58 protein-coding genes and 1 tRNA gene are annotated in these 56,190 nt (G+C 42.6%); 24 read left to right on the top strand and 35 right to left on the bottom strand.

Going from position 1 to position 56,190, the window contains the following annotated elements:
• Positions 1-185 precede the first annotated feature (185 nt).
• The 3 genes from PSU78_RS00910 (at position 186) to PSU78_RS00900 (ending at position 2,331) form a co-directional block, all read left to right on the top strand.
• Positions 186-422 (top strand): DUF465 domain-containing protein, encoded by a 237-nt coding sequence (locus tag PSU78_RS00910; protein WP_300382877.1) that lies wholly within the window; start codon positions 186-188, stop codon positions 420-422.
• A gap of 80 nt (positions 423-502) precedes the next feature.
• On the top strand, positions 503-1,675 hold the full coding sequence (locus PSU78_RS00905; RefSeq protein WP_300382874.1) for an MFS transporter: 1,173 nt from the start codon (positions 503-505) through the stop codon (positions 1,673-1,675).
• Entirely contained in the window at positions 1,672-2,331 is a 660-nt protein-coding gene (locus PSU78_RS00900) for a TIGR02281 family clan AA aspartic protease (RefSeq protein WP_300382871.1), read from the top strand. Before PSU78_RS00905 ends, PSU78_RS00900 begins: the two co-directional genes overlap by 4 nt.
• A 132-nt stretch (positions 2,332-2,463) precedes the next feature.
• On the opposite strand, the gene PSU78_RS00895 is transcribed toward PSU78_RS00900, so the two are convergent.
• The gene (locus PSU78_RS00895) at positions 2,464-2,697 is read right to left on the bottom strand and encodes a hypothetical protein (protein WP_300382868.1); all 234 of its coding nucleotides are present in this window, start codon (positions 2,695-2,697) and stop codon (positions 2,464-2,466) included.
• Between the two features lie 228 nt (positions 2,698-2,925).
• Here PSU78_RS00895 and PSU78_RS00890 point away from each other — a divergent pair, with 228 nt between their 5' ends.
• Complete coding sequence (locus tag PSU78_RS00890; RefSeq protein WP_300382865.1) at positions 2,926-3,600, top strand: response regulator transcription factor; 675 nt, start codon at positions 2,926-2,928, stop codon at positions 3,598-3,600.
• A gap of 18 nt (positions 3,601-3,618) precedes the next feature.
• The gene (locus PSU78_RS00885) at positions 3,619-5,022 is read left to right on the top strand and encodes a sensor histidine kinase N-terminal domain-containing protein (RefSeq protein WP_300382862.1); all 1,404 of its coding nucleotides are present in this window, start codon (positions 3,619-3,621) and stop codon (positions 5,020-5,022) included.
• Between the two features lie 100 nt (positions 5,023-5,122).
• Here the strand turns inward: PSU78_RS00885 and folE2 are convergent, their stop codons facing one another.
• The 5 genes from folE2 to PSU78_RS00860 all read right to left on the bottom strand — a co-directional run bounded on the left by folE2 (position 5,123) and on the right by PSU78_RS00860 (position 9,822).
• A complete protein-coding gene (gene folE2 / locus PSU78_RS00880) occupies positions 5,123-5,926 on the bottom strand; it encodes a GTP cyclohydrolase FolE2 (protein WP_300382860.1) in 804 nt (267 codons plus the stop codon).
• Positions 5,927-5,998: 72 nt separating this feature from the next.
• The gene (gene dxs / locus PSU78_RS00875; protein WP_300382857.1) at positions 5,999-7,882 is read right to left on the bottom strand and encodes a 1-deoxy-D-xylulose-5-phosphate synthase; all 1,884 of its coding nucleotides are present in this window, start codon (positions 7,880-7,882) and stop codon (positions 5,999-6,001) included.
• A 56-nt stretch (positions 7,883-7,938) separates the two neighbouring features.
• A complete protein-coding gene (locus tag PSU78_RS00870; RefSeq protein WP_300382854.1) occupies positions 7,939-8,853 on the bottom strand; it encodes a polyprenyl synthetase family protein in 915 nt (304 codons plus the stop codon).
• Positions 8,843-9,109, bottom strand: a complete 267-nt coding sequence (locus tag PSU78_RS00865) for an exodeoxyribonuclease VII small subunit (protein ID WP_300382851.1) — start codon at positions 9,107-9,109, stop codon at positions 8,843-8,845. Before PSU78_RS00865 ends, PSU78_RS00870 begins: the two co-directional genes overlap by 11 nt.
• A gap of 41 nt (positions 9,110-9,150) precedes the next feature.
• Positions 9,151-9,822, bottom strand: a complete 672-nt coding sequence (locus PSU78_RS00860) for an alpha/beta fold hydrolase (protein WP_300382848.1) — start codon at positions 9,820-9,822, stop codon at positions 9,151-9,153.
• Between the two features lie 189 nt (positions 9,823-10,011).
• Between PSU78_RS00860 and PSU78_RS00855 the strand changes: the two genes are divergently transcribed.
• The gene (locus tag PSU78_RS00855; RefSeq protein ID WP_300382845.1) at positions 10,012-10,791 is read left to right on the top strand and encodes a 3',5'-cyclic-nucleotide phosphodiesterase; all 780 of its coding nucleotides are present in this window, start codon (positions 10,012-10,014) and stop codon (positions 10,789-10,791) included.
• Between the two features lie 75 nt (positions 10,792-10,866).
• Positions 10,867-11,943, top strand: a complete 1,077-nt coding sequence (locus PSU78_RS00850) for a cyclic nucleotide-binding domain-containing protein (RefSeq protein WP_300382843.1) — start codon at positions 10,867-10,869, stop codon at positions 11,941-11,943.
• Positions 11,944-11,998: 55 nt separating this feature from the next.
• Here PSU78_RS00850 and tfpZ read toward each other — a convergent pair whose 3' ends face one another.
• The 6 genes from tfpZ to PSU78_RS00820 all read right to left on the bottom strand — a co-directional run bounded on the left by tfpZ (position 11,999) and on the right by PSU78_RS00820 (position 16,325).
• On the bottom strand, positions 11,999-12,736 hold the full coding sequence (tfpZ, locus tag PSU78_RS00845; protein ID WP_300382840.1) for a TfpX/TfpZ family type IV pilin accessory protein: 738 nt from the start codon (positions 12,734-12,736) through the stop codon (positions 11,999-12,001).
• A 143-nt stretch (positions 12,737-12,879) separates the two neighbouring features.
• The gene (locus PSU78_RS00840; protein WP_300382836.1) at positions 12,880-13,299 is read right to left on the bottom strand and encodes a prepilin-type N-terminal cleavage/methylation domain-containing protein; all 420 of its coding nucleotides are present in this window, start codon (positions 13,297-13,299) and stop codon (positions 12,880-12,882) included.
• Between the two features lie 167 nt (positions 13,300-13,466).
• On the bottom strand, positions 13,467-13,886 hold the full coding sequence (locus PSU78_RS00835) for a prepilin-type N-terminal cleavage/methylation domain-containing protein (protein ID WP_300382836.1): 420 nt from the start codon (positions 13,884-13,886) through the stop codon (positions 13,467-13,469).
• A 468-nt stretch (positions 13,887-14,354) separates the two neighbouring features.
• Entirely contained in the window at positions 14,355-14,906 is a 552-nt protein-coding gene (locus PSU78_RS00830) for an SRPBCC family protein (protein WP_300382831.1), read from the bottom strand.
• Between the two features lie 173 nt (positions 14,907-15,079).
• Positions 15,080-15,340: a hypothetical protein gene (locus PSU78_RS00825; protein WP_300382829.1), complete on the bottom strand. Its 261-nt coding sequence runs from the start codon at positions 15,338-15,340 to the stop codon at positions 15,080-15,082.
• Positions 15,341-15,350: 10 nt separating this feature from the next.
• A complete protein-coding gene (locus PSU78_RS00820; protein ID WP_300382826.1) occupies positions 15,351-16,325 on the bottom strand; it encodes a YncE family protein in 975 nt (324 codons plus the stop codon).
• Between the two features lie 118 nt (positions 16,326-16,443).
• Here PSU78_RS00820 and PSU78_RS00815 point away from each other — a divergent pair, with 118 nt between their 5' ends.
• Entirely contained in the window at positions 16,444-16,929 is a 486-nt protein-coding gene (locus tag PSU78_RS00815; RefSeq protein WP_300382823.1) for an RNA pyrophosphohydrolase, read from the top strand.
• Positions 16,930-16,986: 57 nt separating this feature from the next.
• Here PSU78_RS00815 and asd read toward each other — a convergent pair whose 3' ends face one another.
• The 6 genes from asd to nadC all read right to left on the bottom strand — a co-directional run bounded on the left by asd (position 16,987) and on the right by nadC (position 24,298).
• Positions 16,987-17,841 (bottom strand): archaetidylserine decarboxylase, encoded by an 855-nt coding sequence (asd, locus tag PSU78_RS00810; RefSeq protein WP_300382820.1) that lies wholly within the window; start codon positions 17,839-17,841, stop codon positions 16,987-16,989.
• A 102-nt stretch (positions 17,842-17,943) separates the two neighbouring features.
• Complete coding sequence (ilvC, locus tag PSU78_RS00805; RefSeq protein ID WP_300382818.1) at positions 17,944-18,960, bottom strand: ketol-acid reductoisomerase; 1,017 nt, start codon at positions 18,958-18,960, stop codon at positions 17,944-17,946.
• A 66-nt stretch (positions 18,961-19,026) separates the two neighbouring features.
• Complete coding sequence (gene ilvN, locus PSU78_RS00800) at positions 19,027-19,533, bottom strand: acetolactate synthase small subunit (protein ID WP_300382814.1); 507 nt, start codon at positions 19,531-19,533, stop codon at positions 19,027-19,029.
• On the bottom strand, positions 19,533-21,311 hold the full coding sequence (locus PSU78_RS00795; RefSeq protein WP_300382811.1) for an acetolactate synthase 3 catalytic subunit: 1,779 nt from the start codon (positions 21,309-21,311) through the stop codon (positions 19,533-19,535). Before PSU78_RS00795 ends, ilvN begins: the two co-directional genes overlap by 1 nt.
• Positions 21,312-21,587: 276 nt before the next feature.
• Entirely contained in the window at positions 21,588-23,372 is a 1,785-nt protein-coding gene (locus PSU78_RS00790) for a GspE/PulE family protein (RefSeq protein WP_300382808.1), read from the bottom strand.
• A gap of 44 nt (positions 23,373-23,416) precedes the next feature.
• Entirely contained in the window at positions 23,417-24,298 is an 882-nt protein-coding gene (gene nadC, locus PSU78_RS00785; RefSeq protein WP_300382805.1) for a carboxylating nicotinate-nucleotide diphosphorylase, read from the bottom strand.
• A 136-nt stretch (positions 24,299-24,434) separates the two neighbouring features.
• Between nadC and PSU78_RS00780 the strand changes: the two genes are divergently transcribed.
• Positions 24,435-25,064 (top strand): glutathione S-transferase N-terminal domain-containing protein, encoded by a 630-nt coding sequence (locus tag PSU78_RS00780; protein WP_300382802.1) that lies wholly within the window; start codon positions 24,435-24,437, stop codon positions 25,062-25,064.
• A gap of 39 nt (positions 25,065-25,103) precedes the next feature.
• Here PSU78_RS00780 and PSU78_RS00775 read toward each other — a convergent pair whose 3' ends face one another.
• The 4 genes from PSU78_RS00775 to PSU78_RS00760 form a co-directional block, all read right to left on the bottom strand.
• A complete protein-coding gene (locus tag PSU78_RS00775; RefSeq protein ID WP_300382799.1) occupies positions 25,104-25,433 on the bottom strand; it encodes a hypothetical protein in 330 nt (109 codons plus the stop codon).
• A gap of 158 nt (positions 25,434-25,591) precedes the next feature.
• Positions 25,592-26,344 carry a hypothetical protein gene (locus PSU78_RS00770; RefSeq protein ID WP_300382796.1) on the bottom strand — a complete coding sequence of 251 codons (753 nt, stop codon included), beginning with the start codon at positions 26,342-26,344 and terminating at the stop codon, positions 25,592-25,594.
• Between the two features lie 35 nt (positions 26,345-26,379).
• Positions 26,380-27,489, bottom strand: coding sequence for a tRNA 2-thiouridine(34) synthase MnmA (gene mnmA, locus PSU78_RS00765; RefSeq protein WP_300382792.1), 1,110 nt, complete (start codon positions 27,487-27,489; stop codon positions 26,380-26,382).
• 12 nt (positions 27,490-27,501) lie between these two features.
• The gene (locus tag PSU78_RS00760) at positions 27,502-27,945 is read right to left on the bottom strand and encodes an NUDIX hydrolase (protein WP_300382789.1); all 444 of its coding nucleotides are present in this window, start codon (positions 27,943-27,945) and stop codon (positions 27,502-27,504) included.
• Between the two features lie 168 nt (positions 27,946-28,113).
• Here PSU78_RS00760 and PSU78_RS00755 point away from each other — a divergent pair, with 168 nt between their 5' ends.
• Both PSU78_RS00755 and rng read left to right on the top strand, forming a co-directional pair.
• The gene (locus PSU78_RS00755; RefSeq protein ID WP_300382786.1) at positions 28,114-28,713 is read left to right on the top strand and encodes a nucleoside triphosphate pyrophosphatase; all 600 of its coding nucleotides are present in this window, start codon (positions 28,114-28,116) and stop codon (positions 28,711-28,713) included.
• 70 nt (positions 28,714-28,783) lie between these two features.
• Entirely contained in the window at positions 28,784-30,235 is a 1,452-nt protein-coding gene (rng, locus tag PSU78_RS00750) for a ribonuclease G (protein WP_300382783.1), read from the top strand.
• Between the two features lie 51 nt (positions 30,236-30,286).
• On the opposite strand, the gene PSU78_RS00745 is transcribed toward rng, so the two are convergent.
• From PSU78_RS00745 to PSU78_RS00730, 4 genes are read right to left on the bottom strand one after another with little or no spacing between them, the layout of a single operon-like run.
• On the bottom strand, positions 30,287-32,359 hold the full coding sequence (locus PSU78_RS00745) for a dynamin family protein (RefSeq protein ID WP_300382780.1): 2,073 nt from the start codon (positions 32,357-32,359) through the stop codon (positions 30,287-30,289).
• A gap of 14 nt (positions 32,360-32,373) precedes the next feature.
• Positions 32,374-32,961 (bottom strand): YggT family protein, encoded by a 588-nt coding sequence (locus tag PSU78_RS00740; RefSeq protein WP_300382777.1) that lies wholly within the window; start codon positions 32,959-32,961, stop codon positions 32,374-32,376.
• A complete protein-coding gene (gene proC, locus PSU78_RS00735; RefSeq protein ID WP_300382774.1) occupies positions 32,945-33,751 on the bottom strand; it encodes a pyrroline-5-carboxylate reductase in 807 nt (268 codons plus the stop codon). Before proC ends, PSU78_RS00740 begins: the two co-directional genes overlap by 17 nt.
• 58 nt (positions 33,752-33,809) lie before the next feature.
• Positions 33,810-34,541 (bottom strand): YggS family pyridoxal phosphate-dependent enzyme, encoded by a 732-nt coding sequence (locus PSU78_RS00730; RefSeq protein WP_300382771.1) that lies wholly within the window; start codon positions 34,539-34,541, stop codon positions 33,810-33,812.
• A gap of 143 nt (positions 34,542-34,684) precedes the next feature.
• On the opposite strand from PSU78_RS00730, the gene PSU78_RS00725 reads away from it, so the two are divergent.
• Positions 34,685-35,728 carry a type IV pilus twitching motility protein PilT gene (locus tag PSU78_RS00725; protein ID WP_300382768.1) on the top strand — a complete coding sequence of 348 codons (1,044 nt, stop codon included), beginning with the start codon at positions 34,685-34,687 and terminating at the stop codon, positions 35,726-35,728.
• Positions 35,729-35,827: 99 nt separating this feature from the next.
• Positions 35,828-36,964 carry a PilT/PilU family type 4a pilus ATPase gene (locus PSU78_RS00720; RefSeq protein ID WP_300382765.1) on the top strand — a complete coding sequence of 379 codons (1,137 nt, stop codon included), beginning with the start codon at positions 35,828-35,830 and terminating at the stop codon, positions 36,962-36,964.
• A 96-nt stretch (positions 36,965-37,060) separates the two neighbouring features.
• Here PSU78_RS00720 and PSU78_RS00715 read toward each other — a convergent pair whose 3' ends face one another.
• From PSU78_RS00715 to PSU78_RS00675, 9 genes are all read right to left on the bottom strand, one after another.
• Positions 37,061-37,846 (bottom strand): OmpA family protein, encoded by a 786-nt coding sequence (locus tag PSU78_RS00715; RefSeq protein WP_300382762.1) that lies wholly within the window; start codon positions 37,844-37,846, stop codon positions 37,061-37,063.
• A gap of 74 nt (positions 37,847-37,920) precedes the next feature.
• A complete protein-coding gene (locus tag PSU78_RS00710) occupies positions 37,921-38,475 on the bottom strand; it encodes a hypothetical protein (RefSeq protein WP_300382759.1) in 555 nt (184 codons plus the stop codon).
• Between the two features lie 135 nt (positions 38,476-38,610).
• On the bottom strand, positions 38,611-39,888 hold the full coding sequence (locus tag PSU78_RS00705; RefSeq protein ID WP_300382756.1) for a dihydroorotase: 1,278 nt from the start codon (positions 39,886-39,888) through the stop codon (positions 38,611-38,613).
• A complete protein-coding gene (locus PSU78_RS00700; RefSeq protein WP_300382754.1) occupies positions 39,885-40,865 on the bottom strand; it encodes an aspartate carbamoyltransferase catalytic subunit in 981 nt (326 codons plus the stop codon). Before PSU78_RS00700 ends, PSU78_RS00705 begins: the two co-directional genes overlap by 4 nt.
• Complete coding sequence (pyrR, locus tag PSU78_RS00695) at positions 40,862-41,416, bottom strand: bifunctional pyr operon transcriptional regulator/uracil phosphoribosyltransferase PyrR (RefSeq protein ID WP_300382751.1); 555 nt, start codon at positions 41,414-41,416, stop codon at positions 40,862-40,864. Before pyrR ends, PSU78_RS00700 begins: the two co-directional genes overlap by 4 nt.
• 32 nt (positions 41,417-41,448) lie before the next feature.
• The gene (gene ruvX / locus PSU78_RS00690; RefSeq protein ID WP_300382748.1) at positions 41,449-41,925 is read right to left on the bottom strand and encodes a Holliday junction resolvase RuvX; all 477 of its coding nucleotides are present in this window, start codon (positions 41,923-41,925) and stop codon (positions 41,449-41,451) included.
• A complete protein-coding gene (locus PSU78_RS00685; protein ID WP_300382745.1) occupies positions 41,925-42,503 on the bottom strand; it encodes a YqgE/AlgH family protein in 579 nt (192 codons plus the stop codon). The genes ruvX and PSU78_RS00685 overlap by 1 nt, the downstream gene beginning before the upstream one ends.
• Positions 42,504-42,543: 40 nt before the next feature.
• Positions 42,544-43,683 carry a bifunctional 3,4-dihydroxy-2-butanone-4-phosphate synthase/GTP cyclohydrolase II gene (ribBA, locus tag PSU78_RS00680; protein ID WP_300382743.1) on the bottom strand — a complete coding sequence of 380 codons (1,140 nt, stop codon included), beginning with the start codon at positions 43,681-43,683 and terminating at the stop codon, positions 42,544-42,546.
• Between the two features lie 31 nt (positions 43,684-43,714).
• Positions 43,715-44,320, bottom strand: a complete 606-nt coding sequence (locus PSU78_RS00675) for a riboflavin synthase (RefSeq protein ID WP_300382740.1) — start codon at positions 44,318-44,320, stop codon at positions 43,715-43,717.
• A gap of 224 nt (positions 44,321-44,544) precedes the next feature.
• On the opposite strand from PSU78_RS00675, the gene PSU78_RS00670 reads away from it, so the two are divergent.
• The 11 genes from PSU78_RS00670 to PSU78_RS00620 all read left to right on the top strand — a co-directional run bounded on the left by PSU78_RS00670 (position 44,545) and on the right by PSU78_RS00620 (position 56,137).
• Entirely contained in the window at positions 44,545-46,257 is a 1,713-nt protein-coding gene (locus tag PSU78_RS00670) for an EAL domain-containing protein (RefSeq protein WP_300382737.1), read from the top strand.
• Between the two features lie 141 nt (positions 46,258-46,398).
• Positions 46,399-47,694, top strand: coding sequence for a lipoprotein-releasing ABC transporter permease subunit (locus PSU78_RS00665; protein WP_300382734.1), 1,296 nt, complete (start codon positions 46,399-46,401; stop codon positions 47,692-47,694).
• Positions 47,687-48,382, top strand: coding sequence for a lipoprotein-releasing ABC transporter ATP-binding protein LolD (gene lolD, locus PSU78_RS00660; RefSeq protein WP_300382731.1), 696 nt, complete (start codon positions 47,687-47,689; stop codon positions 48,380-48,382). The genes PSU78_RS00665 and lolD overlap by 8 nt, the downstream gene beginning before the upstream one ends.
• Positions 48,383-48,394: 12 nt before the next feature.
• Positions 48,395-50,812 carry a DNA internalization-related competence protein ComEC/Rec2 gene (locus tag PSU78_RS00655; protein ID WP_300382728.1) on the top strand — a complete coding sequence of 806 codons (2,418 nt, stop codon included), beginning with the start codon at positions 48,395-48,397 and terminating at the stop codon, positions 50,810-50,812.
• Positions 50,813-50,971: 159 nt separating this feature from the next.
• Positions 50,972-51,577, top strand: a complete 606-nt coding sequence (locus PSU78_RS00650) for a MotA/TolQ/ExbB proton channel family protein (protein ID WP_300382725.1) — start codon at positions 50,972-50,974, stop codon at positions 51,575-51,577.
• Positions 51,578-51,695: 118 nt separating this feature from the next.
• On the top strand, positions 51,696-52,121 hold the full coding sequence (locus tag PSU78_RS00645) for a biopolymer transporter ExbD (protein ID WP_300382722.1): 426 nt from the start codon (positions 51,696-51,698) through the stop codon (positions 52,119-52,121).
• Between the two features lie 49 nt (positions 52,122-52,170).
• Positions 52,171-53,937: a lipid A export permease/ATP-binding protein MsbA gene (msbA, locus tag PSU78_RS00640; RefSeq protein ID WP_300382719.1), complete on the top strand. Its 1,767-nt coding sequence runs from the start codon at positions 52,171-52,173 to the stop codon at positions 53,935-53,937.
• Positions 53,938-53,960: 23 nt separating this feature from the next.
• A complete protein-coding gene (gene lpxK / locus PSU78_RS00635; protein WP_300382716.1) occupies positions 53,961-54,980 on the top strand; it encodes a tetraacyldisaccharide 4'-kinase in 1,020 nt (339 codons plus the stop codon).
• A 2-nt stretch (positions 54,981-54,982) separates the two neighbouring features.
• Positions 54,983-55,162 carry a Trm112 family protein gene (locus tag PSU78_RS00630; protein WP_300382713.1) on the top strand — a complete coding sequence of 60 codons (180 nt, stop codon included), beginning with the start codon at positions 54,983-54,985 and terminating at the stop codon, positions 55,160-55,162.
• A 1-nt stretch (position 55,163) separates the two neighbouring features.
• Positions 55,164-55,931: a 3-deoxy-manno-octulosonate cytidylyltransferase gene (gene kdsB, locus PSU78_RS00625; protein ID WP_300382710.1), complete on the top strand. Its 768-nt coding sequence runs from the start codon at positions 55,164-55,166 to the stop codon at positions 55,929-55,931.
• 129 nt (positions 55,932-56,060) lie between these two features.
• Positions 56,061-56,137: transfer RNA gene (locus PSU78_RS00620), tRNA-Met, on the top strand.
• The last annotated feature ends 53 nt before the right edge of the window (positions 56,138-56,190 follow it).

Here is a 56,190-nt window from a genome sequence, read left to right as displayed (position 1 = left end):
AAATAAAACAATGGGTTAAGAAACATATGGGCTAGTTATCTAGGACAGCCCCTTATTTAATTTAACGCATCTTGGTTGATGTATGTCATTTTAGTTTAGCTTTAGCCGTTTGATAATTAAAACTTAACTCAATGGACTTTAGATATTAGTACCATAGAGTTTTTATTAATGAATGAGAGCTTACTATGAATATTGAACACCACGATTTAGCGCATGAGTTTCCAGAGCACCGCGAAAAAATCCATCATTTGAAATTGGAAAACGCGCATTTTGCTAAGCTATTTGATGCTTATCACCACTTAACAAAAGATGTTGAGCGTATAGAAGGTGAAGATGTGCCAGTTTCAGATGTGGCACTAGAAAATCAAAAGAAAGAGCGCATTCAACTTAAAGATCAGCTTTATGCGATGTTGGTTGCATAGCGCTTCGTTAGCTAGTCATTAATTAGTAAAAAGTCGGCTTCTGCCGACTTTTTTTATGGCGCCGTTCTATATAATTGGGCATGCATTCAAATCTTCACTTTAAGCTATCTCGTTTTTATTTCATCTATTATTTCTTTGTAGGGGCGTTTGTTCCTTATTGGGGTTTATATTTAAAGTCTGAGCAGTTTAGTCCTGCTGATATTGGTATTTTGATGTCGCTATTCCAAATCAGCCGCATTTTTGCGCCAAATTTTTGGGGTTGGTTAGCTGACCATACTGGCAAACGTGCCCAGTGGATTAAGCTCACCGCTTTTTTAGGGTTATGTGGATTTACGGCGGTATTTTGGGCGCATGGGTTTTATTGGCTATTTTTTGTGATGGCGGCGCTGAGTTTATTTACTAGCTCTACCTTGCCATTAGCTGAATCACTCACATTGGCGCATTTGGCGACTACTAACGGACATTACAGTCGCATTCGCATGTGGGGCTCGCTAGGCTTTATCGCGGCTTCTGTTGTGTTAGGTTATCTGATTGATTTCACTGGCATAAAAAGTTTATTATGGTTTTTGCTTGCGGTGCAAATTATGCTGTTTGCCTTAACGCATACCTTGCCCGATGCCAAGGTTGAGCCGCACGCGCACGACCACTTTTCTATATGGCAAGTCATTAAGCAACCCAATGTGCTGGCTTTACTCATAGGCTGCGCGTTAATGGTGACCGCTCATGGGGTGCTCTATAACTTCTATTCGATCTATTTGAGTGACCACGGCTACAGCAAAGGCATGATAGGCTTGCTTTGGGCGGTAGGAGTGATCTGCGAAATCGGTATTTTTATGTTAATGCCCAAGATTATGGCGCGTTATAGCCTAAAAACAATTATGTTAATTAGCTTGCTACTCGCAGTCGTCCGTTTTGTAATGATAGGCGTTGCTGTTGATAATATTGTCTTGCTCGTGCTTGCTCAAACTTTGCATGCGGCGACTTTTGGCAGTTTTCATGCGGGATCAGTCGAGGTTATTACTCACTTTTTCAAGGGCCGACATCAAGCTAAAGGCCAAGCGATATATAACAGTGTGGCTTATGGCATAGGCGGTACCATAGGCGGTGTGGCTGGTGGTTATGCGCTACAATATATTGGTGGAGAGAAAACGTTCATGCTGGCAGCTATATTCCCTCTATTAGGGTTGCTAGTGATAGGTTTAGGTTTGAAATTGACACATAATCAGCAAGGCTCACAAGGGATGTTTAGATGAAATTAAAAGATTCACTTTGCAAGGCTGTTGTTTTAGCTGCTGGTTTACTGGCGGCGGGTGCATCGGTTGCTGATACACAAGTCAATATTGTCGGGCTTTTTAGCAATAAGGCGGTGCTGATTATCAATGGCGGAAAGCCTAAAACCTTAAGTGTCGGTCAAACCAGTGATGGCGTTAAGTTGATTGCTGCAGATAGCCAAGCCGCCACCTTGCAAGTGGAAGGAAGCACTAAGCGATTAGGTATGGGCCAAGCTGCATCTGTGGCGGGTAAATCATCTAACGCCTCTGCAAGCGCTGTTTTGTATGCTAACCCCCAAGGGCACTTCGTTTCGGACTGCCAAATCAATGGTGCATCATTAAAATTCATATTAGACACTGGCGCCACGAGTGTTGCGTTAAATAGCGGCGATGCAAAGTTCGCTAATATTGATTACAAGCGAGGCGAGCCTATGCAAGTGAGTACGGCTAATGGTGTGGTAACAGCGTATCGAGTGACGATAGGGACGCTTAAGATTGGCAGCATTACGCTTAACCAAGTAGAAGCCAGTGTGTTGGAAGGCGGTTCGCCACCATTGGTGTTATTGGGAATGAGTGCTTTAAATCGCTTGGATATGAAGCGCGAGGATATAGCTTTAACGCTCACAAAGAAATACTAGTGTAAGCGCGCGTAAAATAAAAAGGGCAGAAGATCTGCCCTTTTTATTTGCTTTTAACTAGAAATAAATCTCAACACTTATTTTTGAAACCTTAAAATCAAAAACAAGTTTTGTTAAACCTTGCTTTAACTATTACTTAGCTTCTGCTGGAGCAGCAGGTGCTGCTGCAGGTGCTTCAGCGGCTGCTTTTTTAACATGTTTTTTGTGATGTTTCATCGCTGGTTTAGCGGCTTCTGTTTTTGCTGGCTCAGCGGCTGCAGCTTCAACTTTAGCTGGTTCAGCAGGTTTAGGAGCGTCTGCCGCGAAAGTTGAAGTAGCTAATGAAAGAGCTGCAACTGCGAATAATGATGCTAATAATTTGTTCATTTAAATCTCCTGAAATTAATGATAAGTTTGCCGTTAGATGGACTGCTTAAATGCCTAATTAACTTTCTCGTTAATCACTTTATCAACCACCATGGATAACAATTTACAGCATCAAGCTGACGTGAAACTGACAGCTAATCATTTTGAAAAATATTTATTTCCTACTTTTTAAACTGAGTAGAATGTATTCATTGTTGGGTAAGTTACATTTGATTTGAGGTGATTACGTTGAGGTTATTATTAGTTGAGGACGATTTAATTCTTAAAGATGGACTTGAGCGTTCGTTCGTTAAATCTGGATATGCAGTTGATGTTATCTCCGACGGAGAGGGCGCCAATAAATTACTGACGTATCAAGAGTACGACGTGATTGTGCTGGATTTAGGTTTGCCTAAATTAAGTGGTTTTGAGGTGTTGAAGCGGCTTAGAGCGCGTGGTAGCAATACTCCCGTGTTGATTTTAACGGCTTTAGAGGATACACAGAATCGCGTAAAAGGGTTGGATTTAGGCGCAGACGATTATTTAACCAAGCCATTTGAACTTGCTGAGTTAGAAGCGCGTGTGCGCGCCTTGATTCGCCGTGGTGTGTCTGGGGGGAGTGCAAAGATTAGTTTTGGCGGTTTAGTTTTTGACACCACAAATAGGCAGTGTATGGTTGGAGATGTGGCGTTATCACTATCTGCTCGTGAAATGGCGTTGTTGGAGCTATTGATACTTAAAGCAACCAAGGTCGTCAGTAAGGTGAAAATTATGGAGCATCTTTGTAGCTGGGACGAGGAAATTAGTGAAAATGCAGTAGAAGTGATTGTTTCTCGCCTAAGAAAGAAGCTACTGGTATTTGGTGTTGAGATTAAAACAATACGCGGTTTAGGCTATCTATTAGCCAAGCTGGAAACCAATTAGAAGCCACGTCACACAAATATGATACATATCAAAAGCAATTCCATACGCCAAAAACTATTGAATTGGTTACTCATTCTACTCATTCCCACTTTGTTCTTGGGTACTATTTCCGCTTATTATTTAGCCTCTTATTTCGCAAATTTAGCCTATGACAGCGGCCTATTCCGCTCAGTTTTAGCCTTAGCTGACGAAGTCGAGGTAAAGTCGGGCGTGATGGTCGTCGATTTACCTGATAGTGCACTGAATTTACTCGAATACGATATTGATGATGACTACAGGCATTACCTGATACTAGATCCCAATCACAATGTCATACTTGGTGAAGAGCAATTGGCTTTACCTAAAGTCTTGCCTGCTGAAGGAAAGTCAACGTTTTATGACTCAGAGTTCGAAAATAAAAAATTACGCATGGTAGCCTTGAATTTCCCTCTGACTGATGTTGGTGCAAAAGGCAGCGCCATTGTGGTCATAGGTGAATCGACAATAAAAAGAGATAAGATGGCGGGAGAAATTGTAGCCATCATGCTAGTGCCACAAATTATATTGGTGATATTGATTATTATTCTTGTCAATATAGGCATTCAAAGAGGGCTTATTTCGCTGGATAGATTGAGAGCTCTGATTTTAAGGCGACTGCCAACTGATACAAGACCATTAGAGGAGCTTGATGCACCTGAAGAGTTACAACCTTTATTGCATGCGATGAATGAGTTGATTGTCAAAGAAAAAAGCGCAGTGAATGAGCGCCGTCACTTTCTGGCGAATGCTGCACATCAACTTAAAACACCGTTAGCTGGGTTAAAAATTCAGGCAGAAGCAGCGTTGCGAGAGAGTGACTTAGCGAGCATTCAGCATGCACTTAAACAGATTAGCGCGGGCAGTGACAATCTCGGTCGCTTGGCAAATCAGCTATTAAGCTTGGCTAGAGCGGAGCCAGAGGGCGTGGCCGCTCAAACTTTTGTCAGCGTAGATTTAGTAAAATTAATGAATGAGGTGACTTCAGCTTGGGTGCCGAAAGCATTAGATAAGAATATTGATTTGGGTGTTGAGTGTGAACTTAAAGAGTTATACATCAGTGCTAATAATATTTTATTACAAGAGCTGCTGAATAATTTAATCGACAATGCCATCAGGTACAACCAAGCAGGTGCAAAGGTCACGGTGGGTTTAGATACGATCAATCACGAAGCAGTATTATCTGTGCAAGATAATGGCTTAGGTATAGCTTTTTTAGAACAGCAGAAGGTGTTTGAACGTTTTTATCGTGTGCTAGGAACAGCAGAGAGTGGCTGTGGCTTGGGTCTCGCAATCGTGCAAGAAATTGCGCATCAACATCAAGCGCGTGTTTTGCTGGAATATAGCGACATGAAAAAACAGACGGGCACGACGGTAAAGGTTATATTTCGTTTAAATGAGGTTTAACTTGTTGAAAGTATAAGCTTTAAATTTATAGTTACTCTTAAGTAAAAAAGCCACTGTAAAAGTGGCTTTTTATTGAGTGAAAGTGTTCTTAAATGACCACTTAATGTTTGCGTTTATCGTGTTCAATTAACGCATAAGCAGAGTGGTTGTGTATCGATTCAAAGTTTTCACTTTCAACCGTGTAAGCCACAATACGGCTTTCTTTGCTTAGCTGGGCTGCAACATCACGCACCATATCCTCTACAAATTTAGGATTATCATAAGCGCGCTCAGTCACATATTTTTCATCTGGGCGTTTTAATAAACCATAAAGCTCGCATGAAGCTTGTTTTTCTACCAAATCAATAATGTCTTCAATCCAGATGAAGTTATTAATGAGCGCAGTGACGGTGACATGTGAGCGTTGATTATGCGCACCATAATCTGAAATCTTTTTGCTACAAGGGCATAAGCTTGTCACTGGTACAAGTACTTTTACTGTGATGTCAAACTTACCTTGGTTGATTTCGCCGATAAATGTCACTTCGTAATCTAGCAAACTTTTTACGCCAGATACTGGTGCAGCCTTGTTCACAAAATATGGGAAAGTCATTTCTACGTGACCAGATTCCGCCTCTAGGCGTTTGACCATTTCACGTAAAATTGTTTCAAATGACTCAACTGAAATCGCATGTTCGTTGACATTAAGAATCTCAACAAAACGTGACATGTGCGTACCTTTGAATTGCTGCGGCAAATGCACATACATGTTAAACATGGCGACAGTATGTTGCTCTCCGCCCGATTTATCTTTAACGACTACTGGGTGGCGAATAGCTTTGATTCCCACCTTATCAATGGCGATATGACGTGTATCAACAGTGTTTTGTACGTCTTCAATAGGGCTTGGTATAGGTTGATTCATGTTGTTTCCAATTTAGCAAATGCATTATAACTAGCAACTGAGCTAGCTAAAGTTTAATAGTTGAGTATATCACTAGGTTATTAGCTTCGCAATTGTCGATGCAATACCTTCTGCATCTAGACCACATTCCGCCAGCATAGTTTCATGCACGCCATGCTCAATAAATTTATCTGGCAAGCCTAGGCATAACGTTTTAATTGGCGATTTATTAGGGTTTTGTATTGCTTGCAAAGCTTCTAGCACGGCAGAGCCTGCACCACCCATCACACTATTTTCTTCAACCGTGACGATTAATGTGTGGTCATTTGCCAATTTTTCAATCATTATTTTATCTATAGGCTTAACAAAACGCATATTAACAACGGTTGCATCAAGTTTTTCACCTGCTTTTAAACAGGCATTCAGCATACTGCCGAAACTTAAAATGGCAATTTTTTGTTTAGCGCTGGTTGTGGTATTGCGTCTAATTTCAGCAGTGCCAATTTCAATCGCTAGCATTTTCTTTTGTATTACAACACCAGCACCACTGCCGCGAGGGTAGCGAACAGCAGAAACGCCGTTATATTGAAAGCCTGTGTATAGCATTTGCCTGCATTCATTTTCATCACTAGGCGCCATAATCAAGATGTTGGGAATACATCTGAGGTAGCTTAAGTCAAAGCTACCAGCATGAGTAGGGCCATCTGCGCCAACCAGCCCAGCACGATCTATTGCGAATAACACTGGTAGGTTTTGCAAGGCAATGTCATGAATCAATTGATCGTAAGCGCGTTGTAGAAACGTGCTGTAAATTGCTACGACTGGCTTTAAGCCATCGCAAGCCATACCCGCCGCAAACGTGAGTGAATGTTGCTCAGCAATGCCTACATCGTAATAGCGATCAGGATATTTTTCTGCAAAGGTGTTTAAGCCAGAACCGTCGCACATTGCAGGAGTGATGCCTATTAATCGATGATCAAGTGCCGCCATATCAACCAGCCACTCACCAAATACTTGAGTATAGGTCTTTTTAGTACTACTGCTGAGCGCATCACCGTTAAATGGATCGAACTTACCTACGCCATGAAACTTATTAGGATTATCTTCCGCGGGTTCAAAACCTTTGCCTTTTTGCGTCACAATATGTAAAAACTGCGGGCCTTTCAGTTGTTTAATATTGCTTAAAGTATCAATCAACGCATCCATATCGTGCCCATCGATTGGGCCAATATAGTTAAAGCCAAACTCCTCAAACAATGTCCCAGGCGTTACCATGCCTTTCACGTGTTCTTCGGCACGTTTAGCGAACTCCATGACGTGAGGCACTGCGGAAAGTACTTTTTTGCCAGATTTACGCACAGTGCCATAGAAGCGGCTGGATAGAAGTTTTGCGAGGTAGTTATTCAGCGCGCCGACATTGTTTGATATGCTCATATCATTGTCGTTAAGAATCACCAGCACATTAGCATCCATATCACCAGCATTGTTTAGCGCTTCAAAAGCCATCCCAGCGGTCATCGCGCCATCGCCGATAATCGCTACAGCACGTCTTTCTAAGCCAGCTTTTTGCGCAGCAACTGCCATACCTAATGCGGCGGAGATTGAGGTGCTAGAATGCCCTGTGCCAAACGTATCGTATTCACTTTCGGTGCGGCGAGGAAACCCTGCAATGCCTTGCGGATTGCGTAGAGATTGCATTTGCTCACGGCGGCCCGTCAGTATTTTATGTGGATACGTTTGGTGGCCGACATCCCAAACCAATCGGTCATCTGGGGTGTTGAATACGTAATGTAGCGCGATTGTCAGTTCAACCACGCCTAAGTTTGATGCTAAATGACCCCCCGTTTTTGCAACGCTATTGATCAGAAACGTGCGTAACTCCTGGGCAAGCGGAACAAGCTGCCTACGCTCAAGTTGACGCAGTTGCAGCGGTGAATCTATCGTGTTCAGTATTACGCTGTTAGGTAGTGAAGTCACAAGTTATAGTGTCGCTATTAGTAAGTTGATGATTGGTTTGATAAAAAGTAAATGATTTAAAATCTACGTTGCGTAATAAATCCAGCTAATTCACGTAAACGTAAGGCACTCTCACCAAAAGGTATTAATGCTTCAATCGCATTGTTATATAGATATTGCGCATGTTGTTTGGCATCAGCTAAGCCTAATATAGATACATAAGTAGGCTTGTTGCTATCGGCATCTTTGCCCGCAGTTTTTCCAAGTGTAGAACTATCTGCTTCTACATCTAAAATATCGTCAATGACTTGAAATGCCAGGCCGATATTTTTTGCATAAGTGCTTATTGCAGCACTTTTCTCTTTATCACCGTTAATTCCACCTAGTAAGACTGCCGCTTGAATTAGCGCACCAGTTTTTAATTGATGCATTTGCTCAAGGTCAGATTGACTGAGCATTTTACCGACAGAAGCTAAGTCTATGGCTTGGCCGCCTGCCATCCCAGTAGAGCCTGAGGCTTTGGCAAGAATATTGAGCATGCTTATTTGATGATGAGTTTCTGCACATAAATTGGATTGTGATAGCACTTCAAAAGCCAAGCTTTGCAAGGCATCGCCGACCAATAATGCCGTAGCATCATCAAATTGTTTATGGCAGCTTGGTTTACCTCGACGTAAATCATCGTCATCCATGCACGGCATGTCATCATGGACTAGAGAGTACGCATGAATGAGTTCAACGGCACATGCTGCTGTGTCAGCCACTTTGACCTCTGTGCTACATAACTCAGATGCGGCATAGCACAGCAGAGCACGCACGCGCTTGCCACCCTCTAATGCGCTGTAACGCATCGCACTGTGAAGTTTTTGTGGTGTGGCGTTAGCGGCAGGTAGTGTGCTGTTTAACACACTTTCAATACGCGCTTGCTTTTCCGTTGCCCAAGCTGAAAAATCCAGCAATGTTGTTGCAGATGAATGACTATTATTCATCATCAGACTTAAATGGCATCAGCTGATTACGCTCATTTAGAATTTGAACCTGTTGCTCAACGTCAGCGAGTGACTTTTGGCAAAACTGCAGTAGGCTGTTGCCGCGCTGATAAGCCGCCAACGACGACTCTAAAGTCATTTGTCCAGACTCCATACGCGCAACAATGCTTTCTAACTCAGCGTATGCCAACTCAAAGTTCTCTGGCTGCGCGATATTATTCTCTTGGGATGTTACTGTTTTGGATTTAGATGCGGTCATAGCAAAACTTAATTGGCGTTAAGGCGATATTCTACCAAATCCTATGCTAAACACTGCTTTAAAAATCCACGAATATCACTAATCTCTTCCATACATACTGAATGTGCCATATTGTATTCATGCCAGCTGACAGAATAATGATTATTTTGTAATGCTTGCAGAGATATTTTGCACATATCCAGCGTGATAACATCATCAAACACACCATGTGCCATAAAGATTGGCGTTGTTGCATTGGCTGGATTAGCTTCAGAGGCTAGCTTGGTTTTAACTGGTAAGTACGTAGATAAAGCCAAAACGCCGCCTAACTTTTTCGGATAGCGAAGTGCAGCATATAAGGCAATCGCTCCGCCCTGTGAAAAGCCCGCAATCACAATGCGCTCAGCAGCAATACCTCTGTCCAGTTCTTTTTGAATGAGCGAGTTAACGTAGTGTTGGCTATTTTTTATGCCATCTTCGTCCTCTTTACTACTACCTGTCACGCCATACAAATCATACCAAGCCGGCATGATGTAACCACTGTTGCGAGTGACCGCCATTTCCGGCGCATGAGGTAGTATGAATCGCACATTGGGGATGTTAAGTTTTTGCACGATAGGCTCAAAGTCATGACCATCAGCGCCTAAACCATGCAACCAAATCACGCTGGCGTTTACTTTTAGGTGGCTTTCATGTTGGTTGCTGACTAATTCTAGAGGCGCTTTATAGTTCATTGTGGCAGCTTTATAAGTAAGTTCGTCGGTAAGTAAGAGTGCAATTTATTTAGGTAAAACTTGAAGTGATGTTTGATTAAATAAGATTGCTATTAAAAAAATAATATCTGTTATATGCTGTTAATAAGCAGTGAAATCATAGCATTGTATTAAATATAAACTGTATTAAATATAACTATAAAAAATTGTATGCAAATAAAAATATTAGGTTGCAGTGGTGGAATAGGTGCTGAATTGCGCACTACCTCTATGCTTGTTGATCAAGATATATTGATCGACGCGGGTACGGGCGTCGGTAATTTGTGTATGGACGAGCTACTGAAAATCGACCATATTTTACTTACACATTCACATTTAGACCATATTGCGTTCCTTCCATTTCTGCTCGATACCGTCATGGGGATACGCGCGGAACCAATCACCGTATATGCAAATAAAGAAACTTTAGAAACCTTGCGCCTCCATATTTTCAACTGGAAAGTATGGCCAGATTTCAATGCAATTCCCAGTGTGGACAACCCATTTTTACGCTATAGCGAAGTGAAACTAGGTGAACCCCTTGAGTTAAATGGTCGGAAATTTACGCCGTTACCAGCTAACCATGTCGTACCTGCTATTGGTTATCATGTTGATAGTGGTGAGGCGAGTCTTGTATTTACTGGCGATACCACTGTTTGTGATGCCTTATGGGTTGAAGTCAATAAAATCAAAAATCTTAAATATTTGATTATTGAAACCGCGTTTAGCAATAGCGAGCTGGTTTTGGCGCAGCTTTCCAAACATCTATGCCCATCGTTACTAATCAGTGAACTTGCTAACCTGACCATGCATCATACTCAGCACGCTGTAGAGGTTTATATCACGCACCTAAAGCCAGGTGAGGGCGAAAGTATCATGCAGGAAATTGCAGAAAGTCATTTAGCGTTCCCTATTCACGCGCTTAAGCAACAGCAAGAGTTTCATTTGTAGTTTTTTAATATAGCTTCTTAGCACGATACCAATTTCACAGCATTCATTATAAAAGTACCCATTAAGGTTTTAATCATGGCAATCGCTGATTCATCATTATTAGAGCATCTAGAGCCGATTGCTAGGTTATCTGCTGGACGCAGAAAAGAACTTGCCGCGTTATGCTTTATTGAAAAGGTCAATCAAGACATCGATCCCATGCGAATGAATATGGCTAAAGCCGCGCAAGCCATGTATTTAATTAAAGGTGATTTGGGTCTGCGCTATGATGACGGCAGAAAAGCCAGATTACGTGGCGGCACAGAAGTCACCAAGCATCCCGTCAATGGCGACGCTAAAATTACAGACACCATTGCGCTTACCGATATTGAGATACTTCGAATAGACATGGATCTACTCGATATTATGATGACTTGGGATCAGCTTTCTAATGCCGATATTCCTGCTAAAACTGTTCAACCTAGCATCAGTGAGAAAGCCTCACGCAGCGTGGGCGATTGGATGAACGAAACTGGCGTATTTAGCGCCTTCAATCTACAAAGTGGGATATTTAGCCGTCTACCAGCTGCCAATGTAGAGGAAATGTTTAAGCGCATGACCAGTATTACTGTTACCGCAGGACAAACTATCATTCAGCAAGGCGGCGAAGGTGATTATTATTATCTTATTCAAAGCGGTTGCGCGCAAGTGACCAGAATTGTAGACGCGAGCCAGCCACCTCTTATACTGGCTGAACTTAATGAAGGCGGTGCATTCGGCGAAGAAGCGCTAGTGTCAGATAATAAGCGCAATGCTACTGTCACCATGAAAACTGATGGCGAACTACTACGACTCAATAAGAAAGACTTCGTAGAGCTGTTAAAGGCACCTATCATTAACCAAATCAGCTTGGCTGAAGCACAAAGTAGAGTAAGTGACGGTGCAATATGGGCTGATGTACGATTACCCTCAGAGTATAAATATGACCATATTCATGGCGCAATCAATTTGCCACTTAGTGAGGTTCGTCAGCTAGCCATGAATCTTGATAATAGGAAAGAATATATACTTTATTGCCAGACTGGTCGCCGTAGTTCTGCTGCTGCGTTTGTATTAGCTCAAGTTGGAGTTCAGATATTTGTACTGTCTGACGGGACGCGTAGATCACGTTAATTGCCACTATAGGTAATCTATAGGGTGAACTTAAGAGTGGTAAGACGTAAATTCTTTAATTCTTTGCATTCATTATTTGAATAAATCTGCCAGTTTTAGCATCTATAACTACAGACATGGATGCAAACTCTGTACTAATCGGAATGAATAAAAAGTCATTTACTGTTTGCTTACGCAATGTAATAAATTGGTCAACCATCACCTTATTCTTACTGTTTTTTTCTACTAGTTTGGTCATTGGGATACCTGCTTTTACAACATCCCTTCTATATTTCTCATACTGATCATATAGCCTAGGATAATGATAAGCATATTCACTTACAACCATAGCAAACATGGATTCTTTTTTATCTTTTTTATCTGGTGTAGCAATAGCTACGATCTTAGGGCCTGTCACAGAGAGCTCCCGCCACTCTGGAACTTTTGCTTTTTTTAGCTCTTTTGGAGTTATATCCGAAGCGGCTGCTACTTGGAATCGATCTTTATTGAATACAAGAAAGACCGGGCGTGATAGTTGAATTACATAAATACCATATGACAAAGCAGCAAGTTGTAATATTACAATGCAACTCAAATCAAATTTAAGGCTGCTCTTGTTTGGTTTAAATACAAAGAATGTCAGAAGAGGGCCTAAAAAGACATCTACAAATCCAATTAAAGTAACTAACTTTTCTCCTCCCATCAAGAAGAAATAATTGTTCGGGTACCACAATACATACATGGCTGATAAAATTATAACTACAATCAAAACACTTATAGATAAATGTATTCCAGTAGCTTTGAATCTATTCATGTTACATTTCCATTGACTTGTAATTTAGTGATACTTGACTTTGGTTGAGTATTTAACTACTAATACAGAATTATTGAAAATAAAAGCGGTATTAACAAAACATACCGTTTTATTGTAATCAACTTTCCAATATTAACTTTTAACTAATTAGCCTTACAGAAGTTTGGAGCCACGCATGAACCGCTATTTCTCCACGTGATATTTGAACCGTTAATTGTAGGTGTCAATATTGAAGTATAACCACCTGCAGCTGTAGTACCTGTGCCAGTAATAATACCGTTTGCAGTTACTAGTGATGCAACATTAGGTGTTGCTGCTGGAGCTGCTTCAACACCTTGTAAGCCATTGCTACAACCTGTTGCTGTTCCTGGGTTAGCTGTGTTGTCAGTAATGCAAATACCTACAGATTGTTTGAATGTGTCGCTTAAAGACAAAACTTCACTGAATCGAGCTTTCTTAGTGTAGTTTTGGTAACTAGGAATTGCAACAGCAGCCAAAATACCAATAATTGCTACAACAATCATTAACTCGATTAAGGTAAAACCTTTTTGTACTTGTTTCATTTTATTTCCTTTAGTCTGTATTAGATGAGTTGCGCTATCTTAATTGTAGGATTAAAGCATTCGCTTTACCTTCAATCGTTACCTAACTGATTACAATGCAGCGAATAAAACGGCATTAAGAAAACATACCGTTTTATTGCAATCAACTTTCCAATATTAACTTTTAACTAATTAGCCTTACAGAAGTTTGGAGCCACGCATGAACCGCTATTTCTCCACGTGATATTTGAACCGTTAATTGTAGGTGTCAATATTGAAGTATAACCACCTGCAGCTGTAGTACCTGTGCCAGTAATAATACCGTTTGCAGTTACTAGTGATGCAACATTAGGTGTTGCTGCTGGAGCTGCTTCAACACCTTGTAAGCCATTGCTACAACCTGTTGCTGTTCCTGGGTTAGCTGTGTTGTCAGTAATGCAAATACCTACAGATTGTTTGAATGTGTCGCTTAAAGACAAAACTTCACTGAATCGAGCTTTCTTAGTGTAGTTTTGGTAACTAGGAATTGCAACAGCAGCCAAAATACCAATAATTGCTACAACAATCATTAACTCGATTAAGGTAAAACCTTTTTGTACTTGTTTCATTTTTAGTTCCTTTATATAAAAAATTAAAATTTTTGCACTACACCCTAAGCACTAGGTGTTGCAGTGCTCGGAATACATTTAGCAATAGCTGTGCCAACTTTCTTGATACGTTTGCTTTTTGAGTTGATTGAATGGTGAAATATTTTTATTTTTTTCTATTTATTTTGTAATTTACGCGTAGAAAGATTCAGTTGTATTTTAACGTAACTCATTGTAATTGAATGATTTAATATTTAACATTGACTGGATTTCACGCCTATGATGGCGTAACGAGGGTAATGTTTTATGATTAATTGCACTCGCGCAAAGGCCTTATTACTCTATCTATAGCAATAAAAAAAGCGGGGTCCCCCCCGCTTTTTCTTAATTTGACTGACAAAAAATGTCACTTTTGTCAGAAATCGTCACTTTACCAAAACTTCCACCATGGTTTTTTACCAGATGCTTCTGCGCCAGTTAACTGGCCAGTTACTTTGAGTTTTCGGCTACCTTTTGTAAGTTTGCTAAACCTGAATCAAAAATACCTGTGATCGCTTTAACGGCTGTTTCGTCATCTTGACCCGCTGGAATTGGTGGGTTAAGTTTGTATAGGCGATAGAAGCGGCCTACCCATGTGACTTTTGATTCACCTGGTTTGTCGCCTTTTTCTACAGTCATTGTTGCGTTGTAGTCTGTCAATGGCAGTGTACCAGTTACGATTTCATATTTAATTTTCATGGCTGCATCATCAATGCTGCGTAATTTCTCATACACATTGCCACCATCTTTAAACGTAAGTGTTCTGAAAGTAGCCATGTCGCCATTTTCATCTTTTTTCTGCTCAACTTTAGTGCTGGCTACGCCCGGGTGCCATTTATGAATGCCACCAAAATCTTTAACGATTGCCCATACTTTAGCTGGATCAGCTTTAATGACGATGGTTTTTTCAACTTTTTGTGGTGATGGGCCGTGCGCTGATGCTGTGAACGGAACTAGACTTACGCTTAAGCCAAGCGCAAGCAATGCTAAAATCTTTTTCATTTACTATCTCCATGACTCTCTGTGATGAGAGGCTTTAAAACTCTCAATAAAGAGAGGCTCTAATTAAACTACTTAAAAACAACGATGCATTATAAATGAGAACGTACCTTTATTAAATGCATTGTAGTCTGTATTTTAATTAACGAGATAGTAAAGGCTTGGTTGACATAAGGTTATCCATTAGCGTTAGTAGTAGCGACGCCCTCATCGCGAAATGGTATTCGGCACGAGGGCGTTCGCGTGTGAATAATGTGCTTCAGCACATATATTCCACGGAGATAGCCTTTACGGTTGCCTTCTACCTGTATTAATGTAGGAGCGGCTTGCAGCCGCGAACCTTTTGGAATGTATTCACCGTTGCATTCGGGGCTGCAAGCCCCTCCTACAGGTGTGAGTATGGAGATGTAATGTTTAGTAGATGGAGGTAGTGACAAAACTTTTGAATTAACGTACTAAAACAAACTGCCCGAATGCACGACTTTTGTCACCCGTTTTGATGATTTCCACTACTTGGTTGGTTTCAGTGTTAATCACGCTCACGCTATTGCTGCCCCAATTGGCAACGTAAGCACGGTTGTTGGCATTATCTAAACTTATACCCTCTGGTGTATTGCCAACATTAATAGTGGCGATGGCTTTGCGTGTAGACATGTTGATTACGGTAATGCTGTCATCTTGCGTATTGCTCACATAGAGTTTCTTTCCATCTAAACTGAGTGCGGCGCAATAGGGGTGATAGCCTACTTTCACTTTGTACTCCGCATTAGTTTTGGTGTTAATGATACTCACTGTATCTTCTTTTACATTCACGCTGACTAACCATAAACCTGTTCGGCTGAGAGCAAGCCCAAAAGGGTGCTTACCTACTGGAATGCGCTTTTTGATGGTAAGCGTCGCCGTATCAATCACTGCAATGTCGTTACTGTCACGATTGGCGATGTACAGCCATTTGTTATTTGGGCTGACGACCATACCAGCTGGCGCATCTCCTACACTCACTTCATTTGTCGTATGGTCTTTACTCGTATTAATAGCTAATACGCGATTATCAAACCAATCAGCAACATAAAGCGTCTTACTATCTGGCGATAATGCTAAACCGACAGGGGAACCTTTGATTTTTATGGTTTCTACTACAGAGTTGTTTTGCGTATCGATAATCGAAATTTCTTGGCTTTCTACATTTGAAATATAAGTGCGATTTAACTTAGCTGAAACGGCAACTCCCACAGGTGCTTTACCAACCTTGATCGTGCTAGTAACTTGGTTAGTTGAGGTGTCAATGACAGATACAGAGTCTTCGCCCTGATTCGTAATATAGGCCAAGTTTGCATGTGCTGGTTTGATGGCGGCTTGGCAAGCTGTAGTGAGCGTGCACGTTAATGCGCAAATCATCAAAAGAGCGAAAAATTGATTCATTTTCAAAAATTTAATTGATAGTATTTTCATAGGCTTAGCTATTATACTCAAATGGCTGCTTTCAAAAATACTCAAAATATGAAAAAATCGTATTAAATAATTTAGGCAGTAAAACGTTATGTTAGATCGAGACGGGTTTCGCCCGAATGTTGGCATTATTTTATGTAATGCCAACAATCAGGTTTTTTGGGGTAAGCGCATCCGCGAACATGCTTGGCAGTTTCCGCAGGGGGGTATTGACCACGGTGAGAGTCCAGAACAGGCCATGTATCGTGAGCTGATGGAGGAGGTAGGGCTGAAGCCTGAGCACGTACAGATTTTGGGTCGTACCAAAGACTGGCTTAGATACGAAGTGCCTTCAACTTGGATTAAGCGTGAGTATCGCGGCAGCTACAAAGGCCAAAAGCAAATTTGGTATTTATTGCGCATGCTAGGACGAGATAGCGATGTGTCGTTGCGTGCAAGCGAGCATCCAGAGTTTGATGCATGGCGTTGGAGCGAGTATTGGGTGCCATTAGAAGATGTGATTGAGTTTAAGCGCGGCGTGTATGAGTCAGCACTGAATGAGTTAGCGCCACATTTGCATCATAAGCATATTAAGTAATTAGCTATAAAACAAAAAAGCCAGCTGTGTACTCATTGCAGGCTTTTTTGTTAATTTCTATTTGTTATTGCCCATCAATTCACCTAGGCGGATCGTTTTTGCACGCTGCCAATTAGCATTAAATTGCAACGCGTTCTTTTCAAACAGCATCACTACGGTAGAGCCAAGTAAGAATCTGCCCATTTCTTCACCTTGTTTCAGGCTGATGTTTTTGTCATCGTACTTCCAAGTTTTAGTTTTACCTGTGCGAGGTGGATTGATGATGCCATTGTTCGCGTCATGCCAAACAGTTGCCATGCTACCAACAATAGTCGCGCCGACTAATACCATGATAAAGCTACCATATTGCACTGAAGTGAACTCACATACGACACGTTCGTTTCTGGCAAACAATCCAGGTACGCCTTGTGCTGTGGTTGGGTTAACCGAGAATAAAGCGCCTGGTACATAAGTCATACTTTTTAATATGCCATCACAAGGCATATGAATGCGGTGATAATCTTTGGGGCTTAAATACAAGCAAGCAAAATGTCCACTTTCAAACTTACCTGCTAATGCTTTATCGCCACCAACCAAGGCCGTTGTAGAATATGTGTGGCCTTTTGCCTGAAATATTTGGTCTTTTTCAATCCCGCCAAATTGGCTAATTGCACCATCAACAGGGCAAATAAAATCAACCTGAGCAATTGGTCGCGCGCCAGTTTTGAGAGGGCGTGTAAAAAATTCGTTGAAGGTTTTATAGGATGTGATGTCAGGATTAGCCGCTTCAGCCATATTAACTTGATAACGCTTTACGAACCACTTGATGACTGATGTGGTTAAATTGCCCCCATGATAGTGAGCCAATTTACCTGCAAGGGCAGTAATTGACTGTTTGGGTAATATGTATTGTAAAAGCACGGCCATCTTCATCTTTAGCTAACCTTATTTGGGAACGCATATTTCTATTGAAATTCATAAAAAAAGGGCAAACCGTCAAACGTTTTGCCCTTTTAATTTTTTAGCTAACTAAAACTAGTTTTTAGATTGATCAACTAATTTGTTTTTAGCAATCCAAGGCATCATTGCACGTAATTGGCTACCTACTTGCTCAATTGGGTGTTGTGCATTTAAACGACGACGTGCAGTCATTTCAGGGTAGTTTGTACGACCTTCTAAAATGAAGCGTTTTGCGTAGCTACCATTTTGAATGTTAGCTAAACATTCTTTCATCGCAGCACGTGCTTGAGTATTGATCACTTGCTCGCCAGTCACGTATTCACCGTATTCAGCATTGTTTGAGATTGAGTAGTTCATGTTGGCAATGCCGCCTTCATACATTAAATCTACAATCAATTTCAATTCGTGTAAGCACTCAAAGTATGCCATTTCAGGCGCATAGCCAGCTTCAGTCAATGTTTCAAAGCCCGCTTTTACTAATTCAACAGCGCCACCACATAACACCGCTTGTTCGCCGAACAAGTCAGTTTCAGTTTCTTCACGGAAGTTAGTTTCAATCACGCCACCTTTAGTGCCACCGTTTGCAGCAGCGTAAGATAATGCAAGGTCTTTCGCTTTGCCAGAAGCATCTTGATAAACAGCGATCAATGAAGGTACGCCGCCGCCTTTTAGATATTCTGAACGCACAGTGTGGCCTGGGCCTTTTGGTGCAATCATAATGACATCTAGGCCAGTGTGTGGTGTGATTTGGTTATAGTGAACGTTAAAACCGTGTGCAAATGCTAAAGCCGCACTTGGTTTCATGTTGCCATCAACTTCGGCTGCATAGATTTGTGCCATCGTTTCATCAGGCAATAACAACATCACAACATCAGCATCTTTAACTGACTCTTTAATTTCTAAAACAGTGTGACCTGCAGCAACCGCTTTAGCCCATGAACTGCCGCCTTTACGAAGGCCGATAGTGACGCTTACGCCGCTATCTTTAAGGTTTGCCGCATGCGCGTGACCTTGTGAACCGTAACCTACGATGGTCACTTTTTTGCCTTTGATTAAATTAAGGTCTGCGTCTTTGTCGTAATAAACTTTCATTTCTTTTACTGCCTTTCAATGCAAATGCTGAATAAATTATAGAGAGATTTTTATAACCTGTTTTGCTTAAACTTTTAAAATGCGGTCGCCACGGCCTATGCCAGAAGCGCCTGTACGTACTGTTTCTAAAATTGCGGCTTTATCTAGGCTTTCAATAAAGGCGTCTAACTTAGTGCCTGAGCCGGTAAGCTCAATAGTAAAGCTGCCGTCGGCCACATCGATAATACGACCACGGAAAATATCACACATGCGTTTCATTTCTTCACGAAACGCACCCGTTGCTTTGACTTTTACGAGCATTAATTCGCGCTCGATAAATTTACCATCGTTTAAATCAAGCACTTTTACAACGTCAATGAGCTTGTTTAACTGTTTAATAATTTGTTCGATCACCGCTTCAGAACCTGAAGTGACTATGGTCATGCGAGACAATGTTGGGTCTTCTGTTGCCGCGACTGTGAGTGACTCAATATTGTAGCCGCGCGCTGAAAATAAACCTGCTACGCGTGATAGCGCGCCAGCTTCGTTTTCCATGAGTAGCGAAATAATATGGCGTGGAGCGTTAGTCGTCATTATAAGTCCTCCGCACCAATATCACTGGCTAAAATCATTTCAGACAAACCTTTACCATTTTGTATCATTGGGAATACGTTTTCTTTTTGGTCGGTGATGAAATCTAAGAACACAAAGCGCGATTTCATATCAAAAGCTTCTTTCAATGCGCCTTCTACGTCGCTAGGCTTAGTGATTTGCATGCCCACATGACCATAAGCTTCGGCCAATTTAACGAAATCTGGCAGGCTATCCATATAAGACTCTGAATAACGATTCTCATAGAAAAACTCTTGCCACTGACGCACCATACCTAAGTAGCGGTTGTTAAGCATAATGACTTTAATTGGCAAATGATATTGCGCACAAGTTGAAAGCTCTTGAATATTCATTTGAATACTGCCTTCGCCTGTGACGCAAGCTACTTGCGCATTTGGGTGCGCAAATTGCACGCCCATGGCATAGGGCAAGCCAACCCCCATGGTGCCTAAGCCGCCAGAGTTAATCCAACGACGAGGGTCATTAAACTTGTAATATTGCGCCGCCCACATTTGATGTTGGCCTACATCTGACGTCACAAAAGCTTCGCCCTTAGTCACTTCATGTAGCTTTTGAATAACGTATTGCGGTTTAATAAACTCATCGCTTTGTGCAAAATCTAGACATTTTTTGCTACGCCAAGCATTAATTTGTTTAAACCATGCCGCTAGCGCGTTGGTGTTTTGCACGAATTGATTTGAAGCCTTTTCAGTTTCAATCAGCTCGTTCATATCTGCAAGTACAGATTTAACGTCACCAACGATAGGCACATCAATTTTTACACGTTTTGATATTGACGACGGGTCAATATCAATATGAATAATCGTACGTGGATTTGATAAGAAGTGTTTGGTATTGCCAATCACGCGATCATCAAAGCGCGCACCAACAGCCAACAGTACGTCACATTCTTGCATCGCCATATTGGCTTCATATGTTCCGTGCATGCCAAGCATGCCCAAGAATTTCTCATCAGATGCCGGGAATCCGCCTAGTCCCATCAAGGTGCTAGTGATAGGAATGCCCATAGACTGAATAAGCTTGATTAAATGTGCTGATGCATCGCCCAAAACGACGCCGCCGCCTGAATACACCATCGGGCGTTTCGCTTCGGCAAGTAGTTTGAGCGCTTTTTTAATTTGTCCTAAATGACCTTTAGTCACAGGATTATATGAACGTAAACTGACGCTTTCTGGGTACTCAAATTTGCATAGATCAGCCGTAATATCTTTTGGAATATCCACTAAAACAGGCCCTGGGCGACCACTTGCTGCTACGTAGAACGCTTTTTTCATGGTGGCCGCAATGTCTTTTACGTCTTTAACCAAGAAGTTATGTTTTACGCAGGGGCGAGTAATACCAACTGTGTCGCACTCTTGGAATGCATCTTCCCCAATGGCGTAAGTAGGCACTTGCCCACTAATAATCACCATAGGAATTGAATCCATGTAAGCGGTAGCAATGCCAGTAATCGCGTTAGTAGCACCTGGACCTGAGGTGACTAATGCCACCCCAACTTTGCCTGTAGAGCGTGAGTAAGCATCAGCTGCGTGTAGTGCGGCTTGCTCATGGCGAACTAAAATATGCTTGAATTTATCTTGATGATAAATAGCATCGTAAATATGCAGCACCGCGCCGCCTGGGTAGCCAAATACAAACTCAACGTTTTCTTCGTGCAAGCAGCGAATTAAAATCTCCGCGCCTGTGATTGGTTTAGAGCTTAGTGGTTTGGAACTACTGTTTTTTGGAGTATCTGCCATAAATCTTTTAATTAAAATATTTTTTTATATTTTATACATTATTCGGTAACCCTATAGATTAACGGTTTGAGGCCATTTGGTCAAGAATGAAAGTGTTGGTGGCGCATTGTTTTTGAGATAAGACTATGTTTATTTGAGTATTCTTGGAGAATTTTCTGCAAGTTGGCTTGATATTAAGAACACCTAAACTTTTATCACTAAAGTTTAGTTAAAGTGGCATGTTCTGCAACCCGCATGGATATTGGCTTGCAGAACTGGTGTTTTAGTTCTTTTTTATTATTCAATCTCAAGCGGCGGAGCCACTTTCATCAGCTCTTCAATGGTCGTTGTGCCAGCGGCAATTTTCTCTGCTCCATTAATGACTAGTGGTTGCATACCATCTTTATAAGCTTGTTTGGTAAGTTCAGCAAGGTTGGTTTCAGGTGTAATGAGTTTACGTAAGGCTGGGGTGATGGTGAGCATTTCATATATGCCGCTGCGCCCTCTAAAGCCTGTGTTGCGGCACTCCATACAGCCTACAGGTTTATAGATATGTGCTGGTTTTGGTATGTTGAAGTTACCAACGAGTGCATCCCATTTACTTTGTTCAATCGGCTCAGGAACTTTGCAGCTGGTACATAGGGTGCGCACTAAGCGTTGTGCCATGATGCCAAGTACGGTGGAGTGAATGAGGTATGATGGAACACCTAAATCTAATAGTCGCGTAACGGCGGATGGTGCGTCGTTGGTGTGCAGGGTGGATAGCACTAAGTGGCCTGTGAGCGCCGCTTGTATCGCCATGTCGGCAGTCTCTAAATCGCGAATTTCACCTACCATGATAATGTCAGGATCTTGCCGCATCAGTGTGCGGATGCCTCCTGCGAAGGTTAAGCCGATATTTTGCTGTACTTGCATTTGATTGAATAATGGTTCTACCATTTCAATCGGCTCTTCAACCGTACACACGTTGACTTCTGGCGTGGCAAGTGTGCGTAAGGTCGCATAAAGCGTGGTAGTTTTACCTGAGCCCGTTGGCCCTGTGACTAGAATGATGCCGTTAGGTGATTTCGTCCAACCATGCCAAATGGCGGCTTGCTCTTCTGCAAAACCGAGTGCTAAGAAGCCTTTTTCCGACACCTCTGGCGCGAAAATCCGCATGACCAGTTTTTCACCAAACGCAGTAGGCATGGTGGATAAGCGCAGCTCAATTTCTTGTCCATCGCTACTCAGTGTTTTAATACGGCCATCTTGTGGGCGGCGTTTTTCTACCATATCCATACGACCGAGCAGTTTAATGCGGCTGGTGATGGCGTTCATAATATTAGGCGGTAATTGATACACTTGATGCAACACGCCATCGATTCTAAAGCGCATCATGCCCATGCCGCGGCGTGGTTCTAAGTGAATATCACTTGCATGTTGCTCAAAAGCGTATTTGAACAGCCAGTCCACAATATTCACCACATGCTGCTCATTGGCATCTAGGTTTTTATCTTTACCAAGTTCAATCAATTGCTCAAAGTTTTGTACGCCAACAATCTGCCCAGCTTTGGCTAAATCAGCCGCATTCATCGAGTTGGCTAGATTGTATATCTCTGGCAAGTAACGGCTAATCTCAAGTGGATTCGCCATCACTAGCTTGATTTTCATCTTCAGTACGCGCTCAAGGTCGGCAATCCACTCTGTACTAAACGGTTCGGTCGTGGCAATCACAGCCTCACCATTTTTGACCGAAATAGGCATGATTTTTAAGCGCTCAGCATAACCTTGTGAGACGATTTTAGCAGCTGAGCCAAAGTCTAATTTAAGCGGGTCAATATGGTAGTACTCAAGACCAGAGCGCTCGGCAAGCCATGTTGAGAGGAATTCAACTGTGATTGCTTTATTTGGGGCCTTAAGCGCTTTCCATTTTTGCTCACCAATCACTACCAACGGATGCAGATTAGACGAATCAAGTTTGCGGTCTTTGTATAGCTTTTCCGCGTGAGTTTTATCCACAATGCCGTCACTGACCAGCATGCGTAACGTATCGCCTAGTGAAAGGCGGCCATTTGGATTACTCAGAGTAGTCGGTTTGCTCATTGGCTGGTGATCCTCTTTTACGCGTTTATTATCTATTTATATCGTTAATTAGTATGAATGATTCTCATGGATAAATCGATAGCTTGGACGTTTTTGGTAATCGCACCAATCGAGATTCTATCTATGCCAGTCAATGCAATTTCGCGTACGTTCTTTAAGCCTATGCCGCCAGAAGCTTCTAATACAGCGCGCTTTCCCGATTGGCGATTAAAACTAACTGCCTCAACTAACTGCTCGGTACTAAAGTTATCTAATAATATACTGGTTGCACCTGCGGTTAAGGCCTCTTTCAGTTGAGACATATTTTCAACTTCAATTTGTATGCTCTTGCCTGAATTGAGCGCAAATGCTTGTGCCATGACTGCGGCTATGCTGCCAGCCGCGGCAATATGATTTTCTTTAATCAAAATGCCATCATACAAAGCCAATCGCTGATTATGCCCACCACCGATGGTTACTGCATATTTTTGCGCTAATCTTAAATTTGGAATGGTTTTGCGGGTGTCTAAAATTTGGCTTTGGGTGCCTGTAATGGCATCTACATATTTGCGGGTTTCAGTCGCTGTGGCTGAAAGCGTTTGCAAGAAGTTAAGTGAGCAACGCTCTGCGGTTAAAAGTGCACGGGCAGGGCCGGTGATTTCGCACAATACTTGATTGGCTTGAACGCTTTCGCCTTCAGCCACTTGCCAGTTGATTTTGACATTAGTATCGATTTCGTTAAAGCAAGCTTGTACCCATGGAGTGCCGCAAATAACCGCAGTTTCCCGAGCGATAATCGTTGCCGTGACCTGTTGCTCAGCTGGCACTAGTAATGAGGTAAGATCGCCTGTACCAACGTCTTCCTGCAACGCAGCTTGAGCTTGCTTGATTACCAGTTGCTTAAAAGCCTCGGAATTTGGCGGATAATGTTGATTAAATAAAGTCATGATTTAAATAGTGATTGTTGCTCTAAAAATATCGCTTTTTTTGAATAATTAATATGCGTTGATAAACCAAGCAGTGTTTGAATTATAATCCTATCAATCACTAATACACCTTTTAAAGTAAGCACAAACAATTGATATGAAACTTTTATACACCATTAATAGCCCTTATGCTAGAAAAGTACGCATTGTCGCGGCTGAAAAGCATATTGAAGTCACGCTCCAAGAAGTTGTTTTGAGTGCACCAGATTGCCCAGTTAAACAACACAACCCATTAGGCAAAGTGCCAGTATTGGTGCTGCCAGATGGCGATAGTTTGTATGACTCACGTGTGATTGTTGAGTATCTCGATAACCGCACGCCACTGGCGCATTTGATTCCACAAGATTTAAACGCAAAAGTAAAAGTGCGCCGTTGGGAAGCGCTAGCGGATGGTATTTGTGATGCGGCAGTTGCAACGATGCTAGAGCAACGTAAATCTGCCGAAAAACAAGATGCTGCCTTTACTGAGCGTCAATGGACTAAGGTCATCAGTGGTTTGAAGGCGCTGAATGAGGATTTAGGAAAAGCCGAGGGTGTTGGCAAAAGTAACTGGTGCGTCAATGGTACTTTTAGTTTGGCTGACATTGCTGTGGGTTGTATGTTGGGCTATTTAAACTTGCGATTTTCTAGCGTGATTAATTTGGCCGCAGAATATCCAAATTTAGAACGCTTACAATTAGCTTTACTAAAACGTCCATCGTTTAAAGGTAGCATGCCAGTTGCTTAAATAAATTAACTTTTCTTCAGGCTAACTGGTTAGTGCTAGCTAGTAAATAAAATCTTGGTTTTCATCCACTATGCCTGAAAGCCGATTTTTTTTACGCATAGATTGCCTGTAATTCAAGCGTTTTTGCGCAGCAGGTGGAAAGTCTGTGAATCTCACCATGCCACGGTCAATTAAGATAGAGATTAGATCCTCTAATACCCGCGCTAACTGAATATCACTTTCACGGAATGGCGAGCTTTCGGCTAAGGAGCTCTCTAAAAACTCAATATATTCTTTAGTATCACTTTCAATAAATTCCCAACCCGCACCAAGACTCTCTAAAGCGCTGGCGGTGATTGTTCCCTCTGCATTTTTAAAGACGTAAGCCATTTGAATCTCAGCAATCTAATTACATGAATAAACGAGCTAATTTTATAGCTTTTGACTTGATCATGAATCTGCGAATAAAAGGCTGAATCTTGCTCTAACTTAGGTTTTACAAGTTGTTTTGGATAAATCGGTTAGCTTAACCGTTACACTCAAATACGTTAAGAGGCTTTTTTTGCTAATGCTGCATCAATCTCACTAAACAAAGCGCTATACAAGCTGCGGGTATGTTTGTTCCAGTGCTGCCAGTCTTTCTCTAATGTTGTTCTCAGATTTTTAGCGGTTTCTAAATCACCTGTATTTGCTGCCCACAGCGCGTAATGCGCACGCGTATCTGGTGAGCCAAATGTATCAGCGGCATGAGCAAACTCAATACGAGCGTTAGTATTATCTTCGCTTGCAGCGTAACTTTGCGCAAGTATTAGACTGAGTTCTTCAGGTCTAAAGCTAGTATGTTTAGTTCTAATATCTAAAAGCAATTCAATTGCTAAATGTGGCTGCTTGTTATGAAATTTTGCTTTTGCTGCACCAAAACAAACCTCGGGATCGTTCGCGAAGGGGCCGCTCAGACAAGCATCAAATTGCTGCACTGCCTCGTTGTGTTGACCTGCGCCATCAAGTGCTGCAGCCAGGCGCATTCTGTTTTGCACCGTGGGTGTTAAGTCGAAAGCTTGTCTTGCATCGCGTAACTCACGAGTAGGATCTAGCAGGCTGAGTGCAATGTTTGAGACTTGTTTAACGCCACGGTTTAACTTTGAGGCGGGCATGTATTCTGCAAAAAAATAGGCAAGGCTACCCAGTAACGGAAACGAAAACAGAATAATGAGCCAGTACATTTGGCGACCAGTTCTAAGCGCATGGATTGCAAAAAATAGCGCGATTAAAAAGTGTAAACCTAAGCCTACAAACGGCATGAAAATCCTTTCTTTTTTACTTAGCTAGATTGGAGTTAAATTGCCGTGGTGATAATTCCACCACCTAGGCAAACATTACTTTCGTAAACTACGGCAGATTGACCTGGGGTAATCGCCCATTGTTTTTGACCAAATTTAATTTCGACTTCATCTTTAGTTAAGCGGTCAATTTCACATGGTGCATCAGGTTGGCGATAACGTGTTTTAGCGGCATAAACCCAGTTGGTGATTGGTTCTTCGTCGTCTATCCAAGTGAGTTGACTGGCCTTTAAGCCATCGTTAAGTAGTAATGGATGTTGGTGGCCTTGTACGACGATCAACTCGTTTTTATCCATGTCTTTGGCAGCAACAAACCAAGGCTCGCCGTTGCTTTCGCGGCTACCGCCGATTTTCAAGCCTTGGCGCTGGCCTAATGTGTAGTACATTAAACCTTCATGCTTGCCTACAGTTTTGCCTTCTGGTGTTTTAATCTCACCAGGTTCGCGAGGTAGATATTTGCTTAAAAACTCTTGAAAAGGGCGCTCGCCAATGAAGCAAATGCCAGTAGAGTCTTTTTTATCAGCATTGATTAATCCTGCATTACGCGCGATTTCACGTACTTCACGCTTGAGCATTTGCCCAAGTGGAAATAACGTTTTGCTTAACTGCGCTTGATTTAAACGATGTAAAAAATAGCTTTGATCTTTGCTACCGTCATCGGCTTTCATCAACTGGAATAAGCCAGGTTTGAGCGGGTTTTCTCGTACTTGAGCATAATGGCCGGTGGCGATGACATCTGCGCCCAAACCCATCGCATGGTCTAAAAATGCTTTGAATTTAATTTCGGCATTACACAAAATATCTGGGTTAGGTGTGCGCCCAGCTTTGTATTCACTTAAAAAATTATCAAATACACGGTCTTTGTATTCTTTGCTGAAGTTCACGGCTTCTATATCGATGCCGATTTTGTCGGCAACGGAAACTGCATCAATTAAATCTTGCTTGCTAGAGCAGTATTCATCGGTATCATCGTCTTCCCAGTTTTTCATGAAAAGCCCCGTCACTTCATAGCCTTGCTGCTTGAGCAGTAAGGCTGTTACGGAAGAGTCAACACCGCCAGAGAGGCCGACTACCACATGTTTCTTGTTTGATTTATTTAGGTTCATAAACTTTATATTTTATAAGTGCGTCACTACAGAAAGTGGAAATTTTTGACCGCTTAGGTAATCTTCAATACAAGTAATGACCTGCGCGCTACGCATTAACTTGGCATTGCTGCGAATCTCGTCTGCAGTCATCCACACCGTGCGGATAATACCTTCGTCTAGTCCTAACTCAGGTTGATGGTTGCTTACCGAGCCGATGTAGGCAAAGCGCAAGTAAGTAGTATCGTTATGTTCGTGTTTCCAATGGTAAATGCCCAATAATGCTTCTGGATTGAATATATAAGCGGTTTCTTCTAGCGTTTCGCGAATAACGGCCTCGATTAAACTTTCGTTATCTTCCAAGTGACCCGCAGGCTGATTGAAGCGGTTGCCGCGCTCGGTTTCTTCTTCTACCAGTAAGAACTTTCCGTTATCTTCTACGATCGCCGCGACGGTGGCGTGTGGCTTCCATTGCATGGTTTAGCTTTTCAATAAAATTTTTAGTATTTTAACCTGAACTGACTCACTGTGAATAAATAAAGCATTTTAAGTCAAAGCTTTGTTAATATCTGTGTAGTTAATTTAAAGTGCTTATGCTGAAAAAGCAGATGTCGCTAAAAAAAGTTTGAATAAGAAAAGTTGAGTATGCAGAACCCAGAGTCATTGCCATTTGTTTATCTTGCTTCGCGCAGTCCGCGTCGTGTGGAGTTGCTTAGTCAGCTAGGCGTGAGGTGCGAATCGTTGCCTGCTGATATTGATGAAACGCAACTTGCTGGTGAGTCACCTGAAAAATATGTCACGAGATTAGCTTGCGAAAAGGCACAAGCTTGTTTGCAGCGATTAACCATAGAGCACCAGGTCCATCCTGTTTTAGCGGCAGATACCACGGTGGTATTGGATGGTATTGTGCTCGGTAAGCCAGAGGATGATATTGATGCGCGCAATATGTTAATCGCATTATCTGGTAGTTTGCATGAGGTGCATACCGCCGTTGCTTTAGCTTTTAACAACCAAATTGAAGTGGTATTGTCTACTACGGTGGTCGAAATGATGGCGCTAACAGAGGCGCAAATTGAGCAATATATCACGACAGGTGAACCCAGAGATAAAGCAGGGAGTTATGGCATACAAGGTAAAGCAGGTGCGTGGATTAAGCGAATTGAAGGTAGTTATTCAGGTGTGATGGGCTTGCCTGTTTTTGAAACAGCAGAGTTGCTGAGAAAAGCTAACTTAGCGGTTTTGTAAATAAATAGCTCAATACTAAAAGTTAAACACAAGAAAAATAGTTTATATAAAAGTTAAAAGAGAATACAAATTGAGTGAAGAGATCCTAATTAACGTAACACCCCAAGAAACGCGTATTGCCATGATGGAAAATGGCGTAGTGCAAGAGCTGCAAATTGAGCGTAGCACTTCGCTGGGTTTGGTCGGCAATGTTTATCGTGGAGTGGTTTGTCGCGTTTTGCCTGGCATGCAGTCGGCCTTTGTGGAAATAGGTTTGCAACGAGCAGCTTTTTTACACGCCGGCGATATATTTGAATGTGGGCAATCTGATTCGCAGTTGCCAATTCAGGCTGTGCTGCATGAAGGCCAGTCTATTATGGTGCAGGTGATTAAAGAGCCTATCGGCACGAAGGGCGCAAGGCTAACAACGCAAATTAGTATTGCTGGACGTTTTTTGGTTTACCTGCCGCAGCAGGATCATATCGGCGTGTCGCAACGCATTGAGAATGAAGCTGAGCGTGAGCAACTAAGGGCACGTTTGGTTGGATTGTTACCTGAAGACAGAGTGGGCGGCTATATTATTAGAACCATGTCTGAAACAGCGACTGATGCTGAATTGTTAGCCGATGTAGATTATCTAACTAAAACTTGGGCGCATATTTCTGCAAAACATAAAACAGCATCAGACCGCGCTTTGGTTTTTCAGGATTTGAATTTGCCGATGCGCGTACTACGTGATGTGATTTGCGCCGATACTCAGGCAGTGCGTATCGATTCGAGTGAAACGTATCAAAAGCTGGTGGAATTTGCTAATTTATACGCGATTACTGCATTAGATAAGCTAGTGCATTACTCAGGCGAGCGACCATTATTTGACTTGTACAGCATAGAAAAAGAAATCGAACATGCCATGTCGCGCAAAGTGGAACTCAAGTCTGGCGGCTATTTGATTTTCGATCAAACTGAAGCTTTAACTACGGTAGATGTGAATACTGGCAGTTTTGTGAGTGGTAAAAATCTATCAGATACGATATTTAAAACTAACTTAGAAGCTGCTCAATGCATCGCTCGTCAATTACGTCTTAGAAATTTGGGCGGTATTATCATTATCGACTTTATCGATATGGATGAAGATACTCAGCGTGCTGCGGTATTAGCGGAGCTACAAAAAGCCGTTGCGCGCGATCGTTCGCGTACAGGAGTGAATGGTTTTACACCGCTAGGCTTAGTTGAAATGACGCGTAAACGTACGCGTGAGAGCTTGGCACATATCTTGTGTGAACCTTGCTCCGCCTGTCAAGGACGTGGTGAGTTGAAAACGGCTCAAACAGTTTGCTATGAAATATTGCGTGAATTATTACGAGAAGCACGTCAGTTTAACGCACGTGAATTACGAGTATTAGCTGCGCCAAAAGTGATTGATATGTTGTTAGATGAAGAGTCGCAAAGCTTAGCTAATTTATCTGATTTTATTGGTAAACCAATCTCGTTGTTGGTCGAGCCTAGTTACAGCCAAGAGTCGTTCGATATTATTTTGATGTAGTATTTGAAGCGGTAACTAATCACATAGCGCGTGAGTTACCTAATGCCTTGCTTAGTTTATGCTGCGGCCAATATGCGGTGCGTCAGCAAGAAGTGGTGGCCTGGTAAAGCCATTATTCTCTAAGTTAGGTGCATTGAGGCTGGCTGGAATCTGCTTGGATGTATCAAATTTAGCACATCTCATTAATTTTAGTAAGATTGCATCCAGCTGATTAGATTGTTGTAATAGTTTGAAAAATTCTTTTTCTGTTGACTCTAGATTCTTAATTAGCTTATCCGCGCTATTGTGAGATTCCATCAATGATTCAGCGCGTTTATCTAGTGATTTTTTGTGTGAGCTGATTTGCGTTTTAAGCTCGCCAATCACGACATTCAACCAACGAGTACACTCTAAATGTGCTTGTTCAAAATTCGCTTGAATTTGCGCACCTAGCCCTAAGTAAAACTTACGAATTAAAAAGTGCTTTTCCGTTAATACATTGACGGGGTCAGTACAAAAATCATTCGTAATTTTTTCTAGAGATTGCATATTGCTAATGAAACTACTCATGTCGAGTTCTATCGCTTCAGTTTTTTCAAAGCCATGCTTGCTCCAAAATAAGTGATACAGATCATCGGCATGCTTTTTAATTGTATTGCCTTTAAATTTAATTTCTTCAGCTAAGTTAATCGCTAATTTAGTGAGGCTTCGTATCCCTTTATTTAAACCAACAGTCGTCCAACTATCGCCCATATCTTGTTTGGTTTGTTCTAAGGTAGTATCTAAATAGCCAAGGCTCAAATGGCGTAAAAGTTTATCGCTTAGGCGTTTAATCTTTTCGCTACCTTGATTGAATGTCAGCACCGAGGCTTCATAGCGTTTGCGCTCAGCCACGACATTCGCCAGAATTTCTTTGGACGAATCACGATTTTGGTTTTGAATCTCTTTCAAGTCAGCAAGCTGGCTTTTCATCGTCGTCACGCGCATTTGCGCTACTTTGCGCGATGAACGTATCATGTTCGAACATTCAGTGACCACGGCGCGGCCTAAAATTTCATGTTTAGATTCAATGAGTTGGTTGGCAAGTGCGTCTTCCAAAGCACCAATGCCACTACGTTTTAGTAATGCTGCATCTTTTCTAATTTTGGCGACTAAAGCTTTTTGCGCAGACATTGCAAAAATATTGCGAGAATCCAAACCTAATTCACGCGCAGTACTTTGTATTTGCTTTTGTATTAGAGCATCAACTTCTGATTCAGATTCAAGGCCATCCCACAGAATATCGATTTTATTCAATACGACCAGTTTGTGCGCAGCGCGTTTTTGAACGTACTCTGTCCAAATTTGCATATCAGACTTGGTGATGCCCGTGTCTGTTGCCGTTAAGAATAATACCGCGTGTGCATTTGGGATGATGCTTAGCGTTAACTCTGGCTCTGCGCCCATGGTGTTAAGACCTGGGGTGTCAATTACGGCTAAGCCGTTTCTAAGCAATGGGTGAGGGTAGTTAATTAAAGCATGACGCCATACAGGGATTTCTACAGTACCTTTTTCCGCAAGCAATCGACGCATGCTTGGGTCATTTTCATTCCAAAAACCGAGTGACTTAGCAGTTTCTAAATCAACTTCTCTATTTTGAATTAAAGCTTTTAAGGCCTCTTTCATCGCATCTGGCGAAGTAACATCTAGACGAACCTTATGCCAAATATCTGAAGTGGTTTTTAGGTAAGTGAGTGAGTCGTCAGTTTGTCTGGTTTCAATTGGCAGTAACTTAATGCAAGGTTCTTCGCGGGCATCCCAGAATATCTCCGTCGGGCACATGGTGGTTCTTCCAGGAGCGCTTGGCAGTAAACGTTGATTGAAGTCTGAAAAGAACAGGGCATTAATCGTTTCAGTTTTGCCGCGCGAGAATTCCGCTAAGAACGCCATCACTAATTGATCTTTTTTTAAGATTTCTTTAATGTCGTAAAGTCTTAGCTCTTGTATCGCATCTAATGAATCTGCATGCCCTAACCAGTCGATATACTCGTCGATAGTGGCAATCAGGCTTGTACGCCATTCACTATATTCAGTGATTTTTGTACTTAAGCTGGAGGTCACAAGACCTTGCTGATCGGATACTTTTTCGGTAGGTTGCATGTTCATAATGTTGTCTAATATTAACTTATTATTGATTTCAACAAGTTGTTTTCCAAAGGAGCCAATATAGTCAGTAGCAATAACTGTGCCGTGATAATGAAAATCAGTGGTGTTAAGTCTATATTGCCCGCAGCTGGGATAAATTTTCTCAAAAAGCTCAAAATGGGATTAGTGAGTTTATTTAAAACAGGCGCAATTGGCGTGTAAGGATTAACCCAACTTAATACCGCTTGTATTAACACTGCATATAAGAAAATAGCGATGCTGATGCTAATGATGCCAAGAATTGCAATGCTGAAGATTTTTAACCAAATGCCGCTTCCGACTATCAGTAGGGGGTAATCACTCAGCCATAAAGTGCCTACAGTGAGTACTAGTTGACACAAATAGCCAAGCAACAGCGTAGATACATCTAGCTTGCCTAAGCTTGGGATGAACTTGCGTACAGGTTTTACTGCAAAGTTAGTTAAAGAAACCACCATTTGTGCGGCTTGGTTTTGAAACGGCACTTTGAGTAATTGAAAGTAAAAGCGCAATAAAAATACTAATGTTAGTAAATCTAATACGGTTTTAATGAGGAATAAAAGTGCATTACTTAGCAAGGTCATCCCCTAAAGTGCGTGATTTATCGGCAGCGGCTTTCGCTGCAATCATCATTATATTTTTAATGTTGGCATTCTCTAACGCTAGTATGCCTTGTTCGGTGGTGCCACCTTTCGATGTCACTTGCGCACGTAAAGTTTTGACATCAGTCGCGCTCTGGGCGGCAAGCAATCCAGCACCAGCAAAGGTTTGTAAAGCTAACATCCGCGCTTCGTCAGGGTGTAATCCTAGCCCAATACCAGCTTCCTGCAAGGCTTCGATAAGATAAAATACATAAGCTGGACCGCTGCCGGAAATTGCAGTGACTGCATCCATTTTCGTTTCATCATCTAACCACAGAGTTTTGCCCACGGCAGCAAGTATTGTCGTGGCTTGTTCACGTTGCTCTTCACTCACGCTTGCAAGGGCATATAAAGCAGAAACACCCGCTTGTATTTGTGCAGGCGTATTTGGCATGACGCGAACGATAGCCTGGTAATAGTTCAGCCAGCGTGAAATGTTCGCACTTCTAATGCCAGCGGCAATTGAGATAATAAGTTGAGCGCCTAGTATTGGTGTTAATTGTAGGCACACTTCTCGTAATTGCTGAGGTTTAACTGCCAAAACAATGACATCACTGTTGCGAATCTCGTCATAGTTGTTGCTAGTTCGTACATTAGAGTCTGCGATTAATTCTGTGCGTTTTTGCGCATCAAGCTCTAGAACTGTGATGGCAGCCATCTCAAAACCATTATTTTTCATGCCGCTAATAATAGCTTTAGCCATATTTCCGCCACCAACAAAGCCAATTTTCATTCTTTTATTCATCCTAAATGCATGGTTTTAATTTTACCGTTTTAATTTTATAGCTCAATTACGTAAGTTCAGATGCTAATGCTTTGTGGCCAGCTACTCTGGCGCCAAATAAAGCTGAGCCAATTCTAACAATGGTTGAGCCTTCTTCAATGGCTGCCTGGTAGTCATCAGACATGCCTATGGACAGGGTATCTAAAGCAAAACCTTGGGCTAGCAATGCATCATAACATTCTCGTACTTGTTTGAATTGGCTACGCTGTTTATTATAATCCTTGCTTGGCTCGGGTATAGACATCAAGCCGCGCAACTTTAAACGAGGCATTTGCACAATCGCCGTAGCTAGTGCCATTAACTCAGCTTGCACAACACCACTTTTACTAGCTTCATTGCTCGTGTTCACTTGTATGCATACTTGCAATGGCGAGAGGTTAGCTGGCCTAGCATCATTTAACCGCTGAGCGATTTTAAGTCTATCTACACTATGAACCCAAGCAAAGTTTTGGGCAATCGGTTGTGTTTTATTGCTTTGAATGGGCCCTATAAAGTGCCATTCAATGGCTAAATCATTCAGTTGAGTTTGCTTGTCTAAAGCCTCTTGCAGATAGTTCTCACCAAACATGGTTTGACCTGCCATGTAGGCTTCACGTATTGCCTGAGATGTTTGAGCTTTGCTTACCGCCAATAGTTGCACTGGTTGATTATATAGACTAGTAGACCTTGATTGACTACTAGACCTAGTTGAGTGAATTATTGCTAGAATATCTTGCAAGCGATTGCCAATTGTGGTCATAATTCACTAAGCCTAAATTTACACAAAATAACGAGCCTGTTGTTAAAGGCAGATTTTTGAAATGCTACTTTTCGACGTGGTTTAAGCATCGAAAATCGCGCTGTACAATCACAGCTACAATAAAATTATAACAGGAGCACGTTGTGGATATTTCAGATTTACTCGCATTCTCAGTTAAAAATAAAGCCTCAGACTTACACCTTTCAGCAGGCTTGCCACCGATGATTCGTGTGCATGGCGACATTCGTAAGATTAATGTGCCAGCCTTAGACCATACCGCAGTGCATGATATGGTGTACGACATCATGAGCGATGGTCAGCGTAAAGTGTATGAAGAGACTTTGGAGTGCGATTTTTCGTTTGAGATTCCTAATTTAGCCCGTTTTCGGGTCAATGCTTTTAATCATCAACGCGGTTCTGGCGCAGTATTTCGTACTATTCCATCTAAAATATTGACGTTGGAGGAACTTAATTGTCCTGCCATTTTTAAAGATATTGCCGATACACCACGCGGACTTTGTTTAGTCACTGGGCCAACGGGTTCAGGAAAATCCACCACGCTAGCGGCGATGATTGATTATATTAATGATAAAGAGTTCGGTCATATTCTTACGGTGGAAGATCCGATTGAGTTTGTACATACTTCTAAGAAGTGTTTAATCAATCAGCGCGAAGTTGGACCACATACCTTATCATTTAATAATGCCTTGCGCTCCGCATTACGTGAGGATCCTGACGTGATTCTGGTAGGTGAAATGCGTGACCTTGAAACGATACGTTTGGCGCTGACAGCGGCTGAAACTGGTCACATGGTGTTCGGTACGCTGCACACAAGTTCTGCGGCCAAAACAATTGATCGTATTATTGACGTGTTTCCTGCAGCTGAAAAAGAAATGGTGCGCTCTATGCTATCAGAGTCTTTACGTGCCGTTATTTCACAAACTTTATTGAAAACTAAAGATGAACAAGGCCGTGTGGCTGCGCATGAAATCATGATTGGCACGCCTGCGATTCGTAACTTGATTCGCGAAGCTAAAATTCCACAAATGTATTCAGCTATTCAGACTGGCCAGAATGTGGGTATGCAGACCTTGGATCAAAATCTGCAAGATTTAGTAAAACGTAATGTGGTTTCTGCCAATGAAGCACGATCAAAAGCCGCGAATAAAGATTCCATTATGGGTTAGTTTGGAATTAATTTTTATATAGTTAATTTATTTAGAATTAGCCACTTAGGCATAAATTAAGTCTTAGAAGGCAGTCTCAGAAATCAATAAAGGTCAATAATGGAAAAAGGTCAGGCAGAAAAGTTTGTATTTGATTTATTGCGGTTGATGCTTGCAAAGAATGCATCCGATTTGTTTATCACAGCTGGATTTCCGCCCGCCATGAAAATAGATGGCAAGTTAACGCCAGTCAGTAGCCAAGTATTATCAGCACAGCAGGCGCGTGAAATTTCACGCTCTATTATGAATGATAAGCAGACCTCTGAGTTTGATGCTTCTAATGAATGTAATTTTGCGATTGGCATTCCAAATGTAGCGCGTTTTCGTGTGAATGCTTTCGTTCAACGCGGTTCTGTGGGCTTAGTATTTAGAACGATTACTACAAAAATTCCAGAATTTGAAGATTTAGGTTTACCTGAAGTGTTGAAAGACATTGCGATGACCAAACGTGGCTTGGTCATTTTTGTGGGTGGTACAGGTTCAGGGAAGTCGACTTCTTTGGCGGCAATGGTGGGTTACCGCAATAAAAATAGTTACGGACACATCATCACCATTGAAGATCCCGTGGAATTTGTGCATGAGCATATCAATTGCATTGTCACTCAGCGTGAAATCGGCGTTGATACGGATAACTGGCATATCGCACTCAAAAATACCTTACGCCAAGCGCCAGACGTGATTTTGATTGGTGAGATTCGCGACCGTGAAACGATGGATTATGCGATTGCTTTCGCTGAAACAGGTCACTTATGCATGGCAACATTGCACGCAAATAGTACCAATCAGGCCTTAGATCGTATTATTAACTTCTTCCCTGAAGAGCGCCGTCATCAGTTGCTGATGGATTTATCACTAAATACGCGAGCCTTTATTTCACAGCGCCTTATCCCTAAAAAAGAAGGAAAAGGACGCGCGGCTGCAATGGAAGTGATGTTGAACTCACCGTTAATTTCAGATTTAATCTTTAAAGGCGATGTGCATGAAATTAAATCCATTATTGCCAAATCACGTGAGTTGGGCATGCAAACCTTCGACCAAGCCTTGTTTGATTTGCATGAGGCGGATGTGATTACTTATGAAGATACTTTACGAAATGCTGACTCGGTGAATGATATTCGACTCAAAATTAAGTTGGATGGTAAAGCATCTCACGGAAAAGACTTGTCGCAGGGGCTTGATAGCCTTGGAATCGTTTAGTATTCCAGTAATTTTTTAAAAGTTAGATTTAACAAATAAAAAAGCCGATAGATTCATCGGCTTTTTTATTTGAGTGAATCTCTATATAAACTCAAACTACTCTATTGAAACCTCAACGCGTCTAGCTTGTGCTAAATCTCCACCGATTTCAACTATTTCAGGTTTGCGCATCTCAATTCTATCTTCATCGATACCCGCATCCTCTAGCATCTCACGTACCGCTTTCGCACGGCTTTTAGAAAGCGCTTCATTTTGAGTTAAATTACCGCGTGGATCACTGTAGCCAGAAATCACGGCCTTTTCATTGCTATTGGCTTTTAGCCATTTGATGGTTGCGGCAAGTATTTGGCTGGCATCAGCAGGCAATGTGGTTTTACCTGTGTCAAAGTAAAGCTTGGCAGTGGGTGTTTCTGTGGAGATATGTGCAGCTTCTGGCACCTTTACTGTTAACTGATTATCAACCGTAACATTGGTACCAAAAAAAGCTTGTGCTTCAACGCCTTTAGCTTTCTTAATGTCTTCGCTATCAACGTTACCGGTTAGTGTGACTTTAGCGGCATCCCCAGTAATTACCCAGTCTGCCCCACCCTTAAACCAAGTGCTTAACTCATCTGATTTTGCAGCCCATGCTACCTTGCTAGCGTCGCCCTCAGCGTTATAGCCGTGTGCATTGCTGGCTGTAAAATTGAAGGCGGTATTTTCTGCCACGGGAGCCGCATGACTACTAGCGCCATTACAACATCCAACTGCATGAGATGGGCCATGGCCGTGTTGCCAATGCCAGAACAAGTAGATTGCCAGTAATACGGCTAATAGCCAAGTCCAGAAGGTATAGCTACTGCAACAACAGCTTTTTTGGACACCATGTGTTGAATTTGTCATGGGTTAGCGCTCCTTATGCGATAAATCTATCAAGAACGATAGGCTAAGAATAACGTGAAGATTGAAACTTTCGTTTAAACGCCACCAGTTAACTTCTCTTGTAGCGCTTTTAGTTCAGCCCATTTATTTTCAGCAGCTAATGCGGCTTGCTGTGCCCACGTGCCAGGTTTGGCTAATTTATAGCGTGCGCCTGCGTCATCTAACACTTTTTGCATTTGCGGCACAGTTTGCTTTGCTAATTGTGCAAACGTACTTACGCCGGCATTGTTGAATAGCTCGCTGATTTTTGGACCTATGCCCTCTACAACGGTGAGGTCGTTAGCGCCTTTAGGCTTGAATCCAGCAGCCTTTGCGGCAGCAGCATCTAGTACAAAAGTTTTAGGTTTTTTAGCTGCTACAGTTTGTGGTGCTTTAGCTTTCGGGGCTTCTGCTTTTGGAGCCAACGGCTTGACTGCTGGTGTTTCAGGAGGCTTGCTATCTAATAGCGTATTGGGCGTATTGTCACAGCAACTTGATGGTTTATTGCAACATTTACTGCCGCGGCAAGTTAGAAAACGACACAACAACCAATTGAGTAACCAGCCAACGAGTGCACCTATCAAAAACCACCAGAAACAGCATGAAAACATGATTACGCTCCTAAGTTACGATTATTAAGTTGCTATTAACAGTTGTAAAAATACCCGAACTTGATTAATGAATCATGATATTGGGCGCTTGTTATCTTTTTTCGTCAATGGCTTAGCTGCAAACCTAACAATAATTTACAGTGATTGATACACGACTTGTCCATTAACTAAAGTAGTTTTAACTTTTCCTGCGATTTCTAGGCCATTAAATGGCGTGTTTTTACCTTGGCTTTTGAGCGCGCTCGGTGCAATTTTCCAGTATTCATGTGTATCAAAAATGCAAATATCCGCGTTAGCATTCACGCTTAAATCTCCGGCGGCAATCCCCAGTATTTTTGCTGAAGACTGGCTGATAAGCGAAATTGCCTTTGCCAAACTTAATTTCTCTTGATTTGCCCATTTGAGTGTAAGCGCCAATAGTAGCTCTAAACCTGTCGCGCCAACTTCAGCTTCGGCAAAGGGGGCTAATTTAGCATCATCATCTACAGGCGTGTGATCTGAACAAATAGCGTCTATGGTGCCATCTTTTAGCCCTGCGCCTAGCGCGTCTTTATCGCGCTGCGTTCTAAGCGGTGGTTTGAGATGGCAGTTGGCATCAAAGAACCCAATGTCATGCTCGGTCAGGTGCAAATGGTTGGCGCTCACATCGCAAGTGATATTCACGCCATGTTTTTTAGCCTCACGAATCATGTCCACGCCTTCCGCTGTTGATAAACGGCTGATATGAATGCGTGCCCCAGTTTCTTTCGCGATCCGCAATATGCTAGCAAGTGCCAGTGCTTCTGCTGCGCTTGGAATACCTTTTAAGCCTAATCGACTAGCGACTTCGCCATCATGCGCAACGCCATCTTTGGCTAAAAATGGCTCTTCAGCGTGCAGGAATAAAGTAAAGCCAAAAGTAGCTGCGTATTCCATTGCACGCCAAAGCACTTGTGTATCGGTAATGGCAATATTGGCTTGTGAGAAGCCCACGCAACCTGCTTCACGTAGCTCGCCCATTTCTGATAACACTTTACCTTGCAGTTGGCGTGTAAGCGCGCCAAGCGGGTACACATGGGCAAGGTTAAGCTGTTTAGCACGATGCTTGAGCATCTCTACTAATCCGGGTTCATCTAACACTGGGTCAGTATCTGGCGGGCAGGCAAGGCTAGTGACGCCACCAGCTACCGCAGCTTGTAGTTCGCTAATAAGCGTTGCTTTATATTCATCGCCAGGCTCACGTAATCTTGCAGATAAATCAACTAACCCAGGGCAGACGATTAGGTTGCTAGCATCGATGGTTTGGCTGGCAATAAAGCCTTCAGGCGCTTTGCCTAGCGCGACTATTTTGCCTGCAGCAATGAACACGTCTAGTTGACTATCGATGTTGTTTTTAGGGTCTATGACATGACCATTTTTGATTTGAATTTTCATGCTTGGCTCCCCGCTTGGCTGCCAGAATTTTGCCCGCCTGCCAGCATCGCCATCACTGCCATCCTTACGGCGATGCCGTAAGTGACTTGCGGCAGAATGACTGATTGGCTGCCATCCGCTACGCTAGAATCAATTTCTACACCGCGGTTCATCGGCCCTGGGTGCAGTACGATAGCGTCTGGTTTAGCAAGATTTAATTTGTCTTGCGTTAGGCCGTAGGTTTTAAAGTATTCTTGTGCGCTAGGTAGCATTGCTCCATTCATGCGCTCGTTCTGTAAACGTAACATCATGACGACATCTACATCTTTTAATCCAGCTTTCATGTCATGAAATACATGCACACCTAGCTTTTCTACTTGCGTTGGAAGCAGCGTTTTTGGGGCAATGACACGCACTTCTGGCACGCCTAATGTGGTTAAAGCGTGAATTTCAGATCTTGCTACACGCGAATGCAGCACATCGCCAACAATTGCCACACGCAGATTATGCAGGTCTGGTTTGTATTTACGTATGGTGAACATATCCAGCAAACCTTGCGTTGGGTGTGAGTGGCGGCCATCGCCAGCGTTAATCACGTGAATATGATCAGGCACGTGTTTAGCAATAAAATGCGCCGCGCCAGACTGCGAATGGCGCACCACAAACATATCCGCGTGCATAGCAATTAAGTTGTCGACTGTATCTAAAATGGTTTCGCCTTTGGATTGCGAAGAGGTATTCACATTCAAACTAATGACATCGGCTGAAAGGCGCTTAGCGGCAATTTCAAAGGTGGTGCGGGTGCGGGTGCTATTTTCGAAAAACAGGTTGCATACCGTTTTGCCGCGTAAAAGGGGTACTTTTTTAACTTCACGCTCGGCGACGCCGACAAAAGATTCTGCAGTATCTAATATTTGATTCAATATTCTTTTAGGTAAGCCTTCAATAGAAAGCAAGTGTCGTAAGCGTCCATCGGCATCTAATTGCGGGTTATTCATACGTGGTTACCTGAGTTAGCTGTACCTGATTTAGATTGAAGTTCAAGGCTTAGGTTGCCATTTTGGTTTTGTATGAGTTGCAAATTCTGACTGGCATCTAAAAAGATATCAATCGCGGTAATTTGTGGTGCAATTGGTAGCTCACGACCACCGCGGTTTACCATCGTCACTAAGGTGATGCTAGCAGGGCGACCATAATCAAATAGCTCATTCATGGCTGCGCGCGTGGTTCGACCTGTGTAAAAAACGTCATCAATCAAGATAATGTGTTTGTTTTCAACATCAAATGGAATCTGGCTCGGGCGATTTTCAGCCTTTAAGCCGCGCTTTTCGTAATCATCGCGATAAAAAGACACATCTAAGGTGCCGTGCTCAATAGCATTGGCGGCGATGTCTTTTTCTAACAAAACTAGTAATTTTTGCATTAACCAAACGCCGCCGCTTTGAATGCCGACGAGTGCAGTATTGGCTTGTAATAATGGTTGGAGTTTTTGAGCCAGCGTTTTCAGCAGGTCTTCAGCGTTAGGTAATGAGATGTTTTTTGAAGTCATTTCTGTATTTTACCTGTCATCATCTTTCACATTTATAGTCCGTTAAAATAGCTTTGCAAAATGGTTTGAGCAGCGACTTGATCCAACATTTCTTTTTGCGCACGTCCCTTAATGCCAGATTGATTCAGTAAGTCGCTCGCCTCAACTGAGCTGTAGCGTTCATCAATGAGCATGACGGGTAAATTAAAGCGGCCATTCAACCTCCTTGCAAACTTTTTACAGAGTTGCGTGACGCTAGTTTCTGCGCTATCTACACTTAATGGCAAGCCCACAATGAGTAACTTTGGCTGCCATTCTTTTACTATTTTGCTAATCGCTTCAAAGCGAATTTCGTTGCTTTCATTGTCTATCGTTAGTAGCGGATTGGCTGTGGCCAATAAGTGCTCGCCAACTGCTACACCTATTCTTTGTTCGCCAAAATCAAAACATAGCACGGTGCTAGTTAATACTATTTTTTCATCATAAACGTTTTCGTTATCAATCAGTTGGCCGTGTGCTGTGATGCTCATTAAGCGTGACCTGCCACATCAGACAACATAGCAGGGTCAACCCCTAATAACGCCATGGTGGCATTGAGTTTTTCATCATAATCTAACTCATACAGAATTTTGTGTAAGGTTTCTACATCTTTTGCCTGTACGGATAACCATGAGTTTTGTTTGATTTCTTCTTCAAGTTGGCCTGGCGTCCAACCTGCATAACCTAATGTCAGCAGCATTTTTGCTGGGCCGCTACCAATCGCGACAGATTCTAAAATGTCTTTAGAGGTGGTAAGTGCGGTATTTTCTGCAATTGTGATGGTGCTATCCCATTCGCCCGCCGATATTTCGTGCAGAACAAAGCCACGCTCGGGCTGTACTGGTCCTCCATACAACACCGGCGTGTCAGCCACTGCAAAATTCAGTAGCTCTACTTTGATTTTTTCAAAAAGCGTGTCGTAAGTTATATCGGTAGGGCGGTTAATCATCACGCCCATTGCACCTTCTTGATTATGAGTGCAGATAAATGTAACGGATTTTGCGAAAAATGGGTCTGTCAAAGCGGGCATCGCGATGAGAAAGTGACCTGTGAGATTGATGTTTTCCAATGGTTTTATTCTAACATATCTAGTTGTTTATTATAATGATTTAGTTGCTGCTGTTCGACTCTAAATATCCTGTTACTTCAAGTCCGAATCCCGTCATGCTTGGCATTTTGCGTGGCGTAGCAAGTAACTTCATTTTACCCACACCAATGTCTAACAAGATTTGTGAACCAATACCGTAAGTTCGCAACTCTTGGTTAATGCGTATTTTCTCATCCGCACCTTGAATACGCTCGATAATCGCTTCGCCAGTTTCTTGCTGATGCAATAACACCATCACGCCAGACTCGGCATTAGCAATCACTTTCATCGCATCAAGTGTGTTCCAGCTGTGTGTGCAACTACTGCTATCGAGTAGGTCAAAAATAGACAGCGGCTCATGCACACGTACCAATGTTTCTTGTGCTGCTTTTGGTTCGCCTTTAATAAGCGCTAAATGCGTTTCTTTAGCGATTTTATCGCGATAAGCAATCAGCTTCATTTCGCCATAAGGCGTTTGAATCGTGCGCTCTGCCGCGCGCTCAACTAGGCGTTCAGTTTGTGCGCGATATTGAATTAAATCTGCAATCGTGCCGATTTTAAGTTGATGTTCGGCGGCAAACAGCATTAAGTCTGGCAAACGCGCCATACTGCCGTCATCTTTTAATATTTCGCAAATCACGCTGGTAGGTTCGCAGCCCGCTAACTTAGCTAAGTCACAACCCGCTTCAGTATGACCCGCACGGACTAATACGCCACCATCCATCGCCGCGAGCGGGAAAATATGCCCAGGGCTCACAATATCTTGTGGCTTAGCATCTTTTGCCACCGCCGCTTGCACTGTGCGTGAGCGGTCTGCGGCAGAAATACCAGTCGTAACACCTTCAGCGGCTTCAATAGATACCGTGAAATTAGTGCCCATGTGCGCGCCGTTTTTTTGCACCATTTTTGTTAGGTTTAATTGACGGCAACGGTCCTCCGTCAAGGTTAAGCAAATCAAACCACGGCCATGTTTAGCCATAAAGTTGATATGTTCTGCGGTGGAGAACTCAGCCGCTAAGACTAAATCACCTTCATTTTCGCGATTTTCGTCATCAACTAACACTACCATGCGGCCGTGTTTGATTTCTTCAATAATCTCTAGTGCAGAACTAATAGATGCAGAGCGAATAGTTGCAGTGCTGATGGTTTGGTTGTTACTCATGTAAGTCGATGTTTCCTTAGTTTCTTGTTTACTAGTTGCTTACAGGCTCTGCAGCCCAGAGCGTCATGCGTTCTACATAGCGCGCAATTTGGTCAACTTCTAAATTAACCTGACTGCCAGCTTTTAAAAATTGCAGGGTGGTATTTTCTATCGTATGTGGAATTAAGTTAATGCTAAATACATCTGAGGCAATGCTGTTCACGGTTAGGCTCACGCCATTCACACAGATGGAACCTTTCATTGATATGTATTTTGAAATAGCATGTGGCGCGCGAATATCCAGCTTCCAACAGTCACCTAGTGGCTCAAAAGACACTACTTCGCCAACGCCATCCACATGACCACTTACTAAGTGGCCGCCCAGTCTGTCACTTAATCGCAGTGCTTTTTCCAGATTGACTGCATTTGTCTTATCCAGTCCAAGCGTAACAGACAAAGTCTCTTTGGAAACATGCGCTTCGAAATGTGATTCGTTGAAAGTGATGGCAGTGAGGCAAACGCCGTTTACTGCGATGCTGTCGCCAACTTTAACGTCCTGCATATCTAGCCCAGTGCAGCTAATGTTGAGTTTTACATCGTCACCCATTGGCGTGACGCGTTCGATTTGACCGATGGTCTGTATGATTCCTGTAAACATATCGTAATTTTATCAGACTTGTTGCATGACTTGGTGGTCAATATGCTTGCGTGGATACTGTAGCGTATTAAATTCGAATGGCTAATCTGACTACAGAATGCAGCTTTTATTGTCGGCTGCAAAATATTGGTCATGCTGTAAATTAAAGTGATAGGCGCTTGTCAAAATCTAGTTGAATTTAGATTTAGTTGGATTTGGCAAGCGAGAACTAAAGGTTAATTATCATGCAATCCGCAAAGTTAGCAAAAAATGAACAAGCTCGGTCTGCCAGACTTAAACGCTCAATAGCGTTAGATTCTGCGTCTGAGCGCTTGTTTGATGGGTTAGCCAAGCAGGCAAAAGAAACGTATGGGACTAAAACCTCTTCTAAAGTCTCGTCGAGTCGATTACTGGGCAAGCAACGCCTTTGGTATAAAGCCAAAACAGCGGCGAGTAGAGCGCTGCTGGCTCGTGAAAGTATCATCAATGCAATTGAATCTAAGTCTAGCAACTTAGCTGCAACCATTAAAGATGCGGCTTCGCCTATATTAGATAGCGAAGGCAAAACGATAGGTGTGGTTTTAGTATTTAACGATATGGCTGTGCAGCGCCAAATGGCGGAGGAGCTTTCGTACCGCACCACACACGACGCGTTGACTGGCCTAGTTAATCGGGCTGAATTTGAGCATAGGCTACAAAAATTTATCAACGAAAACCGCGGATTAGATCTGCAAAATGCCTTGATGTACATCGATTTGGAGCAGCTGAAAACCGTGAGTGATAGCATTGGACATTCTGCCAATGACGCTTTGCTTAAAGAAGTCAGCGCCATTATGCAATCATGTATTCGCAATACCGACACACTGGCTAGGATAAGCGAAAATAAGTTTGCTGTGATTCTGTATAAATGTGACACTGCAAAAGCGATAGCCATTGCAAAGAAAATTTGCCGTGCAATTGAAGCGTTTCAATTTGTGTGTAATGAACAACGCTTTTGCGTAGATGCTAGCTTGGGTTTGGTGATGATCGATAAAAACTGGTCTAGCGATACAAGTTTGATGCAGGCGGCAGATAGTGCATGTTATGAGGCAAAACTGGCTGGCCGAAATCGGCTGCATCTTTATTATGATGATCATTTAACCGAAACGCATAGAAATGATGTGCAGTGGGTGAGTCGTATTGAACAGGCTTTGGAGTACGATGGTTTTGTGTTGTTTTGTCAGCGTATTATGCCGCTCAAACATCAAGGTTTAGAGCATGCCGAAATTCTCATTCGCATGAAAGACAAGTCGGGCGGATATATTCAACCAGACGCTTTCTTACCTGCAGCGGAACGATTTAATCTTGTGTCGCGCATCGATCGTTGGGTGATTGCACAAATATTTGCGTGGATGAAAGTCAATGCTGACTCGCTCAGCCATATCGAAGCTATTTCGGTGAATCTTTCAGGGCAGTCTTTAAGCGATATTGCTTTTCATCGGGACGTATTGAATCTCATTGAAACGACAGCGATTGACTGTAGCAAGCTTTGCTTTGAGGTGACTGAAACTGCAGCAATCACTAATATTGTTGACGCCCAACACTTTATTCAAGCAATGAATGGGCATGGCATTAAATTCTCTCTTGACGATTTTGGCAGTGGTGTTTCATCTTTTGGCTATTTAAATAGCTTGGCAGTAGATTATTTAAAGATAGATGGACAATTTATCACCGATTTACTTGAAAATAAGATTGGTCAGGCCACTGTACGTTGTATTGCAGAGGTGGCTAAAGTCACAGGCAAAAAAACGATTGCTGAATGGGTTGAAAGCCAAGCCGTAGAAAATATGCTTAAGGAAATGGGCGTAGATTTTACTCAGGGCTATCTTAAACACAAACCCGCAGCTTTAAGTTCTTTACTGGAAACTAAAGGAACTTCATTCAATCCGCAATTAATGGCGGAGGCGCTTGCTCATTAAAGTCATCTCATTTACGTAAGATTTATTTTTAAGTAAGTATTCGCCCATCAAAACGACTAAGTTCTAAATGAACAAACTTTACATGACGCATGATTACAATTTGTTCCTAAACGAATCTGTAACCCTGTTAGAATTTAGCCTATGTTACAAAAAATAAAATCCATTATCGCCAGTTTTTCCGTATTTGAATTATTCGTTGGTATGCGCTACACGCGCGCCAAACGTAAAAATCATTTCATTTCATTTATTTCGCTCACCAGTATGATTGGCATTGCGCTTGGCGTGGCTGCGCTCATTATTGTGCTCTCCGTGATGAATGGCTTTCAAAAAGATCTACGCACGCGAATTTTGGGTGTGGCGTCGCATTTGGAAATTACGGGCAGTAATAACACGCTCTCTAATTGGTCAAGTATTGCAGAGTCATCCGTTAAGCGTGAACACGTGTTGGCGAGTGCTCCTTACATTGCCGCACAGGCTATGTTGAGCTATGGTCAAGGCGTTCAAGGCGCCATTATTCGCGGTGTGTTGCCTGCGGCTGAAGATAAAGTCGCTGATTTAGGCAAGAGCATGCGCGTTGGCCGCTTAAATGATTTACGTGCAGGCGAATTTGGCATTATTTTAGGCACGGATTTGGCGTATAACTTAGGTGCGCAAATGGGTGACAAAGTGGTGGTGATGGCGCCGCAAGGGCAGTTTACGCCAGCAGGCGTCGTGCCACGTTTAAAGCAGTTTACCGTGATTGGCTTGTTCAGCAGTGGCATGCAGGAGTATGACGCTGGCCTAGCGCTTATTCATATGGATGACGCCGCGAAGTTGTACCGTATGGACAATAAGGTATCGGGCGTCCGCTTAAAGCTTGATGATTTATTTATTGCACCTAATGTAGCCGCTACAATTTCTAAAGACTTGAATGGTGCATCCAATCCGACAGGTGCGTATTATGTGACCGATTGGACGCAGCAACATGCGAATTTTTTCAAAGCCGTGCAAATGGAAAAGCGTGTGATGTTCATTATTTTGACCTTAATCGTTGCAGTTGCTGCGTTTAATATTGTTTCCACGCTAGTGATGGCGGTGACAGATAAGCGTGCCGACATTGCGATTATGCGCACATTTGGCGCAAGCCCAGCCAGCATTATGGCAATTTTTATTGTGCAAGGTGCGTTAATTGGTTTAATCGGCACCTTGATAGGTGCCGTATTTGGAGTGATTATTGCTTTGAATATTGATGTGATTATTCCGTTTATTGAAGGCCTGTTTCACATACAATTTTTGGCAAAAGATGTTTACCAGATTAGCGAAGTGCCTTCAGATTTGATTTGGTCTGACGTGATTACGATTGTGATTGTCTCGTTTGTATTAAGTCTGCTTGCCACGCTATATCCTAGCTGGCGCGCTAGCAAAATCAACCCTGCCGAGGCATTAAGGTATGAGTAGCGTAGTGAGTAGTACGATGAATAGCATTGTCTCCTGTCAGGCCTTACATAAAACCTATGAAGGCTTGGACGTCGCTGTACTGAACGGCATAGACTTGAGTGTGGGTGCGGGGGAGCAGATTGCGATTGTTGGCACCTCTGGATCTGGAAAAAGTACTTTATTACATTTGCTGGGCGGCTTAGATGCGCCAAGTAGTGGTGAGGTGCATATTCTTGACCAGAACCTCGCTGCCATGAGCGAAGCAAAAAAAGGCGAAATTCGCAATCAATCGTTGGGTTTTGTTTATCAGTTTCATCACTTATTACCAGAGTTCACTGCGCTTGAAAATGTCGCCATGCCCTTGTTTATTCGCCGCATGCCGCGAGAGCAAGCGCTTACATTGGCGGCTGAAACGCTCACTAAAGTTGGCTTGAAGCATCGTATGGAACACATGCCTGGTGAACTTTCAGGCGGTGAGCGTCAACGTGCCGCCGTAGCACGTGCGCTAGTAACGCAACCGCAATGTATTTTGGCAGATGAGCCTACTGGCAACCTCGATCGACATACAGCACATGCGGTGTTTGATTTGTTGCTGGAAGTGAATCAAGTACAACAAAGAAGCTTGGTGGTGGTAACGCATGATCTAGAGCTTGCTAAGAAAATGCAGCGTCAATATAAGTTGGTTGACGGCAAGTTACAACCTTTGTAAGCTATAAACAGTATGATTTTTGTAGCACTGATGTTTGTTTTTGGTGCTTGGAATCTACAGCAATTAGCGCAATTACCAAGTCAGACTTGGCTAGTGTCTGCGTCATTTGTAGTGATTGCGATTCTAATCACGCAAATGCATTCTCGTTTTTCTTCAAACTCATATACCTCTCAATTTTTTAAAAATACGCTAATATGCGGCGCCGCTTTTTTATTCGGCGTTTGCTGGGCAGCAGGTTTTGCCAATTGGCGAATGAGTGATGAGCTACCCCACGCTTGGGAGCAAAAAACCATTGCCATTGAGGGCGTGGTAGCGAGTGTGCCAGAAGCTACGGAGCGTGGCGAGCGCTTTAAATTCGATGTAGAAAAGATATTAACAAAGGGCGCAGTGGTGCCCAAACACATTAGCCTGAATCAATATCGTACAAGTGCTAATGGTGATAATAAATACGCTGAAGAAGATACTGCTGATTCCAATCAATTCAAAGCGGGTGAACGTTGGTTGCTGTCAGTTCGGCTAAAGCGACCGCACGGCACAGTGAATCCGCATGGCTTTGATTTTGAGTCTTGGGCGCTGGCGGAAAACATACGAGCCACAGGTAGTATTAAAACCAAAGCTGGTATTAAAAAGTTAGACAACTTTGTTTGGCGGCCTAGTTATGTGGTTGAGCATTTGCGTGAAACGGTACAAAAACGCATTACAAAAGTACTGGCAGGCAAGCCGTATAGCGGCATTATTCAAGCGCTGGTGATGGGTGATGATAGTCAAATTGATGTTAAAGATTGGCAAGTATTTTTGCGCACAGGCACTTCGCACTTGATGTCGATTTCTGGGCTTCATATCACTATGCTGGCTGGATTGGCATTTGGTTTTGTGAGTTTTTTCTGGCGGCGAAGTCACCAATTGGTAATGCAACTTCCCGCACGCAAAGCGGCAACGATTGCGGGCGTGGTGGTTGCTTTAACCTATTCATTGATAGCGGGATTTTCTGTGCCATCACAACGTACTTTTTACATGTTTTTGGTGTTTGCTGTGGCATTGTGGTCGGGGCGGCAATTAGTTATCGCACAAGTCTTAGCAATGGCGTTGTTGATTGTGGTTTTGCTCGACCCTTGGGCAGTAAGTTCCCCTGGTTTTTGGTTGTCGTTTGGTGCTGTTGCAATGTTGGCTTATGCGCTGGGCGGGCGTGTTGGTCAAATTCATTGGTTTCAATCCGCGCTAAAAACGCAATATGCGGTTACCATCGGCATGTTGCCATTACTGCTCATCATGTTTGGGCAAGCATCAATCGTTTCGCCCATTGCCAATGCCTTCGCAATTCCATTGATTAGCTTTGTTGTGACGCCATTGGCATTACTTGGAAGCTTTTTACCTGCGAGTGTGTTGACGGATATGCCGCTGCATTTGTCCTATAAAGCGCTAGAAGTTGGTATGTATGCACTTAAGTGGCTGAATCAACTGCCGATGGCTACTTGGCAACAACACGAGCCAGCTCCGTGGACATTGATTCCTGCAATGCTAGGTGTGCTTTGGTTATTACTACCACGAGGTTTCCCCATGCGGTGGATGGGTTTGCTGGGATTTCTTCCGATGTTAATGCTTGTGCCAACACCACCCACGTTAGGCGATATGAAAGTGACTGTATTAGATGTTGGGCAAGGTTTAAGCGTGGTAGTACAAACGGCAAAACACAGTTTAGTCTACGATTCAGGTCCTAAATATAATGAGCAGAGCGATGCAGGCAGTCGAATAGTGGTGCCATTTTTACATGGCGAAGGCATCAAAAAAGTGGATGGCTTTGTTGTAAGCCATAATGATATTGACCACAGTGGCGGTATGGCGTCTGTGTTAGCACTCATGCCTGTTGTGTGGCTTGATAGCTCACTGCCAGAAGATGCGGACATTCCATCTACACAAAGAAAAATGCATTGTTTCGCAGGTCAACGCTGGGTTTGGGATGGTGTAGCATTTGAAATACTGCATCCGCGTGCTGAAAGTTATGATGATGAACGCATTAAAGATAATGACCGAAGTTGCGTGCTAAAGGTAACCAGTCAAGCAGGCAGTGTTTTACTGACGGGTGATATTGAAAAACCTGATGAGATTGAATTGATTTATTTAGAGGCAGATAAGTTAAAAAGCGATGTGATAGTCGTACCGCATCACGGCAGTAAAACCTCTTCAACGCTTGATTTTATTGCGGCGGTAGCGCCTAGCGTTAGCATTTTTACTAATGGCTATTTGAACCGCTTTGGTCACCCTAAACCCGTAGTGTTTGAACGCTACCAAGCAACACAAAGCTTGCTGTATCGCTCTGATTTCAATGGTGCGATTGAAATGAGCTTTGTGAGTAAGCGTAATATTCAAATTATAAGTTGGCGAAATCAATACAAACGCTATTGGCAAGATAGCTTTGAGCCTCTTAATTAAACCAATCATTAAATACTAGAGACATGTAAAGTTTGTAAAAGCAATGCACTAGAAGCTTGCCCAAATGCAGACGACAAGCTAAAGTATCGGGGATAAGTACTGGCAAGTTTTTTACAAACGATTCATCACGATTAATATAGAATTTTTAGGAGTTGCACTGTGTGGCAAATTATTTTAGCAGCGGGTTGGCCAATTTGGCCGCTAATCATCGCGTCAGTAGTAGCCTTGGCCATTATCGGCGAGCGCGCTTTTGCCTTGCGTGAGAGCACAGTAGCGCCACCAAGCCTACTGCCAGAAGTGCAAGCATGGCTTAATAAAGGCGGTGTGACTAAAGAAACAATCGGCCGCTTAGAGCTGCACTCATTGTTAGGGCAGATATTTGCTAGCGCACTATCTAATGCAAAAAACTCACGTGAAGTGACTAAAGAAGCCATTGAAGAAACTGGCCGCGCAGTTGCGCATAATTTAGAAAAATACCTTTCTACACTCGGCACTATTGCAACTGTTGCGCCATTGTTAGGGCTTTTAGGTACGGTAATTGGTATGGTTGAGCTGTTTGGCGCATTTACTAGTACAGGCCATGATATTGCTCAATTTGCGCGTGGTATTTCTGTAGCTTTGTATAACACTGCAGCAGGTATTGTAGTCGCAGTACCAGCGATGATTGCTTACCGCTATTTCCGTTCTAAAGTAGATGACTTGTTGGTGGGTATGGAGCAACAAGCGATTAAGCTGATTGAAATTATTCACGGTGAACGCAAATAGTTCGTGTTAAATCATATTGATATAGTCTTGCTCTTACTTGCCGCGCTCACTGCGCTGACACTGTAAAAGTGACTTGTTCTAATATGATTTGAAGCGAATTTAGTTAAAGGAATACAACATGAATTTTCAACGTGGAAAGCGCCATGAAGAGCTAGAGATGAATCTCGTGCCTTTAATCGACGTATTGCTAGTGATTATTATTTTCTTGGTCGTGAGTGCTACATTCTCGCGTACAAGTGAATTGCAAATTAATCTACCAACAGCTGAAGCCAATGCGCCGCAAGAAAAACCATTGACCATTGAAGTGGGCGTCGATGCAGCAGGCAAATATATCGTGAATGGCAAAGGAATAGCTAACTCATCAGTTGAGGGGATTAGCGCAGCACTTCAAGCAGCAGTCAATGGTAGTAAGGAAGAGCCAACTATCATTATAAACGCTGACGCTAAAAGCGCATTTCAATTTGTTATTGACGTTATGGAAGCCTCGCGCACAGCAGGGTATACGCATATTACGTTCGCGACGCAATCAAAAGCAGGTTCTTGATTTTCAATTTTTCATATTTATTTTTTGATTTTCAACGTTGACGGTAAAAATGTCGAAATCTACCGTTAAAGAAGCAATGCAAAAGTTAAATACTTCGGGCATACCCAGTTCAAAAATTTTATATTTACGTCTATTTAGATATGCGTGGAAATATAAATTAGTTTTTCTGAGCGGCGTACTCGCTTTGGTGTTTTTGTCCGCCAGCAATACGCTCTTTTTGGCCACTATCAAACAAGTGACCGATGAAGGCTTTGTGAAGCAGAGTCCTGATATGGTGAGGTATCTGCCTTATATGCTGTTTGGCTTATTGGCATTTCGTGCACTCTCAGGATTCCTCTCTAGTTTTTCTATGCGTTGGGTTGCACGCCGTGTTGTTGGCGACTTGCGCATAGACATTTTCCGCCAACTTATGCGACTGCCTATCAGCTATTTTGATGAGCAATCTGCGGGAATTTTGATTTCCAAAATTACCTATGATGTTGAGCAAATGGCTAATGCGGCGACCAAGTCTTCCTTAACATTAGTGCGCGACTCACTCACCACTGTTGGTATCGTTGGCTATATGATCTATTTAGACTGGCGATTGACCATGATTTTTTTCTTAATCGCACCTATCATGGCATTTTATCTAAAAACCATGACTCCCCAGCTTCGCAATGCAGGCAAAGAGGTGCAGTCGTCGATTGGTGAAATGACTAAGGTGGCGGAAGAGGCTGTTTCTGGGCAGCGCATTGTTAAAATATTTGGCGCTCAAACTTACGAAAATGAGCGCTTTGCAAAAGTAGTTAAGAGTAATCGACATATGCAGATTCGATTGGCTCGCCTTTCTAGCTTAAATAGTATGGTTGTAGAGTTGCTAGCTGCCGTTTCGTTGGGCTTAGTTGTTTATTATGCAGTTGGTCGCTTTAGCGCAGGTGAGTTTGCCGCGTTTGTTGGGGCGCTGTTAATGTTGATTGCTCCAATTAAAAATCTAACCGCGATGAATGAAGATGTCCAAGTGGCACTTGCAGCCGCTCAAAGTGTATTCGGTGTAATTGATATTAAGCCAGAGTCGGATGAAGGTGATAAAGCCTTCGGTCATAGCAAAGGTGAAATTGAATTTAAGAGTGTGAGCCTCACTTACAATAATGCCAAGCGTCCTGCGCTGAAAGACGTCAGCTTTATGATAAGACCCGGAGAGAAATTGGCTTTGGTAGGGCGTTCTGGCGGAGGTAAAACCACACTAGTCAACTTACTACCTAGATTTTACGAGCTTCAGCAAGGTCAAGTTTTGCTCGATGGCGTTGATATGCGCTCCGTGCCGCTAGCCGATTTGCGTCAGCAATTTTCCTTAGTAAGCCAAGATGTTATTTTATTTAATGATACAGTTTTTAATAATATTGCTTACGGAGTTTTACGCAACGCAAGTGAAGCCGATGTGATTAAAGCTGCAAAAGCAGCATTTGCTTGGGACTTTATTCAGCAGTTGCCAAAAGGTCTGCAAAATGAAATTGGTGATAGAGGTGTGCGTTTGTCCGGAGGGCAGCGCCAACGCATTGCTATCGCCCGAGCAATATTAAAAAATGCACCTATACTGTTATTAGATGAAGCGACATCTGCACTGGACACTGAATCCGAACAACATGTTCAGGCTGCATTGGATATGCTTATGCAAAATAGAACCAGCATTGTAATCGCACACCGCTTAAGCACGGTGGAAAATGCAGACAGAATTATGGTAATGGAGCAAGGTGAAATCGTTGAGAGCGGATCGCATCGTGAGCTAATTGCGCAAGGTGGTCATTATGCTAAGTTGTATCAAAAGCAATTCAATTAACGACTTAATTATCCGCTTGACTAATGAATAGTTGGTTTCAAAAACAGTGGTCTTCCTATAGCTTGTGGCATATTCTGCTGATTCCACTTTCTTGGATTTTTCTTGTTGTCATTTCTGTTAGAAAAGCCTTATATAACGTCGGTTTATTAAAAAGCACTCGCTTAAGTGTGCCAGTGATTGTTGTTGGTAATGTTAACGTAGGCGGAACAGGTAAGACGCCATTTGTTATTTGGCTGGCAGAACAACTACAGCTCGCAGGTTACAAGCCTGGAATTGTAAGTCGAGGTTATGGCGGGAAATCAAAGCTAGCAACACCAGTATTTGCAGATAGTGATCCACGGCTAGTTGGAGACGAGCCCGTTTTAATCAGCAAGCGCACGGCTTGTCCAATGTTTGTTGGCGCAAATCGAGCCGCAGCTGGACAAGCTTTATTGCAAGAAAATCCACAATGCAATGTGATTATTAGTGACGATGGATTGCAACATTACGCCTTGGGGCGCAATATTGAGATTGCCTTAGTCAATTCAAATAGCAAGTTTGGTAATCAACGATTATTACCCGCTGGACCACTACGAGAAAAATTTACAAGGTTAAAATTTGTTGATGCAATTGTAGATAGTGGTAAAGGAACAGCCTTTGTTGATACCTTTAAAGAGGTTAAGCAAGCACCGATATTTAACATGACTTTGCAAGGCGAGCTCTTTGAGTCTGTTGATGGTTCAGGAGCTAAGCAGCCCGCTAGCTATTTTGCTGATAAAACATTAGTAGCGATTGCTGGTATAGGTAATCCTGAGCGGTTTTTTAATCAATTGTCTGATTTGGGTCTACAATTTGAGCCTAAGCCATTTGCTGATCATCATGCATTTACAAAGCATGACTTAATGCAGCTCTCAGGTAAAACTATTCTAATGACAGAAAAAGATGCAGTAAAATGTTCAGCATTTACTACGAGTGATACATGGTGCTTACCCGTAGCAGCGACAATAAGCAGTACAAATCAAACATCTCTAGCTAAACTTATTTTGCAAAAATTAGGAATTTAATGATGGATACAAAACTACTACAAATTTTAGTATGCCCCGTGACTAAAGGCTCACTCATCTTTAATAAAGCGACAAACGAGTTGATTTCGAAATCTGCAGGTTTGGCGTATCCCATTAAGGATGGTATCCCTGTAATGCTCGAAGAAGAAGCACGTAAGCTAACTGATGAAGAGCTTGCATAAGTTGAAGTCTAAAGTCCCAGAGTTTTATGTTGTAATCCCAGCTCGCTATGCCAGCACTAGGCTGCCTGGTAAGCCGCTGCTAGATATTGCTGGCAAACCAATGGTGGTATGGGTGGCGGAACGCGCAAAAAATAGCGGCGCGAAACAAATCGTCGTTGCAACCGATGACTCGCGTATTTTAGATGCGGTCATGCAATATGGTCATCAAGGAATGATGACCAGCGTGGATCATGTAAGCGGCACCGATCGAATCGCAGAAGTTGCGATGGCGCAGCTGTGGTCTGACGATGCGATTGTCGTTAATGTGCAAGGTGATGAGCCTCTAATAGAAGCTTCTTTAATTGTTGAAGTCGCTAACACTTTAAGCAATCATCCTGAGTCAGTCATGGCAACTGCATGCCATGCAATACACAGCAAAGCGGATTTCTTAAATCCTAATATTGTGAAAGTGGTGTTGGATTCGCAAAGTAATGCACTTTATTTCAGTCGCGCACCGATCCCATATCCTAGAGATGCTTTTGGTGCAAATTTAGACTTGCCCGATAAAATGCCTATTTATAGACATATAGGTATCTATGCATATCGCGCAAAATTCCTAAAACAATATGCGAATCTTCAGCCAAGTACGCTAGAGCAGATAGAGTCATTAGAGCAGCTTCGTGTACTACATCATGGATATAAAATTTCAGTATCAATTTCTCAAAATGCACCAACCGCAGGCGTGGATACACAAGATGATCTAGACTACGTGCGCAGTGTAATGCGCTAGCGGATTGTTTTGCGCGGGCATTAACCTCAATAAATCCAAAATTACATAAATAAAGCTGCGAATGTTCTTGCAGTAAATGGCTAGGTTTGCTATAGTCTCACCTCTCGACGACAAGTACGTCGAATCGGACGCGGGATGGAGCAGTCTGGCAGCTCGTCGGGCTCATAACCCGAAGGTCACAGGTTCAAATCCTGTTCCCGCAACCAAAGAAATAAAGTGTAATTTGTACTGTTAATAATAAATGCGAAATGTTTCAAAT

It is taken from the genome of Methylotenera sp. (assembly GCF_029945705.1).
Taxonomy (GTDB): Bacteria; Pseudomonadota; Gammaproteobacteria; order Burkholderiales; family Methylophilaceae; genus Methylotenera.
This window is presented reverse-complemented; position numbering and strand designations above follow the sequence as displayed.

What these genes read in the sequence shown, in the direction of transcription:
- PSU78_RS00645 (WP_300382722.1), top strand. Translation starts at nt 51,696, where the DNA reads ATGAATTTTCAACGTGGAAAGCGCCATGAAGAGCTAGAGATGAATCTC.
- PSU78_RS00870 (WP_300382854.1), bottom strand. Translation starts at nt 8,853, where the DNA reads ATGATGAATAATAGTCATTCATCTGCAACAACATTGCTGGATTTTTCA.
- lolD (WP_300382731.1), top strand. Translation starts at nt 47,687, where the DNA reads ATGAGTAGCGTAGTGAGTAGTACGATGAATAGCATTGTCTCCTGTCAG.
- PSU78_RS00730 (WP_300382771.1), bottom strand. Translation starts at nt 34,541, where the DNA reads ATGACCACAATTGGCAATCGCTTGCAAGATATTCTAGCAATAATTCAC.
- PSU78_RS00705 (WP_300382756.1), bottom strand. Translation starts at nt 39,888, where the DNA reads ATGAAAATTCAAATCAAAAATGGTCATGTCATAGACCCTAAAAACAAC.
- PSU78_RS00865 (WP_300382851.1), bottom strand. Translation starts at nt 9,109, where the DNA reads ATGACCGCATCTAAATCCAAAACAGTAACATCCCAAGAGAATAATATC.
- PSU78_RS00720 (WP_300382765.1), top strand. Translation starts at nt 35,828, where the DNA reads ATGGAAAAAGGTCAGGCAGAAAAGTTTGTATTTGATTTATTGCGGTTG.
- PSU78_RS00835 (WP_300382836.1), bottom strand. Translation starts at nt 13,886, where the DNA reads ATGAAACAAGTACAAAAAGGTTTTACCTTAATCGAGTTAATGATTGTT.
- folE2 (WP_300382860.1), bottom strand. Translation starts at nt 5,926, where the DNA reads ATGAATCAACCTATACCAAGCCCTATTGAAGACGTACAAAACACTGTT.
- PSU78_RS00715 (WP_300382762.1), bottom strand. Translation starts at nt 37,846, where the DNA reads ATGACAAATTCAACACATGGTGTCCAAAAAAGCTGTTGTTGCAGTAGC.
- ruvX (WP_300382748.1), bottom strand. Translation starts at nt 41,925, where the DNA reads ATGAGCATCACAGCACACGGCCAACTGATTGATAACGAAAACGTTTAT.
- PSU78_RS00655 (WP_300382728.1), top strand. Translation starts at nt 48,395, where the DNA reads ATGATTTTTGTAGCACTGATGTTTGTTTTTGGTGCTTGGAATCTACAG.
- PSU78_RS00770 (WP_300382796.1), bottom strand. Translation starts at nt 26,344, where the DNA reads ATGCCGTTTGTAGGCTTAGGTTTACACTTTTTAATCGCGCTATTTTTT.
- PSU78_RS00855 (WP_300382845.1), top strand. Translation starts at nt 10,012, where the DNA reads ATGCAAATAAAAATATTAGGTTGCAGTGGTGGAATAGGTGCTGAATTG.
- PSU78_RS00790 (WP_300382808.1), bottom strand. Translation starts at nt 23,372, where the DNA reads ATGAGCAAACCGACTACTCTGAGTAATCCAAATGGCCGCCTTTCACTA.
- PSU78_RS00700 (WP_300382754.1), bottom strand. Translation starts at nt 40,865, where the DNA reads ATGAATAACCCGCAATTAGATGCCGATGGACGCTTACGACACTTGCTT.
- PSU78_RS00815 (WP_300382823.1), top strand. Translation starts at nt 16,444, where the DNA reads ATGTTAGATCGAGACGGGTTTCGCCCGAATGTTGGCATTATTTTATGT.
- tfpZ (WP_300382840.1), bottom strand. Translation starts at nt 12,736, where the DNA reads ATGAATAGATTCAAAGCTACTGGAATACATTTATCTATAAGTGTTTTG.
- PSU78_RS00780 (WP_300382802.1), top strand. Translation starts at nt 24,435, where the DNA reads ATGAAACTTTTATACACCATTAATAGCCCTTATGCTAGAAAAGTACGC.
- PSU78_RS00895 (WP_300382868.1), bottom strand. Translation starts at nt 2,697, where the DNA reads ATGAACAAATTATTAGCATCATTATTCGCAGTTGCAGCTCTTTCATTA.
- PSU78_RS00675 (WP_300382740.1), bottom strand. Translation starts at nt 44,320, where the DNA reads ATGTTTACAGGAATCATACAGACCATCGGTCAAATCGAACGCGTCACG.
- PSU78_RS00630 (WP_300382713.1), top strand. Translation starts at nt 54,983, where the DNA reads ATGGATACAAAACTACTACAAATTTTAGTATGCCCCGTGACTAAAGGC.
- pyrR (WP_300382751.1), bottom strand. Translation starts at nt 41,416, where the DNA reads ATGACTTCAAAAAACATCTCATTACCTAACGCTGAAGACCTGCTGAAA.
- msbA (WP_300382719.1), top strand. Translation starts at nt 52,171, where the DNA reads ATGTCGAAATCTACCGTTAAAGAAGCAATGCAAAAGTTAAATACTTCG.
- ribBA (WP_300382743.1), bottom strand. Translation starts at nt 43,683, where the DNA reads ATGAGTAACAACCAAACCATCAGCACTGCAACTATTCGCTCTGCATCT.
- PSU78_RS00740 (WP_300382777.1), bottom strand. Translation starts at nt 32,961, where the DNA reads ATGACCTTGCTAAGTAATGCACTTTTATTCCTCATTAAAACCGTATTA.
- PSU78_RS00670 (WP_300382737.1), top strand. Translation starts at nt 44,545, where the DNA reads ATGCAATCCGCAAAGTTAGCAAAAAATGAACAAGCTCGGTCTGCCAGA.
- PSU78_RS00795 (WP_300382811.1), bottom strand. Translation starts at nt 21,311, where the DNA reads ATGGCAGATACTCCAAAAAACAGTAGTTCCAAACCACTAAGCTCTAAA.
- PSU78_RS00755 (WP_300382786.1), top strand. Translation starts at nt 28,114, where the DNA reads ATGCAGAACCCAGAGTCATTGCCATTTGTTTATCTTGCTTCGCGCAGT.
- PSU78_RS00900 (WP_300382871.1), top strand. Translation starts at nt 1,672, where the DNA reads ATGAAATTAAAAGATTCACTTTGCAAGGCTGTTGTTTTAGCTGCTGGT.
- PSU78_RS00775 (WP_300382799.1), bottom strand. Translation starts at nt 25,433, where the DNA reads ATGGCTTACGTCTTTAAAAATGCAGAGGGAACAATCACCGCCAGCGCT.
- PSU78_RS00850 (WP_300382843.1), top strand. Translation starts at nt 10,867, where the DNA reads ATGGCAATCGCTGATTCATCATTATTAGAGCATCTAGAGCCGATTGCT.
- PSU78_RS00830 (WP_300382831.1), bottom strand. Translation starts at nt 14,906, where the DNA reads ATGAAAAAGATTTTAGCATTGCTTGCGCTTGGCTTAAGCGTAAGTCTA.
- PSU78_RS00860 (WP_300382848.1), bottom strand. Translation starts at nt 9,822, where the DNA reads ATGAACTATAAAGCGCCTCTAGAATTAGTCAGCAACCAACATGAAAGC.
- PSU78_RS00760 (WP_300382789.1), bottom strand. Translation starts at nt 27,945, where the DNA reads ATGCAATGGAAGCCACACGCCACCGTCGCGGCGATCGTAGAAGATAAC.
- PSU78_RS00710 (WP_300382759.1), bottom strand. Translation starts at nt 38,475, where the DNA reads ATGTTTTCATGCTGTTTCTGGTGGTTTTTGATAGGTGCACTCGTTGGC.
- PSU78_RS00745 (WP_300382780.1), bottom strand. Translation starts at nt 32,359, where the DNA reads ATGAACATGCAACCTACCGAAAAAGTATCCGATCAGCAAGGTCTTGTG.
- asd (WP_300382820.1), bottom strand. Translation starts at nt 17,841, where the DNA reads ATGAAGATGGCCGTGCTTTTACAATACATATTACCCAAACAGTCAATT.
- mnmA (WP_300382792.1), bottom strand. Translation starts at nt 27,489, where the DNA reads ATGAACCTAAATAAATCAAACAAGAAACATGTGGTAGTCGGCCTCTCT.
- ilvN (WP_300382814.1), bottom strand. Translation starts at nt 19,533, where the DNA reads ATGACGACTAACGCTCCACGCCATATTATTTCGCTACTCATGGAAAAC.
- PSU78_RS00910 (WP_300382877.1), top strand. Translation starts at nt 186, where the DNA reads ATGAATATTGAACACCACGATTTAGCGCATGAGTTTCCAGAGCACCGC.
- PSU78_RS00820 (WP_300382826.1), bottom strand. Translation starts at nt 16,325, where the DNA reads ATGAATCAATTTTTCGCTCTTTTGATGATTTGCGCATTAACGTGCACG.
- nadC (WP_300382805.1), bottom strand. Translation starts at nt 24,298, where the DNA reads ATGACTTTATTTAATCAACATTATCCGCCAAATTCCGAGGCTTTTAAG.
- PSU78_RS00665 (WP_300382734.1), top strand. Translation starts at nt 46,399, where the DNA reads ATGTTACAAAAAATAAAATCCATTATCGCCAGTTTTTCCGTATTTGAA.
- PSU78_RS00840 (WP_300382836.1), bottom strand. Translation starts at nt 13,299, where the DNA reads ATGAAACAAGTACAAAAAGGTTTTACCTTAATCGAGTTAATGATTGTT.
- proC (WP_300382774.1), bottom strand. Translation starts at nt 33,751, where the DNA reads ATGAAAATTGGCTTTGTTGGTGGCGGAAATATGGCTAAAGCTATTATT.
- PSU78_RS00905 (WP_300382874.1), top strand. Translation starts at nt 503, where the DNA reads ATGCATTCAAATCTTCACTTTAAGCTATCTCGTTTTTATTTCATCTAT.
- PSU78_RS00885 (WP_300382862.1), top strand. Translation starts at nt 3,619, where the DNA reads ATGATACATATCAAAAGCAATTCCATACGCCAAAAACTATTGAATTGG.
- ilvC (WP_300382818.1), bottom strand. Translation starts at nt 18,960, where the DNA reads ATGAAAGTTTATTACGACAAAGACGCAGACCTTAATTTAATCAAAGGC.
- lpxK (WP_300382716.1), top strand. Translation starts at nt 53,961, where the DNA reads ATGAATAGTTGGTTTCAAAAACAGTGGTCTTCCTATAGCTTGTGGCAT.